The 56,359-nt window shown below is 68.0% G+C and carries 50 protein-coding genes and 1 tRNA gene (1 of these 51 cut by a window edge); 36 read left to right on the forward strand and 15 right to left on the reverse strand.

Annotated features, from left to right (window positions below; genetic code table 11):
- A protein-coding gene (locus tag AB4070_RS16680; protein ID WP_441981081.1) for a GNAT family N-acetyltransferase crosses the window boundary here: on the reverse strand, positions 1-298 show its 5' portion. Its footprint begins 218 nt before the window's first position; the window shows 298 of its 516 coding nt (coding positions 1-298); the start codon lies at positions 296-298; its stop codon lies beyond the left edge, outside the window.
- 118 nt (positions 299-416) lie between these two features.
- Between AB4070_RS16680 and AB4070_RS16685 the strand changes: the two genes are divergently transcribed.
- Complete coding sequence (locus AB4070_RS16685; protein WP_441981127.1) at positions 417-1,202, forward strand: sulfite exporter TauE/SafE family protein; 786 nt, start codon at positions 417-419, stop codon at positions 1,200-1,202.
- Positions 1,203-1,304: 102 nt separating this feature from the next.
- Here the strand turns inward: AB4070_RS16685 and aspS are convergent, their stop codons facing one another.
- Positions 1,305-3,083, reverse strand: a complete 1,779-nt coding sequence (aspS, locus tag AB4070_RS16690) for an aspartate--tRNA ligase (RefSeq protein WP_441981082.1) — start codon at positions 3,081-3,083, stop codon at positions 1,305-1,307.
- 143 nt (positions 3,084-3,226) lie between these two features.
- Here aspS and AB4070_RS16695 point away from each other — a divergent pair, with 143 nt between their 5' ends.
- Both AB4070_RS16695 and AB4070_RS16700 read left to right on the forward strand, forming a co-directional pair.
- Entirely contained in the window at positions 3,227-3,601 is a 375-nt protein-coding gene (locus AB4070_RS16695; protein WP_046747313.1) for a DUF5684 domain-containing protein, read from the forward strand.
- A gap of 1 nt (position 3,602) precedes the next feature.
- Positions 3,603-4,232: a histidine phosphatase family protein gene (locus AB4070_RS16700; protein ID WP_441981083.1), complete on the forward strand. Its 630-nt coding sequence runs from the start codon at positions 3,603-3,605 to the stop codon at positions 4,230-4,232.
- 72 nt (positions 4,233-4,304) lie between these two features.
- On the opposite strand, the gene AB4070_RS16705 is transcribed toward AB4070_RS16700, so the two are convergent.
- Complete coding sequence (locus tag AB4070_RS16705) at positions 4,305-5,258, reverse strand: NAD(P)/FAD-dependent oxidoreductase (protein ID WP_441981084.1); 954 nt, start codon at positions 5,256-5,258, stop codon at positions 4,305-4,307.
- Between the two features lie 6 nt (positions 5,259-5,264).
- Between AB4070_RS16705 and AB4070_RS16710 the strand changes: the two genes are divergently transcribed.
- On the forward strand, positions 5,265-5,669 hold the full coding sequence (locus tag AB4070_RS16710; RefSeq protein WP_441981085.1) for a MerR family transcriptional regulator: 405 nt from the start codon (positions 5,265-5,267) through the stop codon (positions 5,667-5,669).
- A gap of 77 nt (positions 5,670-5,746) precedes the next feature.
- Here the strand turns inward: AB4070_RS16710 and AB4070_RS16715 are convergent, their stop codons facing one another.
- On the reverse strand, positions 5,747-5,983 hold the full coding sequence (locus AB4070_RS16715; RefSeq protein ID WP_441981086.1) for a hypothetical protein: 237 nt from the start codon (positions 5,981-5,983) through the stop codon (positions 5,747-5,749).
- A gap of 302 nt (positions 5,984-6,285) precedes the next feature.
- Between AB4070_RS16715 and AB4070_RS16720 the strand changes: the two genes are divergently transcribed.
- From AB4070_RS16720 to ccsB, 4 genes are read left to right on the forward strand one after another with little or no spacing between them, the layout of a single operon-like run.
- On the forward strand, positions 6,286-6,936 hold the full coding sequence (locus AB4070_RS16720; RefSeq protein ID WP_441981087.1) for a TlpA family protein disulfide reductase: 651 nt from the start codon (positions 6,286-6,288) through the stop codon (positions 6,934-6,936).
- Between the two features lie 16 nt (positions 6,937-6,952).
- On the forward strand, positions 6,953-7,738 hold the full coding sequence (locus AB4070_RS16725) for a cytochrome c biogenesis CcdA family protein (RefSeq protein ID WP_441981088.1): 786 nt from the start codon (positions 6,953-6,955) through the stop codon (positions 7,736-7,738).
- A 51-nt stretch (positions 7,739-7,789) separates the two neighbouring features.
- Complete coding sequence (gene resB / locus AB4070_RS16730) at positions 7,790-9,619, forward strand: cytochrome c biogenesis protein ResB (protein ID WP_441981089.1); 1,830 nt, start codon at positions 7,790-7,792, stop codon at positions 9,617-9,619.
- A 4-nt stretch (positions 9,620-9,623) separates the two neighbouring features.
- Positions 9,624-10,598, forward strand: a complete 975-nt coding sequence (gene ccsB / locus AB4070_RS16735) for a c-type cytochrome biogenesis protein CcsB (protein ID WP_441981090.1) — start codon at positions 9,624-9,626, stop codon at positions 10,596-10,598.
- A 129-nt stretch (positions 10,599-10,727) separates the two neighbouring features.
- On the opposite strand, the gene AB4070_RS16740 is transcribed toward ccsB, so the two are convergent.
- The 3 genes from AB4070_RS16740 to AB4070_RS16750 form a co-directional block, all read right to left on the reverse strand.
- Positions 10,728-11,318, reverse strand: coding sequence for a 2'-5' RNA ligase family protein (locus AB4070_RS16740; RefSeq protein WP_441981091.1), 591 nt, complete (start codon positions 11,316-11,318; stop codon positions 10,728-10,730).
- A gap of 177 nt (positions 11,319-11,495) precedes the next feature.
- Entirely contained in the window at positions 11,496-13,469 is a 1,974-nt protein-coding gene (locus tag AB4070_RS16745) for a YhgE/Pip domain-containing protein (RefSeq protein WP_441981092.1), read from the reverse strand.
- Positions 13,466-16,270: an efflux RND transporter permease subunit gene (locus AB4070_RS16750; RefSeq protein ID WP_441981093.1), complete on the reverse strand. Its 2,805-nt coding sequence runs from the start codon at positions 16,268-16,270 to the stop codon at positions 13,466-13,468. Before AB4070_RS16750 ends, AB4070_RS16745 begins: the two co-directional genes overlap by 4 nt.
- Positions 16,271-16,401: 131 nt before the next feature.
- On the opposite strand from AB4070_RS16750, the gene AB4070_RS16755 reads away from it, so the two are divergent.
- The gene (locus AB4070_RS16755) at positions 16,402-17,025 is read left to right on the forward strand and encodes a TetR/AcrR family transcriptional regulator (RefSeq protein ID WP_046747323.1); all 624 of its coding nucleotides are present in this window, start codon (positions 16,402-16,404) and stop codon (positions 17,023-17,025) included.
- A 24-nt stretch (positions 17,026-17,049) separates the two neighbouring features.
- On the opposite strand, the gene AB4070_RS16760 is transcribed toward AB4070_RS16755, so the two are convergent.
- Positions 17,050-18,033 carry an o-succinylbenzoate synthase gene (locus AB4070_RS16760; protein ID WP_441981094.1) on the reverse strand — a complete coding sequence of 328 codons (984 nt, stop codon included), beginning with the start codon at positions 18,031-18,033 and terminating at the stop codon, positions 17,050-17,052.
- 107 nt (positions 18,034-18,140) lie between these two features.
- Here AB4070_RS16760 and AB4070_RS16765 point away from each other — a divergent pair, with 107 nt between their 5' ends.
- From AB4070_RS16765 to AB4070_RS16815, 11 genes are all read left to right on the forward strand, one after another.
- The gene (locus AB4070_RS16765; RefSeq protein WP_046747325.1) at positions 18,141-18,473 is read left to right on the forward strand and encodes a PadR family transcriptional regulator; all 333 of its coding nucleotides are present in this window, start codon (positions 18,141-18,143) and stop codon (positions 18,471-18,473) included.
- A 1-nt stretch (position 18,474) separates the two neighbouring features.
- On the forward strand, positions 18,475-19,479 hold the full coding sequence (locus AB4070_RS16770) for a permease prefix domain 1-containing protein (protein WP_441981095.1): 1,005 nt from the start codon (positions 18,475-18,477) through the stop codon (positions 19,477-19,479).
- Positions 19,480-19,489: 10 nt separating this feature from the next.
- Positions 19,490-20,410: a 1,4-dihydroxy-2-naphthoyl-CoA synthase gene (locus AB4070_RS16775; RefSeq protein ID WP_441981096.1), complete on the forward strand. Its 921-nt coding sequence runs from the start codon at positions 19,490-19,492 to the stop codon at positions 20,408-20,410.
- 31 nt (positions 20,411-20,441) lie between these two features.
- Entirely contained in the window at positions 20,442-21,596 is a 1,155-nt protein-coding gene (locus AB4070_RS16780) for an AMP-binding protein (protein ID WP_441981097.1), read from the forward strand.
- Between the two features lie 44 nt (positions 21,597-21,640).
- A complete protein-coding gene (locus tag AB4070_RS16785) occupies positions 21,641-22,432 on the forward strand; it encodes a class I SAM-dependent methyltransferase (protein WP_441981098.1) in 792 nt (263 codons plus the stop codon).
- Positions 22,433-22,493: 61 nt separating this feature from the next.
- Entirely contained in the window at positions 22,494-23,672 is a 1,179-nt protein-coding gene (locus AB4070_RS16790) for a sensor histidine kinase (RefSeq protein WP_441981099.1), read from the forward strand.
- Positions 23,669-24,304, forward strand: coding sequence for a response regulator (locus AB4070_RS16795; RefSeq protein ID WP_061017172.1), 636 nt, complete (start codon positions 23,669-23,671; stop codon positions 24,302-24,304). Before AB4070_RS16790 ends, AB4070_RS16795 begins: the two co-directional genes overlap by 4 nt.
- 96 nt (positions 24,305-24,400) lie before the next feature.
- Entirely contained in the window at positions 24,401-25,162 is a 762-nt protein-coding gene (locus AB4070_RS16800; protein ID WP_441981100.1) for an ABC transporter ATP-binding protein, read from the forward strand.
- Positions 25,159-26,619 carry an FtsX-like permease family protein gene (locus AB4070_RS16805; RefSeq protein WP_441981101.1) on the forward strand — a complete coding sequence of 487 codons (1,461 nt, stop codon included), beginning with the start codon at positions 25,159-25,161 and terminating at the stop codon, positions 26,617-26,619. Before AB4070_RS16800 ends, AB4070_RS16805 begins: the two co-directional genes overlap by 4 nt.
- A gap of 18 nt (positions 26,620-26,637) precedes the next feature.
- Complete coding sequence (locus AB4070_RS16810; RefSeq protein ID WP_441981102.1) at positions 26,638-27,297, forward strand: 2-phosphosulfolactate phosphatase; 660 nt, start codon at positions 26,638-26,640, stop codon at positions 27,295-27,297.
- A 100-nt stretch (positions 27,298-27,397) separates the two neighbouring features.
- A complete protein-coding gene (locus tag AB4070_RS16815) occupies positions 27,398-27,820 on the forward strand; it encodes a DUF3054 domain-containing protein (protein WP_441981103.1) in 423 nt (140 codons plus the stop codon).
- A gap of 7 nt (positions 27,821-27,827) precedes the next feature.
- Here the strand turns inward: AB4070_RS16815 and AB4070_RS16820 are convergent, their stop codons facing one another.
- The 4 genes from AB4070_RS16820 to AB4070_RS16835 all read right to left on the reverse strand — a co-directional run bounded on the left by AB4070_RS16820 (position 27,828) and on the right by AB4070_RS16835 (position 31,235).
- Positions 27,828-28,316 carry a SprT-like domain-containing protein gene (locus tag AB4070_RS16820; RefSeq protein ID WP_441981104.1) on the reverse strand — a complete coding sequence of 163 codons (489 nt, stop codon included), beginning with the start codon at positions 28,314-28,316 and terminating at the stop codon, positions 27,828-27,830.
- A gap of 46 nt (positions 28,317-28,362) precedes the next feature.
- The gene (locus AB4070_RS16825; protein WP_046747335.1) at positions 28,363-28,890 is read right to left on the reverse strand and encodes a hypothetical protein; all 528 of its coding nucleotides are present in this window, start codon (positions 28,888-28,890) and stop codon (positions 28,363-28,365) included.
- A 159-nt stretch (positions 28,891-29,049) separates the two neighbouring features.
- Entirely contained in the window at positions 29,050-29,910 is an 861-nt protein-coding gene (locus tag AB4070_RS16830; protein WP_441981105.1) for a spermidine synthase, read from the reverse strand.
- Between the two features lie 53 nt (positions 29,911-29,963).
- On the reverse strand, positions 29,964-31,235 hold the full coding sequence (locus AB4070_RS16835) for an LCP family protein (protein ID WP_441981106.1): 1,272 nt from the start codon (positions 31,233-31,235) through the stop codon (positions 29,964-29,966).
- Between the two features lie 149 nt (positions 31,236-31,384).
- Between AB4070_RS16835 and AB4070_RS16840 the strand changes: the two genes are divergently transcribed.
- From AB4070_RS16840 to AB4070_RS16860, 5 genes are read left to right on the forward strand one after another with little or no spacing between them, the layout of a single operon-like run.
- Positions 31,385-32,674, forward strand: coding sequence for a sugar ABC transporter substrate-binding protein (locus AB4070_RS16840; protein ID WP_441981107.1), 1,290 nt, complete (start codon positions 31,385-31,387; stop codon positions 32,672-32,674).
- Between the two features lie 15 nt (positions 32,675-32,689).
- The gene (locus tag AB4070_RS16845; RefSeq protein ID WP_058630487.1) at positions 32,690-33,664 is read left to right on the forward strand and encodes a carbohydrate ABC transporter permease; all 975 of its coding nucleotides are present in this window, start codon (positions 32,690-32,692) and stop codon (positions 33,662-33,664) included.
- Positions 33,661-34,494: a carbohydrate ABC transporter permease gene (locus AB4070_RS16850; protein WP_017828171.1), complete on the forward strand. Its 834-nt coding sequence runs from the start codon at positions 33,661-33,663 to the stop codon at positions 34,492-34,494. Before AB4070_RS16845 ends, AB4070_RS16850 begins: the two co-directional genes overlap by 4 nt.
- Positions 34,491-36,023 (forward strand): glycoside hydrolase family 3 N-terminal domain-containing protein, encoded by a 1,533-nt coding sequence (locus tag AB4070_RS16855; protein ID WP_441981108.1) that lies wholly within the window; start codon positions 34,491-34,493, stop codon positions 36,021-36,023. The genes AB4070_RS16850 and AB4070_RS16855 overlap by 4 nt, the downstream gene beginning before the upstream one ends.
- Positions 36,024-36,036: 13 nt before the next feature.
- The gene (locus tag AB4070_RS16860) at positions 36,037-36,903 is read left to right on the forward strand and encodes a MurR/RpiR family transcriptional regulator (protein WP_441981109.1); all 867 of its coding nucleotides are present in this window, start codon (positions 36,037-36,039) and stop codon (positions 36,901-36,903) included.
- Positions 36,904-36,943: 40 nt separating this feature from the next.
- Here the strand turns inward: AB4070_RS16860 and AB4070_RS16865 are convergent, their stop codons facing one another.
- Entirely contained in the window at positions 36,944-37,864 is a 921-nt protein-coding gene (locus tag AB4070_RS16865) for a sugar kinase (RefSeq protein ID WP_441981110.1), read from the reverse strand.
- A 163-nt stretch (positions 37,865-38,027) separates the two neighbouring features.
- On the opposite strand from AB4070_RS16865, the gene AB4070_RS16870 reads away from it, so the two are divergent.
- The 6 genes from AB4070_RS16870 (at position 38,028) to rpoC (ending at position 51,287) form a co-directional block, all read left to right on the forward strand.
- The gene (locus tag AB4070_RS16870) at positions 38,028-39,701 is read left to right on the forward strand and encodes an ABC transporter substrate-binding protein (protein ID WP_441981111.1); all 1,674 of its coding nucleotides are present in this window, start codon (positions 38,028-38,030) and stop codon (positions 39,699-39,701) included.
- Between the two features lie 86 nt (positions 39,702-39,787).
- A complete protein-coding gene (locus AB4070_RS16875) occupies positions 39,788-40,792 on the forward strand; it encodes an ABC transporter permease (RefSeq protein WP_058630491.1) in 1,005 nt (334 codons plus the stop codon).
- A 34-nt stretch (positions 40,793-40,826) separates the two neighbouring features.
- A complete protein-coding gene (locus AB4070_RS16880; protein WP_021199008.1) occupies positions 40,827-41,792 on the forward strand; it encodes an ABC transporter permease in 966 nt (321 codons plus the stop codon).
- Positions 41,789-43,528, forward strand: coding sequence for an ABC transporter ATP-binding protein (locus tag AB4070_RS16885; RefSeq protein WP_441981112.1), 1,740 nt, complete (start codon positions 41,789-41,791; stop codon positions 43,526-43,528). The genes AB4070_RS16880 and AB4070_RS16885 overlap by 4 nt, the downstream gene beginning before the upstream one ends.
- Before the next feature lie 299 nt (positions 43,529-43,827).
- The gene (gene rpoB, locus AB4070_RS16890) at positions 43,828-47,331 is read left to right on the forward strand and encodes a DNA-directed RNA polymerase subunit beta (RefSeq protein ID WP_441981113.1); all 3,504 of its coding nucleotides are present in this window, start codon (positions 43,828-43,830) and stop codon (positions 47,329-47,331) included.
- An 80-nt stretch (positions 47,332-47,411) separates the two neighbouring features.
- The gene (gene rpoC, locus AB4070_RS16895; RefSeq protein WP_441981114.1) at positions 47,412-51,287 is read left to right on the forward strand and encodes a DNA-directed RNA polymerase subunit beta'; all 3,876 of its coding nucleotides are present in this window, start codon (positions 47,412-47,414) and stop codon (positions 51,285-51,287) included.
- A gap of 121 nt (positions 51,288-51,408) precedes the next feature.
- On the opposite strand, the gene AB4070_RS16900 is transcribed toward rpoC, so the two are convergent.
- Positions 51,409-52,077 (reverse strand): hypothetical protein, encoded by a 669-nt coding sequence (locus AB4070_RS16900; protein WP_441981115.1) that lies wholly within the window; start codon positions 52,075-52,077, stop codon positions 51,409-51,411.
- Positions 52,078-52,094: 17 nt separating this feature from the next.
- On the opposite strand from AB4070_RS16900, the gene AB4070_RS16905 reads away from it, so the two are divergent.
- From AB4070_RS16905 to AB4070_RS16920, 4 genes are all read left to right on the forward strand, one after another.
- The gene (locus AB4070_RS16905) at positions 52,095-53,024 is read left to right on the forward strand and encodes a PfkB family carbohydrate kinase (RefSeq protein WP_441981116.1); all 930 of its coding nucleotides are present in this window, start codon (positions 52,095-52,097) and stop codon (positions 53,022-53,024) included.
- A gap of 86 nt (positions 53,025-53,110) precedes the next feature.
- Positions 53,111-53,195: transfer RNA gene (locus AB4070_RS16910), tRNA-Tyr, on the forward strand.
- Between the two features lie 232 nt (positions 53,196-53,427).
- A complete protein-coding gene (locus AB4070_RS16915; RefSeq protein WP_441981117.1) occupies positions 53,428-53,946 on the forward strand; it encodes a DUF1269 domain-containing protein in 519 nt (172 codons plus the stop codon).
- Positions 53,947-54,026: 80 nt separating this feature from the next.
- Positions 54,027-54,638 (forward strand): trimeric intracellular cation channel family protein, encoded by a 612-nt coding sequence (locus AB4070_RS16920; protein ID WP_441981118.1) that lies wholly within the window; start codon positions 54,027-54,029, stop codon positions 54,636-54,638.
- 51 nt (positions 54,639-54,689) lie between these two features.
- Here AB4070_RS16920 and bsh read toward each other — a convergent pair whose 3' ends face one another.
- Positions 54,690-55,664 carry a choloylglycine hydrolase gene (gene bsh, locus AB4070_RS16925; protein ID WP_441981119.1) on the reverse strand — a complete coding sequence of 325 codons (975 nt, stop codon included), beginning with the start codon at positions 55,662-55,664 and terminating at the stop codon, positions 54,690-54,692.
- A gap of 243 nt (positions 55,665-55,907) precedes the next feature.
- Between bsh and AB4070_RS16930 the strand changes: the two genes are divergently transcribed.
- A partial coding sequence (locus AB4070_RS16930) for a pyridoxal-dependent decarboxylase (RefSeq protein ID WP_441981120.1) occupies positions 55,908-56,359 on the forward strand: 452 nt, incomplete at its 3' end.

Here is a 56,359-nt window from a genome sequence, read left to right on the forward strand (position 1 = left end):
GCCGCCGTGCACCGCGACGCGCCATGCCAGGGATCGAGGTGAGCTGCAACGTGCCGACCACCGCGCCGTCGAGCTCGACCACGAGCAGGTCGTTCGACGGCTCGGCCAAGATCTCCCGGAGACCGCGCTCATAGGCCGGGCGGTCCTCGTCGGATGCCACATCGCCCCGGGCTGCGCTGATCGGGTCGTCGGCGAGGAGGGCGATCACGGCATCCGTGTCGTCGACCGTCGCGCGGCGCAGGAGCGCGGTGCCGATGCGCGATTCGAAGGAGTGGGGCAGCGGGAGGGCGTCGAGCATGGCTCCAGTCTGTCAGCGGCTGAGTCTGTCAGCGGATGCGAGGGCGGCGTCGACTCTCTGGAATCATGGCGAGGTGGATATCGGCACTGTGCTCGGACTGGAGCAGCTCACCTGGGGGATGCTGCTGCTCGTGGTGATCGCCGCGTTCTGCGCCGGCTGGATCGATGCGGTCGTTGGCGGAGGAGGGCTGCTGCAGCTGCCGGCGCTGCTCCTGATCCCCGGCATCTCCCCGGTGCAGGCCCTCGCGACGAACAAGCTCGCCTCGGTGTTCGGCACGGCCACCAGCAGCGTCACCTACTACCGACGAGCCAAACCGGACCTGCGCACCGCCTTGCCGATGGCGATCATCGCGTTGATCGGCTCCTTCGGCGGCGCGGCCGTCGCCACGGTGCTGCCGCCGGCCGCCTTCAAACCCATCATCGTGATCGCTCTGCTCGCCGTGGCCCTGTTCACGGCGTTCCGCCCGCAGATGGGGGCGGCGACTCAGTTACGGTTCCACGGGCACAAGCACCACATCATGGCGGGTGCGGCAGGGCTCGGGATCGGCTTCTACGACGGGATGATCGGTCCTGGCACCGGTACCTTCCTCGTGATCACGCTGGTCGCGCTGCTCGGCTACGACTTCCTGCAGGCGAGCGCCAAGGCCAAGATCGTCAATCTCGCGACGAACGCCGGTGCGCTCATGCTGTTCATCCCGCACGGCGCCGTGCTGTGGCTGCTCGGGGGCATCCTCGCGGTCGCCAACGTCGCCGGCAGCTACCTGGGCTCGCGGATGGCGATCTCGCGCGGGACCACGTTCATCCGTGTCGTGTTCCTCGTGGTCGTGATCGCGCTGATCGGCAAGCTCGGCGTCGACGTCTGGAACGAGAACATCGTCCCGGCCTTCGCATCGCTCGCTGGCTGAACGACGCGCCGCCGCCGCAGGCAGAAACGCCGGATCAGGCAGGTTCCTCGCAGAACCGCCTGATCCGGCGTGTGTGCCTGTGCTCGCGCGAGGCGGCTGGCCTCAGTCCTCGTCCTCGGGCTCGAAGTCGACGCCGGCCTCGGCGCGCTGCGCATCGGTGATCGGAGCGGGAGCGGAGGTCAGCGGGTCGAAGCCGTTGCCCGACTTCGGGAACGCGATGACCTCGCGGATCGACTCGGTCTTGGTCAGGTGCTGCAGCACGCGGTCCATCCCGAGCGCGATCCCACCGTGGGGCGGTGCGCCGAACTTGAACGCGTCGAGCAGGAAGCCGAACTGCTCGTCGGCCTGCTCGTCGCTGATGCCCATGACCTCGAACACGCGCTTCTGCACGTCTTCGCGGTGGATGCGGATCGAACCGCCGCCGAGCTCCGAGCCGTTGCACACGATGTCGTACGCGTACGCGAGAGCCGATCCGGGGTCGGTGTCGAACGTGTCCTCGAACTCGGGCTTGGGGCCCGTGAACGCGTGGTGCACGGCCGTCCAGGCACCGGCGCCCACGGCCACGTCACCGGAGGCCACCGCGTCGGCGGCCGGCTCGAACATGGGAGCGTCGACGACCCACGTGAACGCGAACTCGTCGGGGTTCAGGTAGCCCAGGCGGCGGCCGATCTCGACGCGCGCCGCGCCGAGCAGCGCACGGCTCTGCTTGGTGTCACCGGCGGCGAAGAACACGCAGTCGCCCGGCTCTGCGCCGACGAGCTCGGCGAGCCCGGCCTGCTCGGCCTCGGACAGGTTCTTGGCCGCGGGGCCGCCCAGCGTGCCGTCCTCGTTGAACAGGACGTAGGCGAGGCCACGTGCACCGCGCTGCTTGGCCCAGTCCTGCCAGGCGTCGAGCTGCTTGCGCGGCTGGCTCGCGCCGCCGGGCATGCGCACAGCGCCGACGTACTCGGCCTGGAAGACGCGGAACGGGGTGTCCTTGAAGTACTCGGTCGCCTCGACGAGCTCGAGGCCGAAGCGCAGGTCGGGCTTGTCGGAGCCGTACTTGGCCATCGCCTCGGCATAGGTCATGCGGGGCAGAGGGGTCTGCACCTCGACGCCGATGGTCGCCCACATCGCCACGATGAGCGACTCCATGAGGGCGATCACGTCCTCCTGGTCGACGAAGCTCATCTCGATGTCGAGCTGCGTGAACTCCGGCTGACGGTCGGCGCGGAAGTCCTCGTCGCGGTAGCAGCGCGCGATCTGGAAGTACTTCTCGACGCCGCCGACCATGAGCAGCTGCTTGAACAGCTGCGGGGACTGGGGCAGTGCGTACCAGCTGCCGGGGCTCAGGCGCGCGGGAACCAGGAAGTCACGGGCGCCCTCCGGCGTGGAGCGGGTGAGGGTCGGCGTCTCGACCTCGGTGAAGTCATCGGCGTGCAGCACGTCGCGGATCGCCTTGTAGACGTTCGAGCGCAGGCGCAGGGCGGCGGCCGGGGCTGGGCGGCGCAGGTCGAGGTAGCGGTACTTCAGGCGTGCTTCCTCGCCAACGGTCTCGGTGTCGGCGAGAGCCGTGGAGACCTGGAAGGGGAGTGGAGCCGACTCGTTCAGCACCTCGACGTCGGTCGCGATGAGCTCGATCTCGCCGGTCGGCAGGTTCGGGTTCGCGTTGCCCTCGGGGCGCTGCGAGACCTCGCCGGTCACCTTCAGTACGAACTCGTTGCGCAGCGGGTGCGCGATCTCCTCGTCGCGGATGACGACCTGGGCGATGCCGGAGGCGTCCCGCAGATCGATGAAAGCGACTCCTCCGTGGTCACGACGGCGATCGACCCAACCCGAGAGGGTGACGGTCTGACCGATGTGCTCGGCTCGCAGAGAGCCTGCCGAGTGGGTGCGAAGCACGGAGTATTCCTTCTGATCTGGGAAATGGGGAACCCGCCCATTCTACGGGGGCGGTCGGACCGACATCGGCCCGGTCGCCGGCGGCCGGGACGGCGTATCAGTAGGATCGCCACGACACAGCTCACACACAGAAAGAGTGCACCGTGGACAACAACGGCATCTCCGATCTCTATGCGTCGATCTTCTCGGGTACCACCGGGCTGATCGCGCTCGTCTTCTACATCCTCGTCGCGGTCGGCCTGTGGAAGGTCTTCACCAAGGCCGGGTACCCGGGAATCCTCGCCATCATCCCGTTCGTGAACCTCGTCTTCCTGGTGAAGATCGCCGGCCTCTCCGGCTGGTTCGCGCTGCTGTACCTCATCCCTGTCGCCAACCTGATCCTGGCGATCATCGTCGCGTTCAAGCTCGGCGGACGCTTCGGCAAGGGCGGAGTCTTCTCGTTCTTCCTGCTGTTCCTCTTCCCGTACATCGGGTACCTGATCCTCGGCTTCGGGGACTCGCGCTACAGCAAGGCATGACATGACGGCGTCCCGGCTGCACCTCGTGCGACACGGTGAGGTGCACAATCCGGCCCGCGTGCTCTACGGTCGTCTTCCCGACTACCACCTGAGTGATGCGGGCCGGGGGATGGCCGCAGCGGCCGCCGCCCACGTGGCCGCGCTCGACCGTCCCGTCTCCGCGTTGTACGCATCCCCTCTCGAACGCGCGCAGGAGTCGGCCGAGCCGTTCGCTGCGACATTCGACCTCGTGCCGGAGATCGACATCCGGCTGATCGAGCCGACGAACGTGTTCGAGGGGACGCAGATGCGGCGCTCCCTCATGAACCCCCTGAACTGGTGGCATCTGCGCCAGCCCTCGGTTCCCAGCTGGGGCGAGCCCTACTCCTCCATCGCCGAGCGGATGCTCGGCGTCATGGACGAGGCGTGGGACGCGGCACCCGACGGAGACGCCGTGATGGTGTCGCACCAGGCACCCATCTGGATCACGCACCTCCGCGTCGCGGGGCTTCCGCTGCGACACGACCCGCGCACCCGACGCTGTGCGCTGTCGAGCATCACCTCGTTCGAGCGCGTCGGCGACGTCTGGCGAGAGGTCGCCTATGCCGAGCCCGCCGCGACCGGTGGTGCCGTCGACGTCGGTGCGGTCTGACGCGCGCATTCGAATCGCGCACGTGGGTCCATCCGTCGTCGAGATGGAATCACGTGCGCGATTCGAAACGGGTCAGTGCTCGGCGGCCAGGAGCGACTGGATGATGCCGACGGCGGCCAGCTGACCCGCGGCGGCTGCGAGCAACACGGACGCCATCGGGCCGGGGAGGGTCGCGCGGTGGGCGAGGTCGCCCGCGGCGAACACCCCGGGGTGCGAGGTGCGTCCGAACTCGTCGATCTCGATGCACCCGGATTCGAGCATGTCCACGTGGAGCTGCGCGGCGAACGGTGACCGCTGACGCATCGCACCTGCGGCGACGAAGACTCCGGCGACCACGCGTTCGTCGTCGTCCGTGCGGATGCGCACCCCTCCGTCGACCTTGTCGACGGAGGCGACCGGGGTGCGGCTCACCTGGGCGCCCTTCGCCTCGAGCGTGCGGATGTCCTCGTCCGCGAACGCCTCCCCGACCGGCACGACCGTGATGCTCGCGACGATCCTCCCCAGCAACCCGATGAGGTGCTCGGCGCGAGGGGCGGCGCCGACGATCGCGATGTCCTTGCCGGCGTGCTCATGCCCGTCGCAGAACGGACAGCTGAACGCGAGTGTGCCCCACAGCTGCTGCAGCCCCGGGACGACCGGAAGATCGTCGGCGACCCCGGTGGCCAGCACCACGCGGCGCCCTTCCACCATCGAGCCGTCGGCGAGTGCCACCACGAACGCGTCCTCGACACCCGTGATGCTCGTCGCTGCGGTCTCGCGGACCTCGACGTCGTCGTAGGCGGCGAGTTCGGTTCGTGCCGTCGCCCGGAACCCGGCGGGGGGAGTGCCGTCCGCGCCGACCATGTTGTGCATGTGCAGGACGGTGCCGTTGCGGTACTCGCCCGAATCCAGCAGCAGCGTGGAGCGGTGCATCCGTCCGAGGGTCAGGGCGGCCTGCAGTCCTGCGGGCCCCGCGCCGATCACGATGGCGTCGTACATGGTGGTCCTCCTCTGGGTGTTGCGTTCCTCGTCAGTCTGTGACTTCATGTCAACATGAAGTCAAACGAGGGGCACCCCTGGTCCGTCGGCGAGGTGGCCGACCGTTTCGAGCTGCCGACGAACGTGTTGCGGCACTGGGAGTCGGTCGGCCTGCTGCGGCCGCCCCGGGACTCTGCGGGGAGGCGGCGCTACGGGGAGGACGAGGTCGTGCGCATTGCCGTGATCCAGCGCAGCAAGGCCGCGGGGATGACGCTCGACCAGATCGCGGTGCTCCTCGATGACGGGAGTTTCGGGCGGCATCAGGTGCTGCAGCAGCACCTGGATGACATCGACAAGCGCATGGAGGAGATGCGTCTGTCGCGCGAGATGACCGAGCACGCGATGGGCTGTCGTGCGCACGACATCGCCACGTGCCCGCGCTTCCGGGCCGGCGTGGACGACGTCCTGGCGCGCTTCTGATCGGACTGGCGGTCCGAAAAAGAACCACGCCGGGCCGCGAACGGTGTCGCGGCCCGGCGTGATCAAAGATCAGATACTCACAAATAGATGGTGAACCACCAGTTGCCCGTGCCGAGGGAATTGATGCATGATGTCACCTTCTGATTGGGGTGAGCCTGCTTGTAGGTCGTGCGTTCGAAGTTGCAGCTCCCTGCCGAGGGGAACGGGCCGACATCCCTCGCAGGCACAGCATTCGCCGGCATGGCTCCTGCGAACACGAGGCCTCCGGCCAATGCGATCGATGCGGCTACTGACATCAGCTTCTTATTCGGCATGGACGACTCCTCCGGTCACTTTCGGCTGCTGGATATTCAGCAGATCAGCACGAACCTATCGCTCCGGTACGGAAAAGTATGTCCTCCGTTCGGAGGACACATTCGATGCCGACTCCGCCGAACGCGCCGGTCATGTGCGGCAAGCGGACCTTCCGAATAGTGACGCTCATCGGCTCGGGCGGCGGGCTGTTCCGGGTGCGCGTGCGCACCCGATCGAGATGGATCACCAGGCACCCGGTGGGCGCATCCGACAGCTCTCGTTTCCGGCTCGCGCATAGGATCCTCTGCGTAAACTCGGAGTCGTGCCAAGCGATTCGACGGTCCGTCAGATCCGCAGCGGCCGCTCCTCCCGCACCCGGCGTTCGCGTCGTGCGGTCGGTGCCGCGCTCGCTGCGGTGCTCGCCATCGGTCTGAGCGCGTGCGCTCCCGATCCGGTCAGTGAATCCTTCCTGAACGGTGAGAACACCGGCTATGTCGCGGCCGACGGCGCGATCGTCGAGGTCCCCGTCGCCGAGCGCGGCGAGCCCGTCGTGTTCAGCGGAGTGACCGAGAAGGGCGAGAAGTTCGACAGCGCCGACATCGCCGGCAAGGTCGCAGTCGTCAACTTCTGGTACGCCGGCTGTGCACCGTGCCGCCTCGAAGCGGCCGACCTGGAAGGCGTCTGGCAGGACTTCAGCGATCAGGACGTCGCGTTCATCGGCATCAACACCCGTGACCAGGCCGACACCGCCGTGGCCTTCGCGAACGAGTACGACGTGACATACCCGAGCCTGATCGACGTCGACACCGCTCAGGCCAAGCTCGCCTTCGCGAATGAGATCCCGATCGCCGCGACGCCGACGACCCTCGTGCTCGACAAGCAGGGCAGGGTCGCCGCGCGCATCATCGGGCCCATCGACGGCAAGTCGATTCTCTCCACGCTCGTCAAGGACGCCCTCGCGGAGGACTCGTGACCATCTCGGGAGCGTTGTGAACCCCGAAGCGATCATCGGTTCCGGGGCACTCTGGATCGCGATCCCGGTCGCGATGCTCGCGGGACTCGTCTCGTTCCTCTCCCCGTGCGTGCTCCCGCTCGTCCCCGGCTACCTCGGCTTCCTCGGCGGTGCCGTCGCACCTCGGTCGACCCCTGCTGCCGGCGCGGAAGGCGGGACGACGACGCAGACGGCAGAAACCGCGACGCGGGGGCGACTCGTCGGGGGAGTGCTGCTGTTCATCCTCGGATTCAGTCTGGTGTTCGTTTCCATCACTGCCTTGGGCGGCGTGGCCAGCGTCTTCCTCCTGCAGTGGGGTGAGCTGATTACCCGAATCCTGGGCGTCGTCATCATCGTGATGGGGCTGGTCTTCCTCGGCCTGTTCGGTTTCGCGCAGCGTGAGCTCCGCTTCCATGTAGATTCGAAAGCCGGCATCATCGGCGCTCCGCTGCTGGGCATCGCGCTCGGCATCGGCTGGGCGCCTTGCTTGGGGCCCACGCTCACGGCGATCTTCGCGCTGTCGTTCAACGCCGGTGATCCCGTACGGGCGGGTTCCCTCGGGCTCGCCTACTCGCTCGGCCTCGGTATCCCGTTCCTGCTCGTCGCTCTCGGCTTCGGATGGGCCACGAAAGCTATCGGATTCCTGCGCCGGCATATCCGCATCGTCAACGTCATCGGTGGGATCCTGCTCATCGCGCTCGGCGTTCTGATGGTGACCGGGCTCTGGACCGACATCATGTCGCGCCTGACGGCGGTGATGGGCAGTGTCATCCTTCCGCTCTGATCGCTCCTTGAAATCCACCGTCCCGAGAAGAACCCCCGCACTGAGAAGGCCATGACCAAGAACAAGGGTGCCGCGAACAGCGACTCCAGCGATCCGCTCCGCCCGTCCGACCACGTCGACGGAGACGACTCGATCACCCAGCCGCGCCTCGGGCTGGTCGGCTGGCTGCGCTGGGGCTGGCGTCAGCTGACCTCGATGCGCACCGCGCTGATCCTGCTGCTGGTCCTGGCGATCGCCGCCATCCCCGGCTCGATCTTCCCGCAGCGGATGGCCGACCCCAACGGCGTGACGCAGTGGGAGCGCGACAACCCCGACCTGTTCCCGATCCTCGACGGTCTCAAGCTCTTCGACGTCTACCTGTCGCCGTGGTTCTCCGCGATCTACCTGCTCCTGTTCGCCTCGCTCGTCGGCTGCGTGATCCCGCGTATCAAGCACCACGCCAAGGCGCTGCGTGCCCGTCCGCCGCGCACCCCCGCCCGACTGCAGCGCCTCGAGGACTACCGCGCCGTCACGCGCGATCCCGCTGTGGACTCCGGAACCAAGACGGGTGATGCGGAAGCGGAGGCGGCCGCGTCCATCGACGTCGCGACCAAGCAGCTGAAGGCCCTCGGCTACCGGGTGGAGCGCTACGACCGCGGACGCACGTTCTCGGTCTCCGCAGAGCGCGGCTACTGGCGCGAGACCGGCAACCTGCTCTTCCACCTCGCGCTCGTCGGCGTGCTGGTCACAGTCGGCATCGGCGGAGGGTTCTCCTACACCGGGCAGCGCGTGCTGGTCGAGGGAGAGACCTTCGCCAACACGCTCCTCGACTACGACTCGATGAACCGCGGACGGTTCGTGGGCGACGACGCGTTCTCGCCGTATTCGATGCGCCTCGACTCCTTCGACGTGACCTACCAGCCGTTCGGCGAACCGGGCTCCGGGCAGGCCGGCGACTTCTCCGCCAACGTCACCGTGCAGGAGAACGGCGAGGAGCGTACCGGCTCCGTCAAGGTCAACGAGCCCCTCGGAGCCGCCGACGACGACGTGTTCCTGCTCGGCAACGGCTACGCGCCGACGGTGACCGTGCGCGATCCCGAGGGCAACGTCGTGTTCACCAACAGCACCCCGTTCCTGCCGCAGGACAACAACATGACCTCGCTCGGTGTGCTCAAGGTGCCGGACGGGTTGGCCGAGCAGGTCGGCCTCGTCGGGTTCTTCTACCCGACCACGGGTGTGCTCGAGAGCGGGGCCTTCTTCTCCGCGTACGGCGACCTCACCAACCCGACGCTCACGCTCGACGTGTACACGGGTGACCTCGGCATCAACGAAGGTGTGCCGCGCTCCGTCTACGTGCTCGACACCACCGGCATGACCAAGCTCACGGGTCGCACCACCGACGTCAAGTCGATCGAGCTCGCCCCCGGGCAGACCGCGCAGCTGCCGAACGGCCTCGGCTCGGTGACCTTCGAGGACGAGTCTCCGGCCGGCGCCACGGATGCCTCCCAGTCCGTGAAGCGCTTCGCCTCGCTGCAGATCCACCGTGACGAGTCGGGTGTGTGGGTGCTCGGCTTCGCACTGCTGGCCCTCGGCGGTCTCATGATCGCGCTGTTCGTCCCGCGGCGACGTGTGTGGGTCAAGGCCACGGCACGCGACGGCGAGGTCGCCCTCGAGTACGCGGCGCTCGCCCGTGGCGAAGATCCCACGCTCGCGGCAGCGGTGGACGACCTCGTCGCCGGCCACGCGCGACTGCTCGACGCGGCCGGCGGCACCACGGTGCGCCCCGCGAACGACGAGAACCTTACCGACGACACTGCGGCAGGTCACACGGCGGCTGATGACACCGTGACCGAGTCCGCCGAGGCGGAAGCCCCGGCAACCGACACCCGGAAAGTAGACTGACACCATGCTCGAGCTCAACGTGATCTCGCCGGTCCTGCTCTGGACGGCGATCGCGATCTACGCGGCGGCCTTCGTGGCCTACGCCTTCGATCTCGCGCGGCGTTCGCAGGCGACGGCCGACGCACAGAACGTGCGCGAGTCGGTGCTGGTGGGTGCCGGTGGAGCGAGCATCCCCGCAGCGTCGGGCACCCCTGACGCGGGCTCCGCCCCGCAGCGATTCGTGATGGCCAGGATCGGCACCTCGCTCACGGTGCTCGGCTTCCTGTTCCACCTCGCGTCGGCTGTCACGCGCGGCATCGCCGCCGGTCGTGTGCCCTGGGCGAACCTGTACGAGTTCGCGATGATGGGCACGCTGCTCATCATCGCCGTGTACCTCGTCGTGCTCACGCGTATCGACCTGCGGTTCCTCGGCACGTTCATCACGGGCCTGGTGGTGGTGCTGCTCGGCCTCGGCGCGACCAACTTCTATGTCGACGTCTCGCCGCTGATGGACCCGCTCAAGAGCGTCTGGCTCGTCATCCATGTGTTCGTGGCCTCGCTCGCGACGGCGTTCTTCGCGCTCGCGTTCGCCCTCTCGGTGATCCAGCTCATGCAGTCGCGCCGTGAGCGTCTGCTGGGCGAGGGAGCGACCAAGACCGGCCCGGGATTCCTCCGCACTTTCCCGAACGCGGTGCGCCTGGAGAGCCTGGCGTACATGTTCACGATCATCGGGTTCATCCTCTGGACCTTCACCCTCATCGCGGGCTCCATCTGGGCGTACTACGCCTGGAGCCGCTTCTGGGGCTTCGACGTGAAGGAGACCTGGACCTTCGTGATCTGGGTCATCTACGCCGGCTACATCCACGCGCGGGCGACCCGCGGTTGGCGGGGCAACCCCTCGGCGTGGCTCGCGATCGTCGGATTCTCGGCCGTGATCTTCAACTTCACGATCGTGAATGTCTTCTTCAAGGGCCTGCACGCCTACTCCGGCCTGAGCTGAGCCCCGCGCTCGGCTGCGAAAAAATCAGCTGCGAAAACAGAGACCTCCCGCATCAGGCCCGGCGCGTCCACACACGACACGCGGGGCAGAGTGTGGGAGGTCTCTGTTTCAGCCGGAGGGGGAGTGGGGTCAGCCACCCAGTGATAGGACCTCGGCGTGCTCGATGCCGTCCTCGTACCAGACCAGCTCGGCTTCGGTGATGGTCTCGACGGGCGTGGGCTCGAGAGCACGCGACTCGGCCTGCGCGAAGCTCGTCCAGACCTCCGGGTCGACAGTCTTGCCGTAGAGCACAGAGAGGTGGAACGTCCACTCCTCCAGCGGCAGCTCGCCCAGGCGCCGGAAGTCCGTGGCATCCAGCGCGGTGGTCAGAGACGAGTATGCCGAGACGAGTGATGCGGTGCGGGCGAGGCGCACGATCAGGATCTGCCACGGAGTGGGGAACTCGTCCACCGCCTCGGCGCTGATCTCGATCGGCGTCTGCTGCGCCGCCCACGACCCGACCAGCGTGGCGAGCTCCTCGCGCCGCTCGGGCTCGTAGAACCCTCGGAGAGTGACGTGCCCGGTGTGTGGTCGCCGTATCGATGTGCCGAGGCGTGCAAGTGCGGTGTCCTGCACGTCCCGGTAGGTCTCGGCGACCGTGGTGGTGGGCCGGAGCACGAGGTACTGCTGTCCCTCCAAGCTCTCGAGCTGGCCGGGGGTGTCCATGAACGGTCGACGCATGTCAGGAGCCTAAGTCCCGGTCACTGCATGCGAAAACGGAGACCGTCACACGCGCGGCTCGGCGCGTCACATGTCGACGCGCCGAGTCGGGAGCGGATGGTCTCCGTTTTGGCAGGGCAGGGGAAGGGAAGGGAGGGGCAGGGGAAGGGAGGGGCAGGGCAGGGGCAGGGGAGGGGGTCAGGTGGTGGCGAGGACCGCCTTGGCCGAGGTGGTGCGTCGCAGTGTCACGGCGAGCGTGGTGGCCACCAGTGACAGCACGCCCCAGACGACCAGAGCGGCGATGGCCGAACCACTGGCCGTGATGAGTCCTGCGAAAGCCGGGGCCGTCGGAAGTGCCGCACCGATGCCGGCGAGCCAGTCCGGCACTGTCGAGATCAGGCCCGTCGCGACGGCGAGCACTCCCACCAGGGCCGAGATCCAGCGACCCACACCGCCGAACACCGCGACGAGAGCCTGGTTGACGGCGGCGAACACCACTCCGGCGAGCACGGCGGTGCCCGCGAAGGCCCACCAGGTGCCCGCGTCGTAGCTCGCGACGATCTGCACGATCAACGACACGAGCAGGCCCTGACCGGCACCGATCAGCGCCGCGGGAGCGAACGCGCGCAGCGTCAGACCTGCCGAAGACCGTCGAGAGGTGAGCGTGCGAGCAGTGTGGGCGCGCATCACGACGAACGTCGCGAGTCCGCCGAACCAGAGCACGACCGCGGCGAGCAGCGGGATCGCGGTCGGGCCGAAGATCGTGTCCACCGACGAGTTCGACGACACCGGGTCGGCGATCACCGAGGCGAGCGACTTCGACTCGGTGTCGCTGAACGAGGGGAGCGAGTCGGACGCCGTGCGCAGCCCGCCCGCGAGGTCGCCCGTGCCGGTCGCCAGTGTGTCGAGCCCGGTCGTGAGCTCGGTCGCGCCGTCGGCGAGAGCGGTCGCGCCGCCGGAGAGCTGGGTCGCACCGGAGGCGAGGCTGCGAGCGCCAGAGGCGGATGCCCCGATGCCCTGGTCGGCGAGCTGGGTGAGGCCGGACGACAGCTGTGTGGCGCCCGCGCCGGCCTGAGCCATGCTGGACGCCAGAGTGCTGAACGTGCCGGGAAGGGCTGCGACACCACCGGCGACCTCGTCGTTGGTGAGGATGCCCGATGCCGTGCCGGCGTCCTTCGCGACAGCTCCGGCGTCGGTTGCGAGCGACGAGTACAGCTCGCACTGCGCTTGGTCGGTGACCGGAGGCGTGCATGCCTGCTGGGCCAGGCCGCCAAGACGCTGCGCGAGCGCTACCGAGCCGGTCGCTGCCGATTGCGCCGATGCGGAAGCGCCTTGGACGGCCCCGACCAGCTTTTGAATCCCACCGACGTTCTGCTGCAGCTCCGCACCACCAGCCGTCAGTCCGGACCCGATCTGTCCCGCACCAGCCGCAGCTTCACGGGTCTTGCCCGCGATCGTGTCGAGGCCCGAGGCGAGGGAGGACGCACCCGTGCCGAGCTCACCCGCGCCGGAGGCGAGTTTCGTGGCACCGTCAGGAATCGCCGCGGCGCCGTCGGCGGCGTCGCGTGCCCCGTTGGCGAGTTTCACGGCACCGTCTGCCGCCTCGCCGATCTGATCGCCGATCGTGGTGAAGCCGACCAGGATGTTCTCGGTCGTCGCCTCGGAGAGCATCGTGCCCATGGTCGAGGCGGCGACGTCGGCGATCTGCCCCGTGATGAGGTCGTCGGCGACGAGTCCGTCCTTCGGCGTCGTCACCTCGATGGTGGCCTTCTCGGCCGTGCCTCCACCGTCGGAGATCGCCGTGCCTGCCGAGGTGGCCGCCGACGAGAAGTCCTCGGGGATCGTGATGACGGCCTGGTACGAACCGTCGGCGAGGCCGTCGGCGGCGTCGTCCTTGTTCGAGATCACCCACGTGAGGTTCGAATCGAGGTCGTCCGATCCCTCGACGAGGCCCGAGGCGAGCTGACGGCCGAGCGGGGTCATCTGCCCGTCGATGGTCACGGGCTCGTCGAGGTTGACGATCGCCGCGGTCATCGAGTCCAGCCGCTCGGTCGGGTTCTGCAGCGCTGCGACGAGGATGCCGCCGACCGCCGCCGGCAGCAGCAGCACGCCGAGGATGGTCAGCCACGTGATGGGCTTGCGGGAGCGCGCGCGCTCGATGGGGAGGGTCATGCGGTCACCTCGGTGGATTCTGCGGCGCTCCGGCGTGGGGCGCGCGTGTCGAGTGTCTGGGCGTCGGGCCATCCGGCCTCGGCGAGGGTCGTCCGTGCCGAGTCGGCATCGGATGCGGTCGCGAACACCGCGAGTGTGCGGGAGGAGGCGGCGTCGCGCAGCATCGCCGTCGCCTGGTCGCGCTGTCCGCCGCTCAGTCGGTCGATCCCGTCGATAACGACGATGGATGACTTTCCGCGCAGAGCTTCTGCGAGATCGTCGAGGCCCGTATCGGCATCGTCGATCAATACGCAACCGACGTGCGCGCGCACCCACGCGGCACGGCCGGGGAGGAGGTGCCCCGCAACCCTGAGCCGTCCGTCCGTCGGGGTCAGACGTCCCGCGATCGTCAGGGCCAGCGCGCGGCGGCTGCGCTGGTCGCCATCGGTCGCGATGAGGGCGCCGCCCTCCGGGATTCGCATCGACAGGTTCTCGATCAGCGGCGCATCCGCGCTGATCTCCAGGTCGTCGGCTGCGACGATCGATCCGTCGCCCGGCCACGCGGCCAGGTGACGTTCCCGTTCGACGGCCTCGCCTTCGACATCGATGCGAGGGAGGATCTTCTCCAGCCAACGCGGGAGCTCCCAGGCGCGCTCGCCCAGAATGGCCATGAGGGCGGGGATCAGCGTCATCCGCACCAGGAAGGCGTCGAACGCGATGCCGGCGGCGAGACCGAGTGCGATCGGCTTGAGCGACGAGTCGCCCTCGGGGACGAAGGCCACGAACACCGCGAACATGATGAGTCCGGCCGCGGTGACGACCTTCGCCGAGCCGGTGAAGCCGCTGCGCACGGCGCGGAGGGCCGCGGCCCTGCGGGTGGCGCGGTCCGAGCTCTTCGCGTCCTTGTCGTGCACGAAGTCCTCGCGCATGCGGGAGACGAGGAACACCTGGTAGTCCATGGCGAGACCGAAAAGCACACCCATCAGGATGATCGGCATGAAGCTGATGATGGGTCCCACCTTGGCGACATGCAGCAGATCGGCGAACCAGCCCCACTCGAACACGGCTCCGACCACACCGAAAGCGGCCACGATCGACAGCAGATAGCCGATGGCGGCGGTGATCGGCACCCAGAGGGATCGGAACACGATGGTCAGCAGGATGAGTGAGAGGCCGATCACGAAGATGCCGAACGGCAGCAGCGCGTTGCCGAGCTGGTCGGAGATGTCGATGCCGACGGCCGTGAAGCCGGTGACCTTGAGGTCGATGCCGAACTCGTCGAGCCATTCATCGTGGTGGCTGCGCAGCTCGCGCACGAGGTCGGCGGTCGCGGGGTCGTCGGGCGCGGTCTCCGGCACGATCTGCACGATCCCGGTGTCTGCGGTCTCGTTCGGGGTCGCGAGGGCGACCTCCTTGACGCCGGGGACCTTCGCGACCGCGTCGCCGAGGTCCTCCATCAGCGTCAGCGGATCGGTGGAGGTGACGATCGTGCCGGTGAGGATCATCGGACCGTTGAAGCCGGGACCGAACTCCTCGCCGACGAGGTCGTAGGTCTGCCGCGCCTCGTTGTCCTTGGGAAGCACGCCGGCGTTCGGCAGAGCGAGGTCGAGGCTGAGCGCGGGGACCGCGACGATCCCGAGCCCGAGCACCACCGCGATCGACACCAGCACGGGGTGCTTCATGACGCCGCCGACCCACCGGGCGCTGCCCTTCACCGGGACGACCGGCTTCGAGGGCACGGAGTCGTCGGCAGAGCCGTCGGCGGCCTTCTTCGTCTTCGGCGCCCTGACCTTCTTCTGGCGCCCGACGACCCGGCCCTTCATGAAGCCGAGCAGTGCGGGTGTGAGGGTGACGGCGATGGCGACGGCGACGGCCACGGCGGCGGAGGCGGCGATACCCATGGTCGTGAGGAACGGGATGCCGGCGAAGCCGAGGCCGATCAGGGCGATGAGCACTGTGACGCCGGCGAACACGACAGCGGATCCGGCCGTGCCGACGGCCCGGGAGGCGGATTCCTCCGGGTCGACGCCGGCGCGCACCTGGTCCTGATGTCGCGCCATGATGAACAGCGCGTAGTCGATGCCGACCGCGAGCCCGAGCATGAGGGCGAGCAGCGGAGTGGTGGAGGAGACCGTGGCGAATGCCGTGGCGGTGAAGATGCCGGCCATCGAGATGCCGACACCGAGGATCGCGGTGAGCAGGGGGAGGCCGGCCACGACGAACGAGCGGAACGTCACGATGAGCACCAGCAGGGCGATGAGCAGTCCGACGGCTTCGGTGAGCGTGACGCCGGGGATGGAGATCGCGAACAGATCTCCGCCGAGCGAGGTCTGGGAGCCGGTGGGGAGTTCGGCTCCCAGGTCGGCGACCACCGTGCGCAGCGCATCCTTCGTCTCGTCGGAGACATCGGTGGACTCGCCGTCGAACTGCACGCGCACGATGGCGGCGGTGTCGTCGTCGTTGATCATGCCCTTGACCATCTCGTCGTACGGCGAGGTGGCAGCGAGCACGCCGTCGAGGTCGTCCAGCTCGTCGACCGCGCCCTCGATGTCGTCCTGGTACTCGGCATCCGTGATCTTGTCGCCGTCAGCCGCGACCACGATGAACTGCGCATTGGTGCCGCTCACCTGCGGGAAGGAGCGCGAGAGCTGCTCGAGCCCCGCCTGCGACTCGGTGCCCGGGATGGAGAACGTGTTGTCGGTTCCCGCGCCGAGGACGAGCGCTCCGGCGCCGGCGATGCCGAGCGCCAGCAACCAGGACACGAGGACCCGCCACGGGTGCCGGAAAGACCAGCGTCCGAGCGAGGACAGGAGAGTGGACACGTGTTCCTCCGAAGGGTGCGGGGTGGATACACAGGTGTATCCAATACATAGATGTATCGTAAGGTGACCCGCCCGGCCCAGTCTGTGTGCGGGGTGTGAATCATGCGAGAGTGAAGGGTCAGGAGGTTTCGATGTCGACACCCGCAACCCGCAGCCGCGAGAACACGCGCGCCCGCCTGCTGGAAGCCGCAGCGCAGGTCTTCGCAGAGGTCGGGCTCGATGGAGCATCGGTCGAAGCGGTGTGCGAGCGCGCCGGATTCACGCGCGGCGCGTTCTACTCGAACTTCGAGTCCAAGGATGAGCTGTTCCTCATGCTCGCCGCCAGCGTCTCCGAGGTGCGCGTGAACGCCGTGCGCACCCGTGTGGAGGAGCTGACGGCCGCCGGCGCCCTGGTGGAAGGCTGCGACCCGATCGAGCTCGTGCAGCAGATCATGGAGCTCGGCGGCGACGACAGGCTCGGCGTCATGCTGCTCAGCGAGATCCGTATCCGTGCGCTGCGCGACGCTAAGTTCGGCGAGGCGTACCTCGCTCAGGAGCGGGAGATGGTCGCGAGCATCGCCCAGATCGTCGATGACATCGTCGCGGCCGGTCTGCTGCGTCTGCGCCTGCCCGCTGTGGTCGCCGCCCGCATGCTCATGATCATCTGGGAGGGCATGACCGTGCGCGGGGCGATGGCCGGACAGGACGATGCGCAGCTCCGGCACTCCGGTGGCGAAGAGCTCGGGCGCCTGGTGCAGCTGCTCATCGAGTCGTAGCCCGCGCCGTCGTGGCGTGAGGGGTCAGGGCGTGGTCACGGACAGCTCGCCGTAGCAGCGGGCGAGCCGGGCGAGCCACCATTCGCGACGCTCGTCGGGGGCCGCGAGCCGGCTGAGTGCCGCCGCGTCCGGCGCCACGCGGCCCACGGGGATCGAGCCGTCGACCGGGCGAAGGTCTGCCACGTCGTCCAGGAACAGGGAAGCCGTTCCGAGGCCGCAGTCGTAGTCGAGCGTCGGGAGTGCGGCGGCGAGGGCGGCTCCTTGAGACAGACCGATGGCTGTGTCCAACGCGCTCGAGACCACGACGGGGAGGCCCGCGGCGGTGACGATCTGCAGGGCGTGGGTGATCCCGCCGAGGGGCTGCGCCTTGATCACGAGCAGGTCGGCGGCTCCGGCGCGGGCGACCGCGAGGGGGTCGGACGACTTGCGGACGCTCTCGTCGGCGGCGACGGGGATGCCCATGTACTTCACGCGCCTTCGGAGTTCCGCCAGCTCGGGAACCGTCGCGCACGGCTGCTCGACGTACTCGAGGTCGCACTCGCCGAGGGCGTGCACCGCGTGCTCGGCCTCGTCGACGTTCCAGGCGCCGTTCGCGTCGATGCGGATGCGGCCCTCCGGACCCAACGTCTCCCGCACAGCCCGGACGCGAGCGATATCGTCGGCGAGCGTCTGTCCTGGCTCGGCGACCTTCACCTTTGCCGTGCGGCAGTCCGCGAAGCGCGCCAGCAGCTCGGGCACCAGCGGCGCCTCGATGGCGGGAACCGTGGCGTTGACACCGATGCGATCACGCAGCGCTGTCGGCTGACGATTCCAGGCGAAGTCGATCGCGGCAGCCAGCCAGGTCGCCGCCTCCATGTCGTCGTACTCCACGAACGGCGAGAACTCCGCCCAGCCCTCCGGCCCCTCGAAGATCAGGGCCTCCCGGGTGTCGACGCCGCGGAAGCGGCTGTGCATCGGAAGGGCGACGACCCTGGCCGAGTCGAGCAGGTCTGCGAGCGGCGGGATCATGTGCCCATTCTGCTCCGAGTCGCCGTGCGGGCGTGCCCCGAGGAGGGGTGAGTCTCGTTTCGGTGTGCGGTTGACGATAGTGTGTGACACACAGTAATGTGACGGGCATGAACGAAACGCTCGACATCCACCTGCAGGAACTGCGGCGCGGCACCGTGGTGCTCGCCTGCCTGCAGCTGCTGCGCTCGCCGGGATACGGCTACGCGCTGTTGGAGATGCTCGAGCAGCGCGGTTTCGCCACCGACGCGAACACCCTGTACCCGCTGCTGCGCCGTCTCGAGAAGCAGGAGTACCTCACGAGCGAGTGGAACACCGACGAGGCGCGACCCCGCAAGTTCTACCGCACCTCGGAAGCCGGCGTCCGCCTCGCGGACGCTCTCACCGACGAATGGCGGTCGCTCACGGCGGCGATCGCGTCCCTCACCTCAGAGGAGAACTGACATGACCACCACCACTCTCACCGAGCGTTACGTCAGCGCCACGATCCGCAGTCTGCGGCCGGAAGCGCAGGCGGATGTCCGTGCCGAGCTCGAAGCCTCCATCGCCGACGCCGTCGAGGCGCGCGTGGAACAGGGGGAAGCACCGGAGGATGCCGAACGCGCGGTACTCACCGAACTCGGCGATCCCGGCGTTCTCGCGGCGGGTTACGCCGATCGTCCCCTGTACCTGATCGGGCCCCGCTACTACCTCACCTGGTGGCGTCTGCTGATCCTGCTGCTCAAGTTCGTCCCTGCCATCGTGTTCGCCGCCGTCGCGCTGGGCCTGACGATCTCCGCGGCCCCGATCGGGGAGATCATGTCCACGTCGCTCCTCGCGACCGGCGGCACGATCCTCCACCTGTGCTTCTGGACCACCCTGGTCTTCGTGATCCTGGAGAGAGCCGGTACCGACACCGGGGTGAGGTGGGATGTCGATCAGCTTCCCGAGCCGACCGACGACGGGGTGGGCCGCAGCGAGCTGATCGCCTCGCTGGTGTTCCTCGGCATCAGCGTCGGAGCGCTGTTCTGGGACCGTTTCCGCGGTTTCGTCCAGGTGGACGGTGACGCGTTGCCGATCCTGAACCCGCAGCTGTGGCCGTGGGGGATCAGCGTTCTGTTCGTGCTGATCGCGGCGGAGGTCGTGTTCGCCATCGTGCTCCACCGGCGACGGCGATGGAGCATCGGTCTCGCCGTGGCGAATACGGTGCTGGCCCTGGCCTTCCTCGCCTGGGTCGTGATCCTGCTGCTGACGGCTCAGCTCGTGAACCCCGACTTCCTCGCGCAGATCGTGGCGGTCGGTGGCGAGGGCTTCGCCGCAGGCCAGGCCGAGTCCGCCGACGAGGGCGGGGTGTTCCGCATCCTCGCGGTGCTGCTCGGATTCGGAGTCGCGATCGGGGTCGGGTGGGACATCGTCGACGGCTGGCGCAAGACCGGTCGCGCTAACAGGTCACCGGAGCAACAGGAATAGGGTGGATGCCGTGACCGATGCCTTCGTCTCCGACCTGTTCGACCCGGCCGAATGGGTGCTCTCGCCCGGTGCCGAGGACTACACCGACATCACCGCGCATGTCTCCAGGGACGGCGGCGTCGCCCGCATCGCCTTCAACCGGCCGGAGGTGCGCAACGCCTTCCGTCCGCACACGGTCGACGAGCTCTACCGTGCCCTCGACATCGCCCGGCAGGACGCGCGCATCGGTGCGGTGCTGCTCACGGGAAACGGACCGAGCCCGAAGGACGGCGGCTGGGCGTTCTGCTCCGGTGGCGACCAGCGCATCCGCGGTCGTGATGGATACAAGTACTCCGACGCCGAGACGGCGGTCGTCGACGGGGCGAGTCGCGCGGCAGTCGGTCGACTCCACATCCTCGAGGTGCAGCGGCTCATCCGCTTCATGCCGAAGGTCGTCATCGCGGTGGTGCCGGGGTGGGCGGCCGGAGGCGGTCACTCCCTGCATGTGGTGTGCGACCTCACGATCGCCTCGGCGGAAGAGGCGCGTTTCAAGCAGACGGATGCGGACGTCGGCAGCTTCGACGCCGGATACGGCTCTGCGTACATGGCGCGCCAGACCGGACAGAAGTTCGCCAGAGAGGTGTTCTTCCTGGCGAAGGAGTACTCCGCGCAGCGCGCCTACGAGGCCGGTGCGGTCAACCGCGTCGTGCCGCATGCCGACCTCGAGCGCGAGGCGCTGAAGATGGCGCGCACCGTGCTGACCAAGTCCCCGACCGCCATCCGGATGCTGAAGTTCGCCTTCAACGCGGTCGATGACGGTCTCGTCGGCCAGCAGGTCTTCGCCGGCGAGGCCACTCGCCTCGCCTACGGCACCGACGAGGCTGTCGAGGGGCGCGACTCCTTCCTCGAGAAGCGCGATCCCGACTGGTCGTCCTTCCCCTGGCACTACTGAGTCCGCCGGTCCCACAGAGTCGGAGACACGCATGACCGCCCTGATCCCCACAGATGCCGAAGACCCGGTTCTGCTGCGGGAGGCCCTGCAGCGTGCGCTCGACGGCGGCCCCGCTCTCGGCCTGGGGATGGTGGCGGCTGCCCCGGAGAACGTCGCGGACGGACTCGCGGCGGTGATCGCGACGTCGGGATCGAGCGGCGTCCCGAAACGCGTCGCCCTGAGCGCGGAAGCGCTGAGGGCGAGCGCAGAGGCGACGGCGGCACGGATCGGCAGCGGCCGCTGGCTGCTCGCTCTGCCCGCCGGCTACGTCGCCGGGCTCCAGGTGCTCGTGCGCTCTATCCTCGCCGGCACGCGGCCCACACGGATCGAGGGCAGATTCTCGCCACAGGCCTTCGCCGAGGCGACGTACGAGATGATGCGGCCGTCTTCGAGCACGGAGATGCCCGACCTGTACACCTCGCTCGTGCCTGCCCAGGTCTCGACGCTGCTCGACGCCGCGGACGAGACGTCGGTGCGTGCGGCCTTGACGGCGTATCGGGCGATCCTGGTGGGTGGACAGTCCCTTCCCGAGCCGCTGCGCGAACGAGCAGCCGACCTCGGGGTGCGGCTGGTGCGCACCTACGGTTCGACCGAGACCAGCGGGGGATGCGTCTACGACGGCGTACCGCTCGACACGGTCGGCGTCCGCACGGTGGACGGAGAGCTGCGCATCGCCGGGCCCATGCTCGCCGAAGGGTACCTGGGGGACGCGGCACTGACCGCGCGCACCTTCGTGCGCGATGAGCACGGCATCCGCTGGTACCGCACCGGCGACCTCGGCCTCGTCGAGGACGGCACCGTGCGTGTGCACGGCCGAGCCGACAACGTGATCGTCTCCGGCGGCATCAACATCTCCCTCGACCGCGTGGAGCGGGTCGTCCGCCGCATCCCGGGTCTCCACGAGGCCGTGGTGGTCGGCGTGGAGGATGAGCGCTGGGGTGAGGCGTCCGTGATCGTGGCGGCTCGGGGGGAGGTGCTCCGGCGCAGCGAGTCCGAGCAGCTCGCGCACGCCCGGGACGCGGTCGAGGAAGAGCTCGGCAAGCATGCCAGGCCCGCACGGTTGATCGTGGTCGACGAGATCGACGTGCTGTCCTCGGGCAAGCCCGACCGCGAGTCCCTCCGGCGGATGGTCGCCGAGCTGCGCTGAGGCGTGCCACGACCGGTCCCGGGGGGCTCTGCCAGACTGACCCCATGGCCTCGTACACGCATGGACACCACGAAACCGTCCTCCGCTCGCACAACGTCCGCGACATCGCGAACTCCGCCGAGTACCTCCGTCCGCACCTCGAGGCCAGCACACGACTTCTCGACGTGGGCGCCGGTCCTGGGAGCATCACGGTGGACTTCGCCGGCATCGTGGCGCACGTGACGGCCACGGAGATCGACGAGAACGCCCTGTCCCTCTCGGAGCGGCTCGCCGCCGATCGCGGCCTCACGAACCTGTCCTTCTCGGTCGAAGACGTGCACGCGCTGAGCTTTCCCGACGATTCCTTCGACGTGGTGCACGCGCACCAGGTGCTCCAGCACGTCGGCGACCCCGTGCAGGCTCTGCGCGAGATGCGCCGCGTCACGGTTCCTGGCGGCGTCGTCGCCGCACGCGATGCCGACTACGCGGGCTTCGTGTGGTTTCCCGTGCTGCCGGAGCTCGACCGGTGGCTCGCGCTGTATCGTGCGGCGGCCAGGGCCAACGGCGGAGAGCCGGACGCAGGACGACGGCTGCTGGCGTGGGCACGCGCTGCGGGCTTCACCGACATCTCGGCGACCGCGTCGACCTGGTGCTACGCGTCTCCGGAAGAGCGTGCCTGGTGGGGTGGCATGTGGGCGGACCGCATCCTCGAATCCGCGCTCGCACGGCAGCTCGTCGACAGCGACATGGCGACGCCCGCAGACCTGCAGGAGATCAGCGACGCCTGGAAGCGCTGGGCCGACGACGGCGACGGCTGGTACCTGGTGCCGCACGGCGAGATCATCGCACGCGCCTGACCCGGCACGGATACATCCCTCGACGGATGCTCACGCGCAGACGCTCGCGTAGCGTGGGGGAGTGATCCGCCCGCTCTCCCGCACCGCGCTGATCCTCGACATCGTCGGGGCAGCGCTGCTCTTCGTCGTGCTCGCTCCGATATCGCTGGTGTTCTACGGACCCGTCGCGGAGAACCCGGCTGTCGGCGGTGCCGGGATCGTGCTCCTGAGCGCCGCGAGTGTGCTGATGTTCGGCGCCGTCGCCATCGGGAGGCTCGCCCCCGGGTGGGCGCTCGCCGCCGCCTGGGGCGGGGCGGTGCTGCAGATGAGCGCCGGTTTCGGGCCGCTGCCGATCGACTTCGCGATCCTGCTCGTGCTCTACGCCACCGCCGCCTGGGGCACGCGCCGCGTGCTCTGGTGGGGATTCGGTTCTGCGCTCTTCGGTGGTCTCGTGGCCGCCGTGTTCATGGTGATCGTCAACGGTGTGGTGTTCGGAACCGGCACAGGGTGGGAGAAGGTCACCGCCGGCACGCTGCTCCTCGTCCTCTCGGTCATGGCGCTCGGCTTCGCCTGGGTGTGCGGCCTGCTGTGGCGCGTCGTGCTGCGTGCGCGCCGAACGAGGTCCGCCCAGCTGCAGGCCGAGTCCCTCGCCGCCGAGGAGCAGGAACGTGTGCGCATCGCGCGCGACATGCATGACGTGGTCGCGCATTCGCTGGCCGTGGTGATCGCTCAGGCGGACGGTGCCCGCTACGCGGCGGCGGTGCAACCAGAGGTGGCGACGGAGGCTCTCGGCACCATCGCCCAGACCGCGCGCGGAGCTCTGAGCGATGTGCGGATGCTGCTCACGCAGTTGCGGCATCGACAGGGCGACGGTCCGCAGCCGACGCTCGCCGACCTCGAGGCGCTGTTCGCGCAGGTGCGGCAGGCGGGGATCGAGCCGCGCGTCACGGTGGATCCGATGCCGCCGGGGGAGCCGCCCGCCGCGATCCAGCTCGCCGTGTATCGCATCCTGCAGGAGGCGCTCACGAACGCGATCCGCCACGGGGACGGCGCGGTCGATGTGCACATCGCCTGGCTTCCCGACCGCGTCGACGTCGATGTGCGGAACACGGTCGCGAGCGAGGCGACCTCGGTCCCGGGCGGGCACGGGCTCATCGGCATGCGCGAGCGTGCGCAGCTCGTCGGCGGTAGTCTGCAAGCCGAGCGCAGAGGGGCACAGTTCGTCGTCCACGCCACGCTCCCGATCGGAGTCTCCGAATGATCAGAGTCGTGCTCGTCGACGACCAGGCGCTCTTCCGTGCCGGAATCCGGATGCTCATCGCGTCACAGCCCGACCTCGAGGTGGTCGGCGAAGCCGGCAACGGCCAGGAGGCGATCGACGTCGTCCGCACGACCCGCCCCGACGTGGTCATGATGGACATCCGGATGCCGGTGATGGACGGACTCACGGCGACCGCGGAGATCCTGGCCCGCCCTGATGCCCCGCGCGTCGTCATGCTCACCACTTTCGACCTGGATGAGGCAGCGGCGAGGGCGATCCGGCAGGGCGCGAGCGGATTCCTCCTCAAGGACGCCGACCCCGAGTTCCTGCTCGCGGCGATCCGCACGGTGCACTCCGGGTCTAGTGTGATCGCGGCCTCGGCGACCCGCGATCTCTTCGAGCACTTCGCCGAGGCTCCCAAACCCGTACCGCCGCAGTACGCGGACCTGACGGACCGGGAGAGGGAGATCTTCGCGCTCGCGGCCCGAGGGCTGTCGAATGCCGAGATCGCGAGCCGGGAGTACCTGAGCGAGGCGACGGTGAAGACGCACATCAGCAGGATCCTCAGCAAGCTGGCGCTGCGCGACCGGGTGCAGCTCGTGGTGTTCGCCTTCGAGCACGGCCTCGCCTGACGCACGACTGAGTGCGACCGGATCATCCTTGCGATGTACGCCGATGAGCCCCGCGGGCGATGACCGGCCACGGGCGGCGGAAATAGCGTCGGAGGTATGGAGATCACGACCACCGACCTGGGGCTCGCCGCCCGCGTCCAGCACCTGAAGAAGACCTACGGCTCCGGCGAGGGCACCGTCCACGCACTGGACGATGTCAGCGTGGGCATCCGCCGCGGGCAGTTCACCGCCATCATGGGGCCGTCGGGTTCCGGCAAGTCGACCCTGATGCACATCATGGCGGGACTCGACAGCCCCACCGAGGGACGCGCGTGGATCGGCGACACCGAGATCACCCGCCTGGGCGACATCGACCTCACCATCCTGCGGCGTCGCCGGGTCGGCTTCATCTTCCAGGCCTTCAACCTCGTCCCGACGCTCGACACCCTCGGCAACATCATGCTCCCGTTCGAGCTCGACGGTCGTCGTCCGAGTGCGATCGAACGGGCGCGTATCGACGGGCTCATCGAGACGCTCGGCCTGGGCTCGCGGCTCTCCCACCGCCCGCACCAGCTGTCCGGCGGTCAGCAGCAGCGAGTCGCCATCGCCCGCGCCCTCGCCACCGCACCCGACCTCGTGTTCGCCGATGAGCCCACCGGCAACCTCGACTCGAAGACCGGCCGTGAGGTGCTGCGCCTGCTCGCCACCGCGAGCCGCGAGCACGGGCAGTCGATCGCGATGGTCACGCACGACGCGATCGCCGCCAGCCACGCCGACCGCGTGCTCTACCTCGGCGACGGACGCATCGTCGCCGACCACCCCCGTCAGACCGCTGAGGAGATCTCGGCCTACATGCTCGCCGCGGAGGTCGCCGCATGAGCGCCGTCGCCACGGTCGTCCCCGAGACCCGGGCGACCGGACCCCGACTCGCGTGGTTGCGCGACCGCGGGATGGGGGCCAGCATCCTGGTCGCGGCACTCTCCGCGGCGTTCGGCGTGCTCCTCGTGGAGATCACCGCGTACATCGGCGCCGTGCTGCAGAACGATCCATTCATCGGCGACAGCGAGACTCTCGCCTTCGTCGTCGCCCTGCTGTCCGTCCTGCTCACCGTCGTCGCGATGTACGTCGCGGCCATCGTCACCGCCAACACCTTCTCGACGATCATCGCCGGTCGTACGCGGCAGATCGCACTCATGCGCCTGATCGGTGCGACCGCGCGCTCCCAGCGGGCCGAGGTCGGCAGGCAGGGACTCGTCGTCGGACTCCTCGGAGCGGCGATCGGTCTGCTGGCCGGGATTGGGGTCGCGGCCGTCGGAGTGCAGCTCGGCGGACAGCTGATCCCCAATGCCCCGTCCGGGTTCTCCCTCGCCCAGCCCTTCGTGGCGCTTCCGGCGATCGGTGTGGCCCTCACGACATGGGCAGCGGCCTGGGCCGGTTCCCGACGCGTGCTCGCGGTGACCCCGCTGCAGTCGCTGGGTGGGTCGGTCGAGCGCACCCTCGACGAGGTCTCCGGCAAGCCGGGCCGGCACATCGGCGCCTGGGTGTTGCTCATCGCCGGCGCGCTGCTCCTGGTCGGCGGGGTTCTGGTGGGGCTCATGACGCCGCTCGGCGTCGTGGTGGCGTTCGCCGGCGGTGTGCTCTCGTTCACCGGCCTCGCGCTCGGATCCGTGCTGTTCATGCCGCCCGTGCTGCGTCTGGTCGGCCGGATGTTCGGATCGAGCGCCACCGCTCGCCTCGCCGCGGAGAATGCGCTGCGCTACCCGGAGCGTTCGTCGCGGATGGCGATCGGCGTGGTGATGGGTGTGACCCTGGTGACGATGTTCGCCGTGGCGCTGGAATCGGCCAAGGCGCTGATGATGAGCCAGTCGACGGGGGAAATTCCTCCGGAGTTCTTCGCCCCGATGGACGCTTTCGCGGCAGTGATGATGGTGCTGGTCGCCGTCTCTGCGGTGATCGCTGCGGTCGGCCTCGTGAACCTCCTCACGATCGGAGTGGTCCAGCGACGTAGGGAGCTCGGACTGCTGCGCTCGATCGGTCTGTCCAATCGCCAGGTGCGGCGGATGGTGCTGCTCGAAGCCACCCACATCACGGTCGCGGCGACTCTGACGGGCCTCGTGCTCGGCGTCGTGTACGGCTGGATCGCCGCGCAGTCGCTGCTCGGCTCGGTGCCGACATTGCCGGACTTCACGCCGGCGGGGCTCGTGGCACCCCAGATCCCGTGGGTTCCCGTGGTCATCATCGTCGTCGCGACTGCGGTGCTCACGCTGGTGGCGGCCGCGACACCGACGCGACTGGCGACCAGGGTGGCCCCGGTCGAGGCTCTCGCAGCCGACTGACGCCTCTAGGCTGGTCGGGTGCCATCGCCGTTCGATCAGTCCACGTATCAGGTCCGCCTCGACTGGGGGAGAGCCGGTCTCGATCGGCTCTCCGGCGCTGACGTCGTCGTGGTCGTCGACGTGCTGAGGTTCTCCTCCACGGTCGTCGACGCCGTCGCTTCCGGCGCCGAGGTCGGCGTGGCCGAGGCGGAGACCTGGTCGCGCAACGGCGCGGCGGTCGCGGCCGCGGCATCCCGAGAATCGACGGTGCTCGTGGGGAGCATCCGCAACGCCGGCGCCGTCGCGCGCGCGGTGCAGACCATCCAGGAGCGCCGGCAGGCGCGCACCTCCGTCGCCGTCATCGCGGCCGGCGAGCTCGACGAGAACGAGCTCGTCCGGTTCGCGGTGGAGGACCAGCTCGGTGCGGGCGCGATCATCGCCGCTCTCTCGGCTCGGGGCATCGATCACACGGCTCCGGACGCCGCGGTCGCCGCCGAGGGGTTCCACGCACTCCGCGCCGCCGTGCGGCACATGGTGCAGGCGAGCGGGTCCGGGCGGGAGATCGCGGGCGGTGTCGCGGCGACAGCCCGCATCGAAGCAGCAGGGCTGACACCCACCACGGTCGCCGATGCGGCGGTGCTCGATGCGGTCGACGTCGTCCCCGTGCTGCGTGATGGGGTGTTCACGCGCTTCGAGTGATGTCGCCTGGGCGGCCTGGAGCGATCTTCCTGGTGCGCAGATGTGTGCCGGATGCCGCGGGGCAGGCGCCGGTGGGGGCGAGGGCACGTAGGGTCGTGTCATGAGGTACCTTCCCGCTGTCGTCGTCGACGTCGTGCTCGTGCTGATCTTCGCGGCGATCGGCCGCGCCTCCCATGACGAGAACCCCGCCGGGTTCCTCCTCACGGCATGGCCGTTCCTGATCGCCCTCCTGGTGGGGCATGCCCTCGCGGCCCTGTTGCCCGGTCGACCCCGCCGCCCCTGGTCGTTGCTGTGGGGCGCGGTGGTCTGGATCGTGACGGTCGCCGGTGGCATGCTCATCCGCGTGCTGAGCGGCGACACGGCGGAGGTGCCGTTCATCATCGTCGCGACGCTCGTGCTGGGAGTGTTCCTGGTCGGCTGGCGCGCGATCGCGGCGCTGGTGCGTCGTCGGCGCAGCTCGGCGGAGAGTGTCGACGAGTCCGCACCGTTCGAGGCGGAGGGCGTCGACGACTCGAACGGGTGAGTCGCGGTCAGCGCGGGAGCTGTGCGGCGAGTCGCACGTCGCTCGTGATCTCGCGTCGGGTCCAGGCGAACAGATGCCGGGAGTCGAATGTGCGCGAGCAGCGTGCGCACGACGTCGGCCTCGTGGGGCGGCGGTGCCGGTACGTGACGTGTCCGGCAGGGCAGCTGCCCACCCAGGGCGCGAGCTCCACCGCCGTCTCGCCGCGATGGGTGGTGCCGCCGACGTAGCCGAGGTCGCGGGCGACACGCTTCCAGGTCGGTCCGTGGGCGGCTTCGTGGCCGGCGAGGGCGTGCGCGACCTCGTGCAGCAGCACCTGGTGGATGTCGTCATCGTCGAAGCGCGCGGCGAGGTAGCGCGACACGGTGATCCGCTTCTTCGTGTAGTCGCACTGACCGGCCCGACGCTTGGCGTTGTCGAAGCCGAACGACCAGGTGTCGTCGAGATGCAGCGTGATCAGTGCCTCGCCCCAGACGCGCACACGGTCAAGTTCCGCCATGCGATCAGGCTAAGCCATACCGCCGACATCGCGGCCGCGCGGGGCCTCAGCCGGGGATGAGCTGCGGCGGGCGTCGACGCTCGACGGCTTCGATCGCCAGGAGCGCGGTCTCGAGCTCGCTGTCTTCGGCTCCGGACTCGCGACGCAGGAACAGCGACTGCTTGAAGCTCTCCCGCGCGGTCTCGTAGTCACCGGCGTCGTAGGCGTTCTTGCCGTGGTGCTGGTAGGCGAAGGCCGCGATCGACAGCCAGCGCTGGCCCTCGGCCTCGGCGGCGCAGGTCGCGAGCTCCTGTTCCGCGGCGGCGTGCGCACCCCGGTACTGCAGGATCGTCGCGTGCAGCACGCGGGCACGAAGCACGTCCTTGCGAGTACCCGCCATGCGCGCCTGGCGCACCGTCTCGTCCGCCAGCGCGAGCGCCTCATCGAGGCGGTCGAGCACCTTCAGCAGCCACACGCGCTCCAGCAGAGCGGGCAGGCTGCGCTGCGAATCGATCTCCGCGAGACGGGCCTCGCACTCATCGAGATCGACCTTTTCGCGGAGGGTCTCCTGGTCGTATCCCCGGATGAAACTCATTGCTCTCCTTCCGCAGCGTCCCCGACCAGTCTGCCTTCCGTGCGCGGGGTCCTCCCGGCGGCGCGCCCTGGTCCGCCGCATCCTGATTCCGACACGCCGTCATCGCGTTCCGGGGTCGCCGTCCGAGCCTCTCTCGTGCGCCGGGAGCGGGGTGGTGGGTCAGCGCAGGAACAGCGAGGCGTCCGGCCGCGGTGAGGCGACGGCGTCGGCATCGGTCACGATCCGTGCCCCCTGGATGAAGGCGTCGACCTCGGCGCCCTGAGCGATCTTGGCGGGATGGGGACCCGCGGCCAGGATGCGCGGAAGCCACTCCGTGGGCAGGGGCGCGGCGGAGGCGGCGACGACGAGGTTCCCGAAGCGCCGACCCTTGAGCACCTGGGTGTCGGCGAGGATGCCGATCTCCGGAAGCACGTCCGCGATCGTCGCGGCTTGGCGGCGGGCGAAAGCGAGTCCCGGCCCGTCGGCGACGTTGACGAGGAGAACCCCGCCCGGGGCCAACAGCTCTGCGAGCTCCCGGTAGAACTCGACGCTGGTGAGATGCGCGGGCGTCTGCGCGCCCGAGTAGACATCGGAGACGACGAGGTCGCAGCTCGCGCGGAGCGCGCCCGGCAGCTTGGCGACTCCTTCGCGGGCATCGCCGATCCTGATCCGGATCGGCGCTCCCTTCGGCAACGGGAGGTGTTCGCGCACCAGCTGCGCGAGCGGAGCCTCGAGCTCGATCACCTGTTGACGCGAGCCGGGTCGCGTCGCGTCGATGTAGCGCGGTACGGTCAGCGCGCCGGCGCCGAGGTGCACGGCGGTCAGGGGGCCGGGGGCGAGCTGATCGATGACCGCGCCCATGCGGACGATGTACTCGAAGTGCAGGTGTGTCGGGTCGTCGAGGTCGACATGGGACTGCGGGGTGCCGTCGACGATGAGCTCGAAGCCGCTCGTGAACTCCGAGGGCACGATGCCGGCGATGCCGCCGTGGTCCAGCCGGACCTGCGGATGCTCGGTGTCGCGCGATCTCGTCCGGCCCATGGGCACGAGCCTACGCGCTGCTGTGCGTCTCAGCGGCTCAGCGGCTCAGCGGCTCAGCGCTGCTTGCCGTTCGCACACGTCTCCTGATCGACCGTCTGCCCGGAGATCGCCGAGTCGAGCGTCGCACGGGGAGACGGGGCGTCCGTGGCAGGAGCATCCGTCGCCGGCGGATCCGTCACCGGAGCCTCGCCTTCCGTGCCCGGTGCCGGTTCGACGAGTTCGACGCCCCCGTTGTTGCTGACGTCGCCGGTGAGCTGCACGGGCTGACCCGCCTTCAGAGCATCCCAGATGGTCGCGGCGGCCTGCTCGTTCGGGACCACGCGGTCGGAGTCGTCGGGGTCGGCGAAGACCGGGTACTGGAGGAACACGAACTCGGAGAACGGCACGTCCTTGATCGACAGGGCGAGCTGCGCGAGTCGGATGGGGTTGCCGAGTTCGTCGCTCGGGTCGATGTTGTCGACGATGGTGTCGGCGAGTCCCAGCACCTTGCCGGGGTCGGACAGCACCTCGTCGCTCATGATCTTCTTCACGAGGCGGGACATGTACTGCTGCTGGTTCGACACGCGCGCCATGTCGCTCTCATCGCCGACGCCATGCCGCGTGCGGATGAACTGCAGGGCCTCGTAGCCCGATACGGTGCGCAGACCCGGCTCCCAGTCGAGAGCCGTGTGCCGGTCGCGGATGCCGTCGCCGCCGATGCACACCTCGACGCCGCCGATCGCATCGGTCACCTCCATCACGCCGTCGAAGTCGATCTTCGCCGCGAAGGGGATCTCGATCCCGGTGAGCTCGGTGACGGTCTTCGCGACACACGACATCCCGGCGTTCTGATAGATCGAGTTGATCTGCGTCTTGCGGGTCTCTGAGGCGATCGATCCGTCTTCTCTGGTGCATTCCGGCGTCGGGATCATGAGGTCGCGGGGAAGCGAGACGACGGTGACGTTGCGCGGCTCCGCCGAGACGTGGACCAGGAGGTTCACGTCGTTGAGGATCCCGCCGTCGGCCTTCGAGCAGCGCTCGCCCAGCAGCCCCGTGGACACGGCACCGCATTCGTCGGTGCCGAGGACGAGGATGCTGAACGCGCCGGGGTAGGCGCTGATGGACGGCGGCTCCACCTCGGGGGCGTCCTCCAACGCGACGGCGCCCTCGTTGAAGCGGTTGAAGTAGTCGGTGACGACGAACGCGGCGACCGCGATCGCGGCGACGAGGATGACACCGACGGAGATCCCGGCGATCTTCAGGAATCCTCTGGCGGGCTTCTGGGCGGGGAGTGTCGCGTGGCGAGCGACCGTCGAGCGGTCGTTGTCAGGGGTGCGGCGGACCATCCGGGGAGCCTACCGGGGGAACCTGATGTTACGGCCGCATGACGATTGTGAGAGGAACTTGCAGGTAATTAGTTAGTCGTGGATACTTTTTCCTAACCCCCGGTGAGTACCCGATGCTTGCCAGGACTTTCAAAGAGGAGATCCCCGCAATGCACAAGCGCATTCTCTCGGCTGTGGCGCTCGGCGCCGTGGCCACGCTCGCCCTCGCCGGCTGCGCCGGCGGTAGCGACACCGGGTCCACCGACGGCAAGGGCCAGGAGCTCACCGTCTGGATCATGAAGGGCACCAACCCCGACGCCTCGGCCTTCTACGACAAGGTGTCCGACGCCTTCGAGAAGGAGACCGGCGCGACGGTCAAGATCGAGGAGATCCAGTGGGCCGACGCCCACGACCGCTTCGTGACCTCCATCGCCGGCGACACGACCCCCGACATCGCCGAGACCGGCACCACCTGGACCGCGGAGTTCGCCGACGCCGGCGCGCTCCTCCCTCTCGATGAGTACGTCGACGCCGAGAAGGGCCTCCGCGACGACCTCGTCGAGGGCCTCGAAGTCGCCGGTACCTACGACGGCGAGCTGTACGGCATGCCGTGGTACGCGGGCGTCCGCTCGCTGGTCTACCGCGCCGACGTGTTCGAGGAGCTTGGTCTCGAAGCCCCGAAGACGTGGGACGACATCGTCGCCGCAGGTGACGCCATCAAGGCCGCCAAGCCCGACATGCTGCCGTTCCCGGTTCCCGGTGACGCCGAGTTCCAGGTCTACCCCTGGGTCTGGGGCGCCGGCGGCGAGATCGCCACGAAGGACGGCAAGACCTGGACGAGCGAGCTGGACAGCACGCAGTCGCAGGCCGGCATCGAGTTCTACACGGGCCTGGCCACCGAGCACGGCTTCTCCTCCGCAGGTGCCACCACCTGGAAGGAGACCGACCTCCGTGACGCGTTCACGCAGAGCAACGTCGCCATGATGCTCTCGGGCTCGTGGACGCCGAAGTCGCTCATCGAGGCGAACCCCGACCTCGAGGGGAAGATCGGCGCGGCCGTCATCCCCGGTGAGGACGGCGGCATCGCTCCGTCCGTGCTCGGCGGATCGCACCTCTCCGTCTTCAACACGACCAAGAACGCCGACCTCGCGTGGGAGTTCGTCAAGCTCATGACCACCGGCGAGTTCGCCGAGCAGTGGTCGAACGAGACCGGCTACTTCCCGGGCGTCCAGTCCGCGATGGAAGAGGCGCTGGCTTCGACCGACCCGCTGGTCGCACCGTTCGCCGAGCAGATGGTCGACGGCGGCGCATCCGTCCCGGTCACTCCGAACTTCGGCGCCGTGCAGGCGAAGAAGACGACCAACTCCATGATCCAGGCCATCCTCAGCGGGCAGAAGGACGTCGCGACCGCGACGAAGGACGCCGCCGCCGAGATGACCGAACTCCTCAACCAGAAGTAAGGAAGCATTCCTTCCATGTCGATGGTGCAAGCGCCACTGCCGGCCACGGAAGCGGAGTCCCCCTCCGCTCCCGTGGCCGGCGGCCGGAAGCGACGCGGTCTCTCGATCGTCGCGGCCCGCCCCTGGCTCCTTCTCGCGCCCGGGCTGGCCATCCTCGCGGTGCTCATGCTCTGGCCGCTCATCCAGGTGTTCATCTACTCGCTGCAGGACTACGGTCTGCGCGAGATCAACACCGGGGAGAACAACTGGATCGGTCTCGACAACTACGTCGAGGCGCTCACCAACCCGACTCTCTGGACGGTGGTGCTGCCTAATACCGTCGGCTTCGCCGCCGTCGCCGTGTTCGTCACGGTGGCCGTCGGCACGCTCGTGGCGCTGCTGCTCGCGCGGCTGGGCACCACCTGGCGCGTCATCGTCTCCAGCTGCATCATGGTCGCCTGGGCGATGCCCGCCGTGACCGGAACGTACGTCTGGACCTTCATCTTCGATGCCGACCGCGGCATCTTCAACACCGTCCTGCGCGACCTCGGCCTGATGGACGATCCCGTGAACTGGTTCACGAACCAGTGGTCGTTCTACGCCATCGTGCTCCTGAACGTCGTGCACCACGGCTTCCCGTTCGTCGCCATCACGGTGCTCGCCGGCCTGCTGGGTGTCTCGAAGGAGATGCTCGAAGCCGCGGCGCTCGACGGCGCGGGCGCCTGGCGCCGGTTCTGGAAGATCATCTTCCCCACGCTCAAGCCCGTGTTCTCGGTCGTGATCATCCTCTCCACCATCTGGGACTTCAAGGTCTTCGCGCAGGTGTACCTGATGCCCGGTGGTGGCGGTGGCAACCGTCAGGTGCTGAACCTCGGTGTCTGGTCCTACGTGGAGTCCTTCGGCCAGAACCGCTACGGTTTCGGCGCCGCGCTCGCCGTGCTGCTCACGCTGGTGCTGATCGGCATCACGATCGTCTACATCCGCTCCCTCATGAAGGAGGACGAGCTGTGAACCCGCGTCCGAGGCTCCGCTCCCGCATCGGAATCGGGATCGCGGTCGCCGCCGTCCTGATCTTCACCCTCTTCCCCGTCTACTGGATGGTCTCCAGCGCCTTCGACGGCAAGGCGTCCAGCGGTGGACAGTCGCTCCTCCCGCAGGAGTTCACGTGGGACAACTTCGCCTTCGTGCTCACCGACGGCGGATTCGGCACGTACCTGCGCAACTCGGCGATCGTGGCGCTCGTCACGGTGCTCGTGAGCGCTCTGGTGTGCCTGCTCGCCGCGGTCGCGGTGGCACGCTTCAAGTTCAAGTTCCGCACCACGATCCTGATGATGATCCTGATCGTGCAGATGGTGCCGCTCGAAGCGCTCGTCATCCCGCTGTTCCTGCAGGTCAAGAGCCTGGGTCTGCTCAACAGCATCCTCGGCCTGATGGTCGTCTACGTCGCGCTCTCCCTCGCCTTCGGCATCTGGATGCTCCGCGGCTTCGTCGCCGCCGTTCCCGTCGAGCTCGAAGAGGCCGCGTACATCGACGGTGCGAGCTGGTGGCGGATGTTCCGCTCTGTGCTGCTGCCGCTGGTCATGCCGGGCCTCGTCGCCACGAGCATCTTCAGCTTCATCACCGCGTGGAACGAGTTCATCTTCGCGATGACCATCCTGGGTGCGCAGACCGACCAGTACACGGTCTCGATCGGTCTGAAGTCGTTCTTCGGCCTGCACTCGAACGACTGGGGCAGCATCATGGCCGCGTCGACCATCATCACGGTGCCCGTCATGATCTTCTTCGTGCTGGTGCAGCGCAAGCTCGCCTCCGGCATGGTGGCAGGAGCAGTGAAGGGATGACCGACGAGCTCGAACGTCTCGCGAACGGCGTGCTGTGGCCGGGCTTCTTCGGCACCGAGGCGCCCGCGTGGCTGCGCGACGAACTGCGCGATGGCCTGGCCGGAGTCGTGTACTTCGGGCAGAACGTCGGAGAGGACCTGCCTGCGCTGAGCGCCCAGATCCTCGACGCGAACCCGAATGCCCTGATCGGCATCGACGAGGAGGGCGGCAGCGTCACCCGGCTCGAGTCCGCCACCGGGTCGACGGTTCCCGGTGCCGCGCAGCTCGGCCTGCTCGACGATCTCGTCGCCTCGGAGGAGACCGGCGCGGAGCTGGCACGTCGTGTGCGTGCGGTCGGCGCCAACGTCGTCCTCGGTCCGGTCGCCGACGTGAACACCGACCCCCGCAACCCGGTCATCGGCGTTCGCGCGTTCGGTGACGACGAGGCGCTCGTGTCCCGACACGTGGTCGCGACGATCGACGGGATCCAGGACGGCGCGGTCGCCGCCTGCGTGAAGCACTTCCCCGGTCACGGCGACACCCACATGGACTCGCACCACTCGCTTCCCGAGATCACGCTCGACCTCGAGGAGTTCGAGCGCGTGCATCTGGAGCCGTTCCGCGCGGCGATCGATGCGGGCGTCGATGCCGTCATGACCGCCCACATCGTGGTCCCGGCGTGGGGTGAGCAGCCCGCCACCCTCAATCCGCGCGTGCTCGGCATGCTGCGCGACTGGGGCTATGACGGCGTCATCATCACCGATGCTCTCGACATGGCGGCCATCCGCGAGACGGTCGGACTCGGCGGGGGAGCGGCCATGGCCCTCGCCGCCGGAGCCGACCTCCTGTGCATCGGAAACCCGACCAACCCCGGCGATGCCGCTCTGCCCGATCAGGACGAGCAGGACTTCCGCGCGGCGAGAGACGGGATCGTCGCCGCTCTCCGTGACGGCTCGCTCCCGCGTGAGCGCGTCGAGGAGGCCGCAGCCAGGGTCGCTGCGCTCGCGACCAAGCTCCGCTCCGCTGCGGTCGCCGCCGAAGCCACGCAGGAGCCGTCCGGCGAGTTCGATGCCGCCGGCATCCTGCGCCGAATGGTGACGATCTCCGGAGGCACTCCGGTGGTGTCGACGGAACTCGCCGTCATCGATGCGCGTCGCCGGTCGACCCTGGCGGTCGACAGCGCGGGTTCGTACGTCGCGAGTGCGCTCGCGGAGGAGGGCCTGCGCGTGCGTCTCGACGTGGCGTCAGCGCCGCTGTCCGAGCAGGACCGGGTGCTCGACGAGGTGGCGGCCGCGGCGGCCACAGCGTCCGCGACGACCGTGCTCCTGATCGACCGGCCGGACACCGACGCCGCGCAGCGGGCACTCGTCGAACGCGCTGCCGTGCGCGACCCGCATGCAGTGGTCGTCAACGTGGGTCTTCCGACGGCGCAGCCGTTGCCCCTGCCGACCGTGGAGGTCGCCGCAGCCAGTAGGCTCGGTGCCCAGACGGCGCGTGAAGCACTCCTCGGACGCTTCACGGCGCAGCAGAGGATGACCAGCGCCGGCTGAGACAGGACCCTCCATGGACGATGACGTTCTCGCTCTGGTGCGGCGCTCCCTTCCCAAGGTGAGCGCCGCAGAGGCGCGCGTCGCGGAGAAGATCCTCGGTGACCCGACCCTGGTCGTCGACCTGGCGATCAACGATCTCGCCCAGCTCTGTCAGACCTCGCTCTCGACGGTCGCCCGCTACGCCCAGTCGCTCGGATACAGCGGCTACCGCGAACTCAGGGTCGCGGTCGCGCGCGCGATCACGCTGGAACAGGCGCAGCAGGCACGCTTCGGTCTGGACACCACCGCGATCGACCCCGACGACGGTCCGACCGCGATCGCCGCCAAGCTCGCCGCCCAGGAGATCGACGCGATCGAGAAGACCGCGCTCGCCCTCGACGCGGCCGCGCTCGACAGGGTCGCCCGTGCGGTCGTCGATGCCCGGCACATCGACCTCTTCGGACAGGCTGCGTCATCGCTGACGGCGCAGGATCTGCAGCTGAAGCTGTCGCGCATCGGATGCTCCGTCTCGCACTCCGCCGACCCGCACCTCGCGGTCACGACGGCTTCCCTGCGCAGTGCCGCCGATGTGGCGATCGCCTTCTCCCACGGCGGCGAGACCACAGAGACCCTGCGTGCCCTCGAGGTCGCGCGCGACGCCGGTGCGCTCGCGGTCGCGGTCACCAGCGCTCCGGACTCGCCTGTGGCCCTGGCGGCCGATGTCGTGCTGCTCACACACGCGCACGAATCCCCGTTCCGGATGGCCGCGATGTCGAGCCGCATCGCACAGCTCGCGCTCGTCGACGTGCTCTTCGTGCGGGTCGTGCAGCACCGCGGGGAGCCGGTCGCCGTCTCGCTGCAGCGCACCCACGACGCGGTCCCGGCCCGCCGGCGCAGCTGAGGCCCGGCTGCAGAAGGCTCAGCCGGTTACCTCGTCCCGCTCAGTCGACGTGGTCGCGGGTGCTGACCAGGGCGCGGGTCGCGATGCGATGCCCGCGCGCGAGGCTCCCCGTCAGTGAGAGGCCGGTGAGCACCCCGGCGAGGAAGCCGGCCGCGAAGGCATCGCCTGCGCCGATGGTCTCCACCACGGGCGCATCGAGCGCGTCGCTCTCCGCGGTCTCCGTGCCGTCGAACGCCACGGCACCGCTGGCGTCGGTGACGAGCAGATGGCGCGGGTGGGGGAACAGGGCGCGGATCCGCTGCGGATCGCTCGTGCCGAACACGGCCTCAGCGTCGGGTCGGGTGCAGAACACGATGTCGGCGCGGGACGCGAAGTCCGCGACGATCCTGCGGCCCTCAGCCTCACGTCCGAGCCAGAGCGCGGGGCGCCAGTTCACATCGAAGCTGATCAGGCGACCGGGGCGTCGCTCCGAGAACAGTGCCTCCTGGGTGGCGAGGGCTGAGGCCGACAACGCGGGCGTGATCCCCGAGGTGTGCACGAGCGACGCTTCGGCGAGGAGCGCTGACGCCACCGGTGTCGTGAGTGTCTGCGGCGAGAGGGCTGCGGCGGCCGATCCGGCACGGTAGTAGTGCATGGTGCCGTCGACGGCACCGTCCTCCCGTGCCGAGAGCTCCTTCACGTACAGCCCCGTTGGTGCGTCGCCGTCGACCTCGACCGCGGCGTCGTCGACGCCGTGGGCGCGCAGCTCAGCGGTGAGGAAGCGCCCGAAGCCGTCGTCACCGACGCGGGAGAGGACGGACGTGCGAACACCGGCCGAGGCGAGAGCGATCGCGGTGTTCCACTCTGCTCCGGCGAGGGAGCGGTGGAAGGTCCGGCAGTCCTCGAGCGGACCCGCGGTGGCGGCGACGAGGGCGACCATGCCCTCTCCGAAGCAGACGGCGAGCGGGGTGGTGTCTGGCACGATCTGGACACTACCGGATCGGTGCCGGTCTCGCCGATATCGGATTGCAACCTGGATGCGTTTGGTATCTGAGGATCTGCTGGGTACCGTCGAGTCATCACCGTCACCGAGGCGAGGAAGCCTCGGGACGCGCAAAGAAGCGCCCGACAGGGAAGGTCACACAATGCACCAATCAGTCAAGCGTCGGCGAGGACTCATCGCCGTAACCGGAGCCACGATCGCGGCGCTCGCGCTCGCCGGCTGCGTCGCCAGTGAGCGTGGCGACGAGGGCTCGGAAGGGTCGGGCGACGTCGACGGGACGTTCGTGTTCGCCGCGTCTTCGGACCCGGCGAGCCTCGACCCCGCCTTCGCGCAGGACGGCGAGAGCTTCCGCGTCTCGCGTCAGATCTTCGAGGGTCTCGTCGGCACCGAGCCCGGCACCGCCGACCCTGCACCGCTCCTCGCCGAGTCGTGGGAGTCGTCAGAGGACGGCATGTCGCACACCTTCGAGCTGAAGAAGGACGTCACCTTCCAGGACGGCACGCCGTTCAACGCCGAGGCCGTCTGCGTGAACTTCGACCGCTGGTTCAACTGGACCGGGCTCGCGGCTTCCGAAGCCTTCGGGTACTACTACAACAAGCTCTTCAAGGGGTACGCCTCCAACGCGGCCGACGCCGTCTACAAGTCCTGCACCCCCGACGGCGAGAACTCGGTGACGATCGAGCTCAACAAGCCGTTCGCCGGCTTCGTCGCCTCGCTCTCGCTCCCGGCCTTCGCCATGCAGAGCCCCTCCGCGATGCAGGAGTTCGGTGCGGATGAGGTCAGCGGCTCCGCCGAGGCCCCCCAGCTGTCCGAGTACGCCATGGGCCACCCGGTCGGCACCGGCCCCTACGCCTTCGACGAGTGGGCGCCGGGCGAGCAGGTCACCCTCAAGTCCTACGACGGATACTGGGGCGACAAGGGCCAGGTCGACGAGATCATCTTCCGCACGATCGACGACCCGACCGCTCGCCGCCAGGCCCTCGAGTCCGGATCGATCGACGGCTACGACCTGGTCGGACCGGCCGACACCAAGGCCCTCGAGGACGACGGCTTCACCATGGTCTCGCGCCCGCCGTTCACCATCCTGTACCTCGCCTTCAACCAGGCGGTGCCGGAGCTGCAGGACCCGAAGGTGCGCGAGGCGCTTTCGTATGCGGTCGACAAGGACGCGCTGATCAGCCAGGTGCTGCCGGAGGGCACGCAGAAGGCCATCGAGTTCGTGCCGGAGGTCGTCAACGGCTACAACCCGGATGTCACGACCTACGACTACGACCCCGAGAAGGCGAAGTCGCTGCTGGCCGAGGCCGGCTACACCGAGGCGAACCCGCTGAAGCTCACCTTCAACTACCCGGTCAACGTGTCGCGGCCGTACATGCCGGACCCCGAGCAGATCTTCACCGTGCTGTCGTCGCAGCTGTCAGAGGTCGGCGTCGAGACCACCCCGGTCTCGGAGGAGTGGGTCGAATACCTCGACCGCACGACCGGCACCTCGGACCACGGCATCCACCTGCTCGGCTGGACCGGTGACTACAACGACACCGACAACTTCGTCGGCGTCTTCTTCGGCCAGCAGAGCTCCGAGTGGGGCTTCGACAACCCCGAGCTGTTCCAGAAGCTGAACGAGGCGCGCGGCGTCTCGAACCTGGAGGACCAGACGGCGCTGTACGAGGAGATCAACGAGATGGTCGCCCAGTTCATCCCCGGCGTTCCGCTCGCGCACCCGGCGCCGACCCTGGCGTTCGACCCGCGCGTGAAGAGCTACCCCGCCAGCCCGGTGAACGACGAGGTCTTCACGGACATCGTCCTCACCAAGTAGGCCTGACCACTCGATACGTCGTTCCCCGGTCCCACCCCTTCGGCGGGACCGGGGAACGACGTACCTTCTGATCGACGGAGATCTTCGTGCTGCGCACCATCGGCAGGCGACTGCTGTTCCTCATCCCCACCCTGTTCGGGCTCAGCATCCTGCTGTTCGCCTGGGTCAGGGCCCTTCCCGGCGGCCCCGCGGTCGCCCTGCTCGGCGAGAAGGCCACACCCGAGGCCGTCGCCAGAGTCAACGAGCTCTACGGCTTCGACAAGCCGCTCATCGAGCAGTACTTCATCTGGATCGGGCGGCTCCTCCAGGGAGACTTCGGAACCTCCATCCAGACCAACCGTCCGGTGACCGAGGAGTTCATGCGCCGCTTCCCCGCGACGCTCGAGCTCAGCGTGATGGCGCTCATCTTCGCGGTCGGCATCGGCATCCCGCTCGGATACTGGGCCGCCCGCCGCCACGGCAAGTTCACCGACCACGCATCCGTGGTGCTGAGCCTGATCGGCATCACCATCCCGGTGTTCTTCCTCGCCTTCATCCTGAAGTACGTCTTCGCGGTGCAGCTGGGCTGGCTGCCGTCGGACGGACGACAGAATCCACGAATAGACGCGACCCATCCCACCGGGTTCTATGTGTGGGACGGCATCATCACCGGAGAGTTCGACGCCGCGTGGGATGCGATCCTGCACCTGATCCTCCCGGCCCTCGCGCTGGGCACGATCCCGCTCGCGATCATCGTCCGCATCACCAGGGCCAGCGTCCTGGAGGTGCAGAACGCCGACTACGTGCGCACCGGCCGCGCGAAGGGCGTCGGTGCGCCGACGCTGCGCAACCGCTTCATCCTGCGCAACGCCATGCTCCCGGTGATCACAACGATCGGCCTGCAGACCGGGCTGCTGATATCCGGGGCGGTGCTCACCGAGACGGTGTTCGCCTTCCCCGGCATCGGCTCGTTCCTTGCGAGGGCGATCTTCACCAGGGACTTCCCCGTCCTCCAGGGGTTCATCATCTTCATCGCGATCGCGTACGCGTTGATCAACCTGGCGGTCGATGTCTCCTACAGCTTCATCGACCCGAGAGTGAGGGTCCAATGATGTCCCTCTCCATCGTCCGAAAGGAGGCGGTCGCATGACCATCGCACTCCCGCCCGCCCAGGGTCCCTCGGCGGAGAGCGGCGGCAGTATCGACACCGTCGCCATCGCCCAGGCCGACCTGAAGAACGGCTCCGGCGGCTTCTGGCGGGATGTGTTCCGCCGCCTCCGCCGCAATCCGACGGCATGGATCGGCGCGGCCATCGTGGTGGCGTTCCTGCTCATCGCCGCTCTCGCACCTCTGATCGCTCCCTACCCGGAGACGGCGCTGCCCGGCGCGAAGTACATCACGCCGACCTACATCCCGGGGCCGGGGGAGCTGCCGCAGTTCCCGCTGGGCCTCGACCGCTTCGGCGGCGATGTGCTGTCCAAGCTCATCTGGGGTGCGCAGGCTTCGCTCATGATCGGTGTCATCTCCACCGCGATGGGCCTGGTCGGCGGCATGATCCTCGGGTTGCTCGCCGGCACGTTCGGAGGATGGGTGGACACGCTCATCATGCGCATCGTCGACATCATTCTGTCGGTGCCGAACCTGCTGCTGGCCGTCTCGATCGCCGCGATCCTCGGCCAGACGCCCTTTGCGATCATGATCGCGATCGGGGCGTCGCAGGTGCCGATCTTCGCCCGGCTGCTGCGCGCGTCCATGCTGCAGCAGCGCTCCAGCGACTACGTGCTCTCGGCGCAGACGCTCGGTCTCGGCCGCGGCAAGATCACCATGTCGCACGTGCTGCCCAACGCCATCGGTCCCGTGATCGTGCAGGGGACCCTGACACTTGCCACCGCCGTGATCGATGCGGCGGCGCTGTCGTTCCTCGGCCTCGGCGGAGGTCGCCCGGAGACGGCGGAGTGGGGGCGCATGCTCACCTACGCACAGGCCGAGCTCGCCATCGCGCCTTGGCTCGCCTTCCTGCCAGGCATCTGCATTGCCGTCACGGCGCTCGGCTTCACGCTGCTGGGTGAGGCCCTGCGCGAGGCGATGGATCCACGGACGAGGGCACGATGAACGCGCGGGACGACGGTGCCGTGGGCGCCGCGAAGGAGAAGCAGATGTCGACCGAGCCGTTGCTGTCGGTCCAGGGCCTCGCCGTGGACTTCGCCACCATGGACGGCGTCGTGCACGCGGTCGAGGGCGTCGACCTCGAGATCCGTCCCGGGGAGACGGTCGCGATCGTGGGAGAGTCCGGTTCGGGCAAGTCCACCACCGCGATGGCCATCATCGGGTTGCTCGCCGGTGGGGGCAGGATCGCCTCGGGCAGCATTCGCCTCGATGGCAAGGAGATCTCCCGAGCGCCGGAGAACGAACTGCGCACGATCCGCGGCCGCGACATCGGCCTCGTGCCGCAGGACCCGATGTCGAACCTGAACCCGGTCGCGAAGATCGGCACCCAGGTGGCGGAGACACTGCTCGCGCACGGGCTCGCCACCCGGCAGAACGTGCAGTCGAAGGTGGTCGAGGCGCTGACCGCAGCCGGGCTCCCCGATCCGGAGCGGCGCGCGAAGCAGTACCCGCACGAGTTCTCCGGGGGCATGCGCCAGCGGGCGCTCATCGCGATCGGTCTGGCCTGCAAGCCGCGCCTGCTGATCGCCGACGAGCCCACCAGCGCCCTCGACGTCACCGTGCAGCAGACCATCCTCGACCAGATCGGGCAGATGACGCGCGAGCTGGGAACGGCCGTGCTGCTCATCACCCACGACCTGGGCCTCGCTGCCGAGCGCGCGGAGCGGGTGATCGTGATGCATCGCGGCAAGGTCGTGGAGCAGGGTGACGCGCGGCAGATCCTGGAGGATCCGCGGCATCCCTACACGCAGTCGCTCGTGAAGGCGGCGCCCTCGGTGGCCGCGGCCCGCCTGCAGCCGGAGGCGTTCCGGGTGCAGGAGCCGGCGGGCTCGGCGACGGACCCTTCGACAGGCTCAGCGACCCACGAGGCTCCCAGCTCCCAGGGCGCGTCGAAGGGCAACATCGTGGAGATCGAGAACCTCACCAAGGTCTACCCGGTGCGGGGCCGCGGGGAGGACTTCGTCGCGGTCGACGACGTGTCGCTGGTGATCCCGCGCGGGGAGACGGTCGCGATCGTGGGGGAGTCCGGCTCGGGCAAGACCACGACCGCGCGGATGCTGCTCAAGGTGATCGAGCCAACGAGCGGCCTGATCCGCTACGAGGGCAAGGACATCGCGTCGCTGAGCCGGGCCGAGACGAAGGACTTCCGCCAGCGGGTGCAGCCCATCTTCCAGGACCCGTACTCGAGCCTGAACCCGATGTTCACGATCGAGCGGCTGATCGCCGAACCGCTGGAGTTCTACAAGCGGGGGAGCGCTGCGGATCGCCGCACGCGCGTGCGGCAGCTGCTCGACGACGTGGCGCTGCCGCAGTCCATGCTGCGTCGCTACCCGTCCGAGCTCTCGGGCGGTCAGCGGCAGCGCGTCGCGATCGCCCGTGCGCTCGCGCTCTCGCCCGATCTGATCGTGTGCGATGAGCCCGTGTCGGCGCTCGACGTGCTCGTGCAGGATCAGATCCTGAAGCTGCTCGGCGACCTGCAGAGCGAGTACGGCCTGAGCTACCTGTTCATCTCGCACGACCTCGCGGTGGTGCGACTGATCAGCGACTACGTGTGCGTCATGAAGGACGGGAAGCTGGTCGAGGCCGCGACATCGGAGGAGATCTTCACGAATCCGCGGGACCCGTACACGAGGCGTCTGCTGGCGTCGATCCCCGGCAACGAGTTGAACATCGCCTCCTGAGGCCTCGTTCGCCGACACCCATCCCTCCCGCCGAGGCCCATCGCCGCAGCCGCCTGCGCCGATGGGTCTCGGCGCTGACGGTGGGTGTGGACGACTCCGGCGGGGTGCCAATACCGCAGGTTCGAAGATTGGTCAAGGACTGTGCTTGCCATGTCGCAGAATCGTGCGTATAGTTAGTAGTTGCGCTCGTTTCTCCCTGCCCTCATATGGTGGTCGGCATCTGTTGAGTTCCCGGGCGCACACTCCACCTGACGACAAAGGAATCGAGAAGCCCTGCGGGGCTCACGGAGGTTATTCCCTTGGCTGCTGCTCGCAACGCATCCACATCCACCACCACCAAGAACGGACGCGGAGCTTCCCGTCTTTCGTTCGCCAAGATCTCCGACACGCTGACGGTCCCTGACCTTCTCGCCCTGCAGACCGAGTCCTTCGGTTGGCTGGTCGGCAACGACGCCTGGAAGGCGCGCGTGGCCGAGGCCAAGGCCGCCGGTCGTACCGACGTGAACGAGAACAGCGGCCTCGGCGAGATCTTCGAGGAGATCTCTCCGATCGAGGACCTCGGCGAGACGATGCAGCTGTCGTTCACGAACCCCTACCTCGAGCCGGAGAAGTACTCGATCGAGGAGTGCAAGGAGCGTGGCAAGACCTACGCCGCTCCGCTGTACGTCGAGGCCGAGTTCATGAACCACCTCACGGGTGAGATCAAGACCCAGACGGTCTTCATGGGCGACTTCCCGCTCCAGACCGACAAGGGCACGTTCATCATCAACGGCTCCGAGCGCGTCGTCGTCTCGCAGCTCGTGCGCTCGCCGGGTGTCTACTTCGACAAGACTCCCGACAAGACGAGTGACAAGGACATCGTCTCGGCGCGCGTCATCCCGAGCCGTGGTGCCTGGCTCGAGTTCGAGATCGACAAGCGCGACCAGGTCGGCGTGCGCGTCGACCGCAAGCGCAAGCAGTCCGTCACGGTCTTCCTCAAGGCGCTGGGTATGACCAGCGAGGAGATCCTGGCCGAGTTCGCCGGCTACACCTCGATCGAGGAGACGCTCGCGAAGGACACGATCGTCACGAAGGAAGATGCGCTCCGCGACATCTACCGCAAGCTTCGTCCGGGCGAGCAGGTCGCAGCAGAGGCCGCGCGCGCTCTGCTCGACAACTTCTACTTCAACCCGAAGCGCTACGACCTCGCCAAGGTCGGTCGTTACAAGATCAACCACAAGCTGGGCCTCGACCAGCCGCTGACCTCGTCGGTGCTGACCGTCGAGGACATCGTGGCCACGATCAAGTACCTCGTGCGTCTGCACGCCGGCACCGAGGAGACCTTCACCGGTATCCGCGGCGGCAAGAAGGCCGAGATCCGTCTCGCGACCGACGACATCGACAACTTCGGCAACCGTCGCATCCGCGCGGTCGGCGAGCTCATCCAGAACCAGGTCCGCACGGGTCTGTCCCGCATGGAGCGCGTCGTCCGCGAGCGCATGACCACGCAGGACATCGAGGCCATCACGCCGCAGACCCTGATCAACGTGCGCCCCGTCGTCGCCGCGATCAAGGAGTTCTTCGGAACCTCGCAGCTGTCGCAGTTCATGGACCAGAACAACCCGCTCGCGGGTCTGACGAACAAGCGTCGTCTCTCCGCGCTGGGCCCCGGTGGTCTCTCGCGTGACCGCGCCGGCGTCGAGGTCCGTGACGTCCACCCCTCGCACTACGGCCGCATGTGCCCGATCGAGACTCCTGAAGGCCCGAACATCGGTCTGATCGGTGCGCTCGCGACCTTCGCGCGCATCAACTCGTTCGGCTTCATCGAGACCCCGTACCGCAAGGTCGTCGACGGCGTCGTCACCGAGCAGATCGACTACCTGACGGCTTCCGAAGAGGTCGACTTCAACATCGCACAGGCCAACGCCCCGCTCGATGCCAAGGGTCGCTTCGTCGAGAGCCACGTCCTGGCACGTCCGAAGGGCGGCAGCGGCGAGGTCGACATGTTCCTCCCCGAGGACATCGGCTACATCGACGTCTCGCCGCGCCAGATGGTGTCCGTCGCGACCTCGCTCGTCCCCTTCCTCGAGCACGACGATGCACAGCGCGCCCTCATGGGTGCCAACATGCAGCGTCAGGCCGTGCCGCTGCTGCGCAGCGACTCGCCGCTCGTCGGAACCGGTATGGAGGGCTACACGGCCATCGACGCCGGTGACGTGATCACCGCCGAGAAGGCCGGTGTCGTCTCCGAGGTCTCCGCGGACCGCGTCGTGGTCATGCTCGACGAGGGTGGAACGCAGGAGTACCACCTGCGCAAGTTCGACCGCTCGAACCAGGGCACCTCGTACAACCAGAAGGTCGTCGTCAACGCCGGTGAGCGTGTCGAGGTCGGAGAGGTCATCGCCGATGGCCCCGCCACCGAGAACGGCGAGCTGGCCCTCGGGAAGAACCTCCTCGTCGCGTTCATGACGTGGGAGGGTTACAACTTCGAGGACGCGATCATCCTGAGCCAGGACCTGGTGAAGGACGACACCCTCTCCTCGATCCACATCGAGGAGTACGAGGTCGACGCCCGCGACACCAAGCTCGGCAAGGAGGAGATCACCCGTGACCTCCCCAACGTCAGCCCGGAGCTGCTGAAGGACCTCGACGAGCGCGGCATCATCCGCATCGGTGCCGAGGTCCGCCCCGGAGACATCCTCGTCGGCAAGGTCACGCCGAAGGGTGAGACCGAGCTGTCGGCCGAGGAGCGTCTGCTCCGCGCGATCTTCAACGAGAAGAGCCGCGAGGTCCGCGACACGTCCCTGAAGGTGCCTCACGGCGAGCAGGGCACGATCATCGCGGTCAAGGAGTTCAACGCCGAGGACGGCGACGACGAGCTCGGCTCCGGCGTCAACCGCCGCGTCGTGGTCTACATCGCCCAGAAGCGCAAGATCACCGAGGGTGACAAGCTCGCCGGCCGTCACGGCAACAAGGGTGTCATCGCGAAGATCCTCCCGATCGAGGACATGCCGTTCATGGCGGACGGCACCCCGGTCGACATCGTCCTGAACCCGCTCGGCATCCCGGGTCGAATGAACTTCGGCCAGGTGCTCGAGACCCACCTCGGGTGGATCGCGAAGCAGGGCTGGAAGGTCGAGGGCACCCCGGAGTGGGCAACGCGTCTGCCGGAGCAGGCCTTCGAGGCCGCCCCCGGCACGAAGGTCGCGACCCCGGTGTTCGACGGTGCGAGCGAGGAGGAGATCGCCGGTCTCCTCGATGCGACCATCCCGACCCGCGACGGTGTCCGTCTGATCGACTCCACCGGAAAGGCCCAGATGTTCGACGGCCGCTCCGGCGAGCCGTTCCCGGCCCCGATCTCGGTCGGCTACATGTACATCCTGAAGCTGCACCACCTGGTCGACGACAAGATCCACGCACGTTCCACGGGTCCCTACTCGATGATCACCCAGCAGCCGCTCGGTGGTAAGGCGCAGTTCGGTGGACAGCGCTTCGGTGAGATGGAGGTGTGGGCCCTCGAGGCCTACGGTGCCGCGTACGCGCTCCAGGAGCTCCTCACGATCAAGTCCGACGACATCCTCGGCCGCGTCAAGGTGTACGAGGCGATCGTCAAGGGCGAGAACATCCAGGAGCCGGGCATCCCCGAGTCCTTCAAGGTGCTCATGAAGGAGATGCAGTCGCTCTGCCTGAACGTCGAGGTCCTCTCGGCCGACGGCACGCTGGTCAACCTCCGCGACACCGACGATGAGGCGTTCCGCGCCGCAGAGGAACTCGGTATCAACATCTCCAGCCGCTTCGAGGCCGCCTCGATCGACGAGATCTAATCCTTCGGAGGGCCCGGGACCCACGTCTCGGGCCCACCGAAGCAGACTTCTCAAAAAGAATTTCCGACACAGGAGAACTAGTGCTCGAGTCCACAACTTTCGATGAGCTTCGCATCGGCCTGGCGACCGCAGACCACATCCGCGCGTGGTCCTACGGCGAGGTCAAGAAGCCCGAAACCATCAACTACCGCACCCTCAAGCCGGAGAAGGACGGTCTCTTCGGAGAGCAGATCTTCGGCCCGTCCCGCGACTGGGAGTGCGCCTGCGGCAAGTACAAGCGCGTCCGCTTCAAGGGCATCGTCTGCGAGCGCTGCGGCGTGGAGGTCACCAAGAGCTCCGTCCGTCGTGAGCGCATGGGTCACATCGAGCTCGCCGCTCCCGTCACCCACATCTGGTACTTCAAGGGCGTGCCCTCGCGCCTGGGCTACCTGCTCGACATGGCGCCGAAGGACCTCGAGAAGGTCATCTACTTCGCCGCCTACATGGTCATCTCGGTCGACGAGGAAGCTCGTCACCGCGACCTGGGCACGCAGGAGAACAACATCCGTCTCGAGCTGAAGACGCTCGGCGACCGCCGCGACGCCAAGATCGCGGAGCGCCTGGCCAAGCTGGAGGAGGAGCTCGCTGCTCTCGAGGCAGAGGGCGCCAAGGCCGACGCCAAGAAGAAGGTCAAGGACGCCGCCGAGAAGGAGATGTCGCTCATCCGCAAGGGTGCCGACGAGGCGATCCTGAAGCTGGAGCGCGTGTGGGAGGACTTCCGCACGCTCGAGGTCGGCGCACTCCGTCCGGAGGACGACGTCTTCCACGAGCTGCAGGACCGCTTCGGTCAGTACTTCGAGGCCTACATGGGTGCCGAGTCGATCCAGCGTCGCCTCGCGGCGTTCGACCTCGAGGCCGAGGCGGAGAACCTGCGTCTGCAGATCTCCGAGGGCAAGGGTCAGCGCAAGATCCGTGCGATCAAGCGTCTGAAGGTCGTCAGCTCGTTCCTCGAGACCGGCATGAGCCCGGCGTCGATGGTCCTGGACGTCGTCCCGGTCATCCCGCCGGAGCTGCGCCCGATGGTCCAGCTCGACGGTGGCCGCTTCGCGACCTCCGACCTGAACGACCTGTACCGTCGCGTGATCAACCGCAACAACCGTCTTCGTCGTCTGATCGACCTCGGTGCCCCCGAGATCATCGTCAACAACGAGAAGCGCATGCTGCAGGAGGCCGTGGACGCACTGTTCGACAACGGTCGCCGTGGTCGCCCCGTCACCGGTACCGGCAACCGTGCCCTGAAGTCGCTCAGCGACATGCTGAAGGGCAAGCAGGGTCGTTTCCGTCAGAACCTGCTCGGAAAGCGTGTCGACTACTCCGGCCGTTCGGTCATCATCGTCGGCCCGCAGCTCAAGCTGCACCAGTGCGGTCTGCCCAAGCAGATGGCGCTGGAGCTGTTCAAGCCGTTCGTCATCAAGCGTCTGATCGACCTCGGCCACTCGCAGAACATCAAGGCCGCCAAGCGTGCCGTCGAGCGCACCCGTCCCGAGGTCTGGGACGTGCTCGAGGAGATCATCCGCGAGCGTCCGGTGCTGCTCAACCGTGCACCCACGCTGCACCGTCTGGGCATCCAGGCGTTCGAGCCCCAGCTCGTCGAGGGCAAGGCCATCCAGCTGCACCCGCTCGTCTGCGCGGCGTTCAACGCCGACTTCGACGGTGACCAGATGGCTGTCCACCTGCCCCTGTCGGTCGAGGCTCAGGCTGAGGCCCGCGTGCTGATGCTCGCGTCGAACAACATCCTGAAGCCGTCGGACGGCCGTCCGGTCACCCTGCCCTCGCAGGACATGATCATCGGTCTGCACCACCTGACCACGGTCAAGGAAGGTGCGACCGGCGAGGGCCGTGCATTCGGTTCGGTGGGCGAGGCGATCCTGGCCAAGGACGAGGGTTCCCTCGACCTGCAGGCGAAGATCCGCATCCGCATCCCGGGTCTGACGTTCCTCGAGGGCGAAGCTCCCGAGGGCTACGAGCGTCACGGTCTCGTCGACGCCTCGCTGGGTCAGGCGATCTTCAACGACACGCTGCCGAAGGGCTACCCGTTCGTCCGCGAGCAGGCTGACAAGAACAAGCTGTCGCAGATCGTCAACAAGCTGGCCGAGGAGTACCCCAAGGTCGAGACGGCTGCGTCGCTGGACCGCATCAAGGACGCCGGCTTCTACTGGGCCACGCGCTCGGGTGTGACCGTCGCCCTGAGCGACATCCTCACGCCGCCGAACAAGGCGGAGATCGTCGCGGGCTACGAGAAGCAGGCCGCGAAGGTCCAGTCGCAGTACGAGAAGGGTCTGACGACCGACTCGGAGCGTCGCCAGGAGCTCATCAAGATCTGGACCGAGGCCACCGACGAGGTTCAGGCCGCCATGAAGGCGAACTTCCCCGAGGACAACACCATCAACCGCATGGTGTCGTCGGGTGCTCGTGGTAACTGGCTGCAGATCCGGAACATCGCCGGTATGCGTGGTCTGGTGAACAACCCCAAGGGTGAGATCATCCCGCGTCCGATCATCTCCTCGTACCGCGAGGGGCTGTCGGTTGCGGAGTACTTCATCGCGACGCACGGTACCCGTAAGGGTCTCGCCGACACCGCTCTGCGTACCGCCGACTCGGGTTACCTGACCCGTCGTCTGGTGGACGTCTCGCAGGACGTCATCATCCGCGAAGAGGACTGCGGCACGTCGAAGGGCCTCGAGCTCCCGATCGCCGCTCCGAACTCGCAGGGTGAGCTGGTGCGCGACGCGAACGTCGAGAACTCGGTGTTCGCCCGTACGCTGGCCTCGGCCGTGGTCGACAGCAAGGGCGAGGTTCTCGCCGATGCCGGTGAGGACGTCGGTGACGTGCTGATCGACAAGCTCGTCGCTCTGGGTGTCGAGACCATCAAGGTGCGCTCGGTCCTGACCTGCGACTCCGCCGTCGGTGTCTGCGCGCAGTGCTACGGCCGTTCGCTCGCAACCGGAAAGACCGTCGACATCGGCGAGGCCGTCGGCATCATCGCGGCCCAGTCGATCGGTGAGCCCGGTACCCAGCTGACGATGCGTACCTTCCACACGGGTGGTTCGGCATCGGCGGATGACATCACGCAGGGTCTGCCCCGCGTGCAGGAGCTCTTCGAGGCGCGTACCCCCAAGGGCGCGTCGCCGATCGCCGAGGCCGATGGCCGCATCGCGATCGACGAGACCGACAAGGGCAAGAAGGTCATCCTCACGCCCGACAGCGGCGACGAGCCCGTCATCTACCCGGTGCTGAAGCGTGCCACGCTTCTCGTCGAGGACGGGCAGCACGTCACGGTCGGTCAGCCGATCCTGGTGGGCACGCTCGACCCCAAGGAGATCATGCGCGTCATGGGTGCTCGCGAGGTGCAGCGTTACCTCGTCGGCGGCGTCCAGGGCGTGTACCGCTCGCAGGGTGTGCCGATCCACGACAAGCACATCGAGGTCATCGTCCGTCAGATGCTCCGCAAGGTCACCGTCGTCGATCACGCCGACACGACCCTGCTCCCGGGTGAGATGGTCGACCTCAAGCGCTACCAGTCGATCAACCGCGAGGCTGTGGCAGAGGGCAAGCGCCCCGCGTCCGGCCGTCCGGAGCTGATGGGTATCACGAAGGCGTCGCTCGCGACCGAGTCGTGGCTGTCGGCCGCTTCCTTCCAGGAGACGACCCGCGTGCTCACCGAGGCTGCGATGCAGGGCAAGCGCGACCCGCTGGTCGGTCTCAAGGAGAACGTCATCATCGGTAAGCTCATCCCCGCCGGAACCGGTCTCTCGAAGTACCGCGACGTCACGGTCGAGGCCACAGAGGAAGCCAAGAGCGAGCGATACCCGAACCGGATCTTCGCATCCGACGGTGCGTACGCCGACGGCGACTTCGGGTACGTCGACTTCGACGCGTTCTCGACGGACGACATCACCCCCGGCACCTACAACTGATCGAGGCGAGAGCCACAGCATCAGTGCTGAGTGACTGAGAAGGCCCCAGGGTTCGCCCTGGGGCCTTCTTCGTGCCCGGGTTTGACGCCATGCGGTCGACGGGGGCTCAGGCGCAGCGGGGTCAGTCGAAGATGTGCTCGATGATGCTCGACGTGTAACCGGTCGGCGCCAGGTTCGAGTAGCGGGTGTCGATCATGACGTCGTCACGCCAGAACAGGGTGCGGCCGTCCGTCACGGGGTACTGCTCGTTGGGCCAGGTCTTCTCGCAGCGGGTGCCGTCGTCCGGCGTGAAGCAGGAGAAGCCCTCGTCGTCAGCGAGTGCGTTGAGCATGTCGAGCGCGGGGCCGCGGTTCATCCGCGAGATGGTGGTCGTGAGCCTCGTGGTGTCTGCGCGCGGGTCGGCCCAGTTGCAGGTGAGGGCGCCGTCCGCACCGACGCCTGAGGGCCCGAAGGCGGCGTCGTTGAGCGGGATGTCTCCGAACTCGGCGAGCACGGATTCCGACAGGATCGCGCGGCAATCGGTCGGGAGCGTGATGGCCTTGGCAGTGGGTGTGGGTGTGGGTGTTCCTGGGCCCTCCGTGCTGGTCGAGTCCGGGCTGGGCGCGTCGCTTGCTGCCGGGGGTGCCGAGGAGCCCGCTCCCGCGCCGGCCTGCGGAGTGCACGCCGTGAGGGCGACGAGGAGCGAGAGAGCCACGGCAGTGCCGGCGAGGCGGGGGTTCATGGCCACACCGTACTGCCCTCCGGTGTCGGAACGCGAGAGGATCGCGGTGTTGTCAGGGCGTCCCGACACCGCGATAGTGTCAGCGGGTGAGCAACGTGACTTCTGCCGCCGGTTCCGTGGTCGTGATCGGCGATGCCCTGATCGATGAGATCCGTGATGATGCGGGCGTGCGCGAGCTCGTCGGCGGAGCTGCGTTGAACGTAGCCGTCGGTCTTCGTCGGCTGGGGGTCGACACCACGTTGATCGCGATGGTCGGTGACGATGAAGCGGGCGCCCATATCCGCGAGTACCTCAAGGATCACGGGGTGCGCCTGATCGAGAGCGAGGCCCCGCACGGCTCCTCTCGTGCCGTCGTGCAGCGCGCGTCGAACGGCGAGGCGCAGTACGTGTTCAACGAGGCGGCGCAGAAGCGCAGCATTCGGTACTCCGATGAGGCGCGTCAGGCGATCTCCGACGCCGGGCTCGTCGCGATCAGCTGCTTCCCCTTCGACGTGCCGGCAGAGGTCGATGCCCTCGTCGATGCCCTGGGCGATGCGAGGGTCGCCGTCGATCCGAATCCGCGCACTGGGATGCTCAGCGATCGCGAGGAGTTCGTCCGCGGGTTCGAGCGGCTGGCGACGTCGGCCGCCGTCGTCAAGGTCGGAGGGGATGATGCAGCGATCCTCTACGACGGTGACCTGGACACACTGCGGGCGCGCTTGCGAGACCTCGGAGCCGCTGCCGTGCTGGCGACCGCGGGAGCGGACGGTGCCACGATCGATGCGGACGCCGGCGTCGTCTCCGCGCCCATCGCCCAGCTTCCCGGTGCGGTGATCGACACCGTCGGGGCGGGGGACGCGACGCTCGCGGCGGTCTCCGAGGGGCTGGTCTCGACGTCGCCGTCCGACCTGGCGCAGTGGCGCGCGCTCCTGCTGCGAGCCATGGACATCGCCGCCGCGACCTGCCGCGCAGAGGGCGGCCTGCTGCGGACTCCGGAGTCGCTGGCCGACTCGGGGCGGGGCGTGAGCGGCAGCTGACGTTTCGATTTCTTGCACCCGCCTCCGACAGGTATGCTTGTCTCTCGTGCCCCCGGTTGGCTGTTCAAGTCGGACGGGTGCGCTCTGGCGAGTTACCCAAGCGGCCAAAGGGATCTGACTGTAAATCAGACTGCACTGCATTCGGGGGTTCGAATCCCTCACTCGCCACCACGATTCGGTCGTCGATATCGCCGTACCGATCCAGAACTCGAGAAGCAGAGAGAAACGCCCCCGGTTCCGGGGGCGTTTCTCGTTTTCGGATCGCTCCCCTGCGGTCGCGTACGCCTCCCCGCGTCGGCCGACAGCGTGCCGATGTGCGCGCTCGGACGGGACCATCGGCTCTGTCGGGACGCCGAGCGTAGCGTGAAGCTGGAGTCTTCCCAGACAAACGGAGGACAGACCCATGACCGACCACAACTATTCGCTCCTCGTCGCCACCTACGACGACGCAGAGGCGGCGAACGCCGACTTCGCCGCGATCAAGGCGATGGATGACCTGAGCGTGACTGCTGCCGTCGTGCTCTCGCGCGACGACGGCGGGAAGGTTGAAGTCACGTCGCACAGCGGTCGTCTGATCGGGGAAGGAAGCGCGATCGGCGCTGTGGCCGGCCTCGTGGTCGGTCTCTTCGCGCCGCCCCTTCTCCTGACAGGGGTCGTCGGCGCGGCGATCGGCGCGGGCGTGGGTGCCATCGTGAAGCGCCACGAGGAGAAGGAGTTCGGCCTGGACGCCCAGGAGTGGTTGCCGAACGGCTCTTCTGCGATCGTCGCCATCGTCGACGATCTCTACCTCGACCGGGTCGACAAGGCTGTCGGCAAGGCGGTGAAGAAGCTGGGGAAGGCCATCGACAAGGGCGACTACGACGCCGTCGTGAAGGCTGTGAACGAGGGCGACGAGAAGATCGTTGACGCTGTCGCTTCCTGATGGCGGCTCCCACTCCTCGGTGATCCATCTGTCATCAGCGGGTCACCGGGGGAGTCCGTCCGCGAGGAAAGCGCATCGACATGCTGCTTGAGTTCCTCGGCACGTTCTTCTTCGCCATCTCGGGTTCGCTCCTTGCCGCTCACCGTGGATTCGATATCTTCGGGTCCGTCCTGTTGGGCGCCCTGACGGGGCTCGGCGGAGGCGTGGTGCGGGACCTGATCTTGGGGGTCACGCCGACCGCATTCACCCAACCGATCTATTTCCTCGCCCCCGTCGCCGCAGCGACGCTCGTCTTCTTCCTCTACGCCGCCGTCGAGCGATTTCCACGGACCCTGCTGGTCTTCGACGCGGCAGGACTCGGATTGTTCTGCACGACGGGGGCCGCGAAAGCCCTGGAGCTGGGGATGAATCCAGTGGCCGCGGCGCTCCTGGGCCTGACGACCGGTGTAGGCGGCGGCCTCCTCCGCGACGTCGTCGCCAACCGCGACCCGGAGCTGTTCAACCCGGATGACATCTATGCGGTTCCCGCGATGGTGGGAGCTGCCTTGGTCACAGTTGCCTGGCTGGCGGGGTGGCACGCCCCTCTGGTCCAGATGCTGGCCGGCGTGCTCGTCTTCGCCTTCCGGCTGTCGTCGCTGCGTTTCGGGTGGCATGTTCCCCACGCCGTGGTGCATCGGCGCGGGGACGCATGAAAGAGCAGACCTTCCGTCGGGAGATGACGAGAGCCCGACGGAAGAAACCCCTCAGTTCTGCATGTGAATCTGCTGCTCCTTGATGAGGAGGAAGTCGATCAGATCACGACCCTCGAGGTCCTCCTTGTGCATGTCCACCGCCGTCACCTGACTGTTCTCGTAGGTCGTGTAGTAGTAGATCCCCTTGTCGGTATTGCAGCACGAGGAGTAGATGGTGATCTCGAACTTGCCCGGGGAGACTTCCACGCATCCGCGCTGCTGCGCGACGGCTCCGAGGATCTGGAAGAACTGGCTGATGGATTCCGACTCGGAGTCCCCGGAGACGGAGTTCATCTTCGTGAAGGCCGCCTTCACGAACCGTGATGCCGATGACAGGTCGCCCGGCAGGCCGAGTGCGCCCATGCCGCGGCTGTACACGTCGAACTCCAGCGCGTCGGAGAAGTGGTTCACCGGCGGGTTCTTCGAGAGGTGCATGAAGTTGTTGAGGGTGAACGCCTGGATGTCGAACGTCGGGTTGTTGGTGAGCACCCCGATCGGATTGTCATAGACCTTCAGGCCCTCCGCCACGCTCTCCACGGTGATCGATGTCGTGCGATCGGAGATGATCCAGTGCAGCGGCGAGAGCGGGAAGGCCTCGCTGAACGAGATATCGACGAGGCTCATCCGCGCCAGCTCGACCTTGACCTCGGCTACGGTCTCGAACTGCCCGAGGATCCACGGGATGAACTCGAATGGAGTGATGTTGGTCTTGTCGGGCGCCTCAGCCTTGTAATCGGCGTTTCCGGGGAAGTTGAGCCCGGCCATGCTGAGCCCCTTCTCATTCGTCGCGTCGTAGTACAACGGGTAGCCTTCCGCGATCGTCGCCATTCCGATGATCGCGTGATGCCTGTGCAGCGTGTCGGCCTTGCGGAACACGAACGGGAAGTTCCGGGGGGTCACGGTGACCGTCTCGTTGTATGAGAACTCGAGATCGAGATTGCGACCGAAGTAGTGGTCTCTCGTGGTGTAGTTCGCGCCTGTGCACATGCTGTCCTCCGAATTGAGTGGTCCGCTCGGTGCGGTGGGGAAACCATACGCGCGTGGTCACTCTGCGGATATGGCCAAAGGCCCATGGAGGGGGCCTTCCTGTCTCTCGGAGCAGCCGCCGGGACCTACGTCCCTGCCGGGGCCGCGAACCGAGACCTACCCTCGCCACAGGTGCAGAGCCGGGGCCATCGCATCTGCGGCCATCGCATTCGTAGCGGCTCTGCAGTGAGACGGGAGAAGAAGATGAATGAGGATCAGGCAGGCCGCGTCCTGGCACCGCTGTTCACCCGCGCGGGGGAGGCCACGGTCGCAGCGCGTCATGTGCTACCACAGCAGGAGTCCCAGCCGGAGACGGCCCGCGAGATTGTGGATGACGAGACGATGCTCGACGGCAACTCGCGCTTGAATCTGGCGACGTTCGTGGGCACGTGGATGGACGACGACGCGAAGCAGGTCTATGCGGCGTCTTTCGACAAGAACATGATCGACAAGGATGAGTATCCGCAGACGGCGGCGATCGAGGACAACTGCTGGCACATGCTGGCGAATCTCTGGAACGCGCCTGATGCGGAGAAGAGCATCGGCACCTCGACGATCGGGTCGTCGGAGGCGTGCATGCTGGGCGGTCTCGCGTTCAAGCGGCGCTGGCAGCAGGCTCGGCGCGCGGCGGGCAAGGACACCTCGAGTCCGAACAT

The sequence above is a fragment of the Microbacterium sp. 2RAF4 genome (assembly GCF_052115285.1).
Taxonomy (GTDB): Bacteria; Actinomycetota; Actinomycetes; order Actinomycetales; family Microbacteriaceae; genus Microbacterium; species Microbacterium oxydans.

Excerpts from the sequence above, each read along its gene's own strand:
- AB4070_RS16685 (WP_441981127.1), top strand. The coding sequence starts at position 417 with ATGCTGCTGCTCGTGGTGATCGCCGCGTTCTGCGCCGGCTGGATCGAT.
- AB4070_RS16700 (WP_441981083.1), top strand. The coding sequence starts at position 3,603 with ATGACGGCGTCCCGGCTGCACCTCGTGCGACACGGTGAGGTGCACAAT.
- AB4070_RS16705 (WP_441981084.1), bottom strand. The coding sequence starts at position 5,258 with ATGAAGTCACAGACTGACGAGGAACGCAACACCCAGAGGAGGACCACC.
- AB4070_RS16710 (WP_441981085.1), top strand. The coding sequence starts at position 5,265 with ATGAAGTCAAACGAGGGGCACCCCTGGTCCGTCGGCGAGGTGGCCGAC.
- AB4070_RS16715 (WP_441981086.1), bottom strand. The coding sequence starts at position 5,983 with ATGCCGAATAAGAAGCTGATGTCAGTAGCCGCATCGATCGCATTGGCC.
- resB (WP_441981089.1), top strand. The coding sequence starts at position 7,790 with ATGACCAAGAACAAGGGTGCCGCGAACAGCGACTCCAGCGATCCGCTC.
- ccsB (WP_441981090.1), top strand. The coding sequence starts at position 9,624 with ATGCTCGAGCTCAACGTGATCTCGCCGGTCCTGCTCTGGACGGCGATC.
- AB4070_RS16740 (WP_441981091.1), bottom strand. The coding sequence starts at position 11,318 with ATGCGTCGACCGTTCATGGACACCCCCGGCCAGCTCGAGAGCTTGGAG.
- AB4070_RS16745 (WP_441981092.1), bottom strand. The coding sequence starts at position 13,469 with ATGACCCTCCCCATCGAGCGCGCGCGCTCCCGCAAGCCCATCACGTGG.
- AB4070_RS16755 (WP_046747323.1), top strand. The coding sequence starts at position 16,402 with ATGTCGACACCCGCAACCCGCAGCCGCGAGAACACGCGCGCCCGCCTG.
- AB4070_RS16760 (WP_441981094.1), bottom strand. The coding sequence starts at position 18,033 with ATGATCCCGCCGCTCGCAGACCTGCTCGACTCGGCCAGGGTCGTCGCC.
- AB4070_RS16765 (WP_046747325.1), top strand. The coding sequence starts at position 18,141 with ATGAACGAAACGCTCGACATCCACCTGCAGGAACTGCGGCGCGGCACC.
- AB4070_RS16770 (WP_441981095.1), top strand. The coding sequence starts at position 18,475 with ATGACCACCACCACTCTCACCGAGCGTTACGTCAGCGCCACGATCCGC.
- AB4070_RS16780 (WP_441981097.1), top strand. The coding sequence starts at position 20,442 with ATGACCGCCCTGATCCCCACAGATGCCGAAGACCCGGTTCTGCTGCGG.
- AB4070_RS16785 (WP_441981098.1), top strand. The coding sequence starts at position 21,641 with ATGGCCTCGTACACGCATGGACACCACGAAACCGTCCTCCGCTCGCAC.
- AB4070_RS16795 (WP_061017172.1), top strand. The coding sequence starts at position 23,669 with ATGATCAGAGTCGTGCTCGTCGACGACCAGGCGCTCTTCCGTGCCGGA.
- AB4070_RS16800 (WP_441981100.1), top strand. The coding sequence starts at position 24,401 with ATGGAGATCACGACCACCGACCTGGGGCTCGCCGCCCGCGTCCAGCAC.
- AB4070_RS16805 (WP_441981101.1), top strand. The coding sequence starts at position 25,159 with ATGAGCGCCGTCGCCACGGTCGTCCCCGAGACCCGGGCGACCGGACCC.
- AB4070_RS16815 (WP_441981103.1), top strand. The coding sequence starts at position 27,398 with ATGAGGTACCTTCCCGCTGTCGTCGTCGACGTCGTGCTCGTGCTGATC.
- AB4070_RS16820 (WP_441981104.1), bottom strand. The coding sequence starts at position 28,316 with ATGGCGGAACTTGACCGTGTGCGCGTCTGGGGCGAGGCACTGATCACG.
- AB4070_RS16825 (WP_046747335.1), bottom strand. The coding sequence starts at position 28,890 with ATGAGTTTCATCCGGGGATACGACCAGGAGACCCTCCGCGAAAAGGTC.
- AB4070_RS16830 (WP_441981105.1), bottom strand. The coding sequence starts at position 29,910 with ATGGGCCGGACGAGATCGCGCGACACCGAGCATCCGCAGGTCCGGCTG.
- AB4070_RS16835 (WP_441981106.1), bottom strand. The coding sequence starts at position 31,235 with ATGGTCCGCCGCACCCCTGACAACGACCGCTCGACGGTCGCTCGCCAC.
- AB4070_RS16840 (WP_441981107.1), top strand. The coding sequence starts at position 31,385 with ATGCACAAGCGCATTCTCTCGGCTGTGGCGCTCGGCGCCGTGGCCACG.
- AB4070_RS16845 (WP_058630487.1), top strand. The coding sequence starts at position 32,690 with ATGTCGATGGTGCAAGCGCCACTGCCGGCCACGGAAGCGGAGTCCCCC.
- AB4070_RS16855 (WP_441981108.1), top strand. The coding sequence starts at position 34,491 with ATGACCGACGAGCTCGAACGTCTCGCGAACGGCGTGCTGTGGCCGGGC.
- AB4070_RS16860 (WP_441981109.1), top strand. The coding sequence starts at position 36,037 with ATGGACGATGACGTTCTCGCTCTGGTGCGGCGCTCCCTTCCCAAGGTG.
- AB4070_RS16870 (WP_441981111.1), top strand. The coding sequence starts at position 38,028 with ATGCACCAATCAGTCAAGCGTCGGCGAGGACTCATCGCCGTAACCGGA.
- AB4070_RS16880 (WP_021199008.1), top strand. The coding sequence starts at position 40,827 with ATGACCATCGCACTCCCGCCCGCCCAGGGTCCCTCGGCGGAGAGCGGC.
- AB4070_RS16885 (WP_441981112.1), top strand. The coding sequence starts at position 41,789 with ATGAACGCGCGGGACGACGGTGCCGTGGGCGCCGCGAAGGAGAAGCAG.
- AB4070_RS16915 (WP_441981117.1), top strand. The coding sequence starts at position 53,428 with ATGACCGACCACAACTATTCGCTCCTCGTCGCCACCTACGACGACGCA.
- AB4070_RS16920 (WP_441981118.1), top strand. The coding sequence starts at position 54,027 with ATGCTGCTTGAGTTCCTCGGCACGTTCTTCTTCGCCATCTCGGGTTCG.
- bsh (WP_441981119.1), bottom strand. The coding sequence starts at position 55,664 with ATGTGCACAGGCGCGAACTACACCACGAGAGACCACTACTTCGGTCGC.